At 70.8% G+C, this 54868-nt stretch carries 56 protein-coding genes, 1 pseudogene and 1 riboswitch (1 of these 58 only partly in view); of the genes and pseudogenes, 26 read left to right on the top strand and 31 right to left on the bottom strand.

The features are described from left to right. Window positions 1–948 carry the 5' portion of an ROK family protein gene (locus AB0N66_RS13360; RefSeq protein WP_365432675.1) on the bottom strand. It extends 33 nt beyond the left edge of the window, so only the first 948 of its 981 coding nucleotides appear in the window; its start codon is at window positions 946–948; the stop codon falls past the left edge of the window. Window positions 949–1077: 129 nt separating this feature from the next. Between AB0N66_RS13360 and AB0N66_RS13355 the strand changes: the two genes are divergently transcribed. The 3 genes from AB0N66_RS13355 (at window position 1078) to otsB (ending at window position 3591) form a co-directional block, all read left to right on the top strand. Next, a complete protein-coding gene (locus AB0N66_RS13355; protein ID WP_365432672.1) occupies window positions 1078–2322 on the top strand; it encodes an extracellular solute-binding protein in 1245 nt (414 codons plus the stop codon). Window positions 2323–2357: 35 nt separating this feature from the next. Next, on the top strand, window positions 2358–2594 hold the full coding sequence (locus AB0N66_RS13350) for a DUF3263 domain-containing protein (protein WP_365432669.1): 237 nt from the start codon (window positions 2358–2360) through the stop codon (window positions 2592–2594). Window positions 2595–2745: 151 nt separating this feature from the next. Then, complete coding sequence (otsB, locus tag AB0N66_RS13345; protein ID WP_365432666.1) at window positions 2746–3591, top strand: trehalose-phosphatase; 846 nt, start codon at window positions 2746–2748, stop codon at window positions 3589–3591. On the opposite strand, the gene AB0N66_RS13340 is transcribed toward otsB, so the two are convergent. Both AB0N66_RS13340 and AB0N66_RS13335 read right to left on the bottom strand, forming a co-directional pair. Beyond that, complete coding sequence (locus tag AB0N66_RS13340) at window positions 3588–5027, bottom strand: trehalose-6-phosphate synthase (RefSeq protein WP_365432663.1); 1440 nt, start codon at window positions 5025–5027, stop codon at window positions 3588–3590. The genes otsB and AB0N66_RS13340 overlap by 4 nt on opposite strands. A 76-nt stretch (window positions 5028–5103) precedes the next feature. Next, the gene (locus AB0N66_RS13335; protein ID WP_365432660.1) at window positions 5104–6078 is read right to left on the bottom strand and encodes a glucosyl-3-phosphoglycerate synthase; all 975 of its coding nucleotides are present in this window, start codon (window positions 6076–6078) and stop codon (window positions 5104–5106) included. Window positions 6079–6257: 179 nt separating this feature from the next. Beyond that, a riboswitch (SAM riboswitch) is annotated at window positions 6258–6405 on the top strand. Window positions 6406–6422: 17 nt separating this feature from the next. Here AB0N66_RS13335 and thrC point away from each other — a divergent pair. From thrC to AB0N66_RS13310, 5 genes are all read left to right on the top strand, one after another. Then, complete coding sequence (gene thrC / locus AB0N66_RS13330; RefSeq protein WP_365432657.1) at window positions 6423–7751, top strand: threonine synthase; 1329 nt, start codon at window positions 6423–6425, stop codon at window positions 7749–7751. Then, entirely contained in the window at window positions 7748–8023 is a 276-nt protein-coding gene (locus tag AB0N66_RS13325) for a MoaD/ThiS family protein (protein WP_365432654.1), read from the top strand. The genes thrC and AB0N66_RS13325 overlap by 4 nt, the downstream gene beginning before the upstream one ends. A gap of 469 nt (window positions 8024–8492) precedes the next feature. Then, the gene (locus AB0N66_RS13320; protein WP_365432651.1) at window positions 8493–8702 is read left to right on the top strand and encodes a cold-shock protein; all 210 of its coding nucleotides are present in this window, start codon (window positions 8493–8495) and stop codon (window positions 8700–8702) included. A gap of 359 nt (window positions 8703–9061) precedes the next feature. Next, window positions 9062–10687, top strand: coding sequence for a chaperonin GroEL (gene groL / locus AB0N66_RS13315; protein WP_365432648.1), 1626 nt, complete (start codon window positions 9062–9064; stop codon window positions 10685–10687). A gap of 280 nt (window positions 10688–10967) precedes the next feature. Beyond that, a complete protein-coding gene (locus AB0N66_RS13310; RefSeq protein ID WP_365432645.1) occupies window positions 10968–12086 on the top strand; it encodes an NADH:flavin oxidoreductase in 1119 nt (372 codons plus the stop codon). An 85-nt stretch (window positions 12087–12171) separates the two neighbouring features. On the opposite strand, the gene AB0N66_RS13305 is transcribed toward AB0N66_RS13310, so the two are convergent. The 5 genes from AB0N66_RS13305 to AB0N66_RS13285 form a co-directional block, all read right to left on the bottom strand. Then, a complete protein-coding gene (locus AB0N66_RS13305; protein WP_365432642.1) occupies window positions 12172–12405 on the bottom strand; it encodes a type II toxin-antitoxin system RelE/ParE family toxin in 234 nt (77 codons plus the stop codon). Between the two features lie 13 nt (window positions 12406–12418). After that, a complete protein-coding gene (locus AB0N66_RS13300) occupies window positions 12419–12694 on the bottom strand; it encodes a type II toxin-antitoxin system Phd/YefM family antitoxin (RefSeq protein WP_365432639.1) in 276 nt (91 codons plus the stop codon). 62 nt (window positions 12695–12756) lie between these two features. Then, the gene (locus AB0N66_RS13295) at window positions 12757–13572 is read right to left on the bottom strand and encodes a hypothetical protein (RefSeq protein ID WP_365432776.1); all 816 of its coding nucleotides are present in this window, start codon (window positions 13570–13572) and stop codon (window positions 12757–12759) included. A 281-nt stretch (window positions 13573–13853) separates the two neighbouring features. Then, window positions 13854–14072, bottom strand: coding sequence for a DUF397 domain-containing protein (locus AB0N66_RS13290; protein ID WP_365432636.1), 219 nt, complete (start codon window positions 14070–14072; stop codon window positions 13854–13856). After that, window positions 14053–14895: a helix-turn-helix transcriptional regulator gene (locus tag AB0N66_RS13285; protein WP_365432633.1), complete on the bottom strand. Its 843-nt coding sequence runs from the start codon at window positions 14893–14895 to the stop codon at window positions 14053–14055. The genes AB0N66_RS13290 and AB0N66_RS13285 overlap by 20 nt, the downstream gene beginning before the upstream one ends. A 111-nt stretch (window positions 14896–15006) precedes the next feature. Between AB0N66_RS13285 and AB0N66_RS13280 the strand changes: the two genes are divergently transcribed. After that, window positions 15007–15399, top strand: a complete 393-nt coding sequence (locus tag AB0N66_RS13280; RefSeq protein WP_365432630.1) for a hypothetical protein — start codon at window positions 15007–15009, stop codon at window positions 15397–15399. Window positions 15400–15527: 128 nt separating this feature from the next. Here AB0N66_RS13280 and AB0N66_RS13275 read toward each other — a convergent pair whose 3' ends face one another. Genes AB0N66_RS13275 through AB0N66_RS13265 form a run of 3 tightly spaced genes read right to left on the bottom strand, consistent with a single transcriptional unit; the run spans window position 15528 to window position 17984 of the window. After that, window positions 15528–16313: an ABC transporter permease gene (locus AB0N66_RS13275; protein ID WP_365432627.1), complete on the bottom strand. Its 786-nt coding sequence runs from the start codon at window positions 16311–16313 to the stop codon at window positions 15528–15530. Then, window positions 16310–17284 carry an ATP-binding cassette domain-containing protein gene (locus tag AB0N66_RS13270; protein ID WP_365432624.1) on the bottom strand — a complete coding sequence of 325 codons (975 nt, stop codon included), beginning with the start codon at window positions 17282–17284 and terminating at the stop codon, window positions 16310–16312. Before AB0N66_RS13270 ends, AB0N66_RS13275 begins: the two co-directional genes overlap by 4 nt. Window positions 17285–17318: 34 nt before the next feature. Next, window positions 17319–17984, bottom strand: a complete 666-nt coding sequence (locus tag AB0N66_RS13265; RefSeq protein ID WP_365432622.1) for a DUF4097 family beta strand repeat-containing protein — start codon at window positions 17982–17984, stop codon at window positions 17319–17321. 138 nt (window positions 17985–18122) lie between these two features. On the opposite strand from AB0N66_RS13265, the pseudogene AB0N66_RS13260 reads away from it, so the two are divergent. Together AB0N66_RS13260 and AB0N66_RS13255 are read left to right on the top strand one after the other, a co-directional pair. Next, window positions 18123–18404 (top strand): annotated as a pseudogene (locus tag AB0N66_RS13260) (helix-turn-helix domain-containing protein); the annotation flags it as partial. Between the two features lie 99 nt (window positions 18405–18503). Further along, window positions 18504–18956 (top strand): MarR family transcriptional regulator, encoded by a 453-nt coding sequence (locus AB0N66_RS13255; RefSeq protein WP_365432773.1) that lies wholly within the window; start codon window positions 18504–18506, stop codon window positions 18954–18956. Window positions 18957–18984: 28 nt separating this feature from the next. On the opposite strand, the gene AB0N66_RS13250 is transcribed toward AB0N66_RS13255, so the two are convergent. The 4 genes from AB0N66_RS13250 to AB0N66_RS13235 form a co-directional block, all read right to left on the bottom strand. After that, a complete protein-coding gene (locus tag AB0N66_RS13250; protein ID WP_365432619.1) occupies window positions 18985–19572 on the bottom strand; it encodes a hypothetical protein in 588 nt (195 codons plus the stop codon). Further along, window positions 19569–21098 carry a PTS transporter subunit EIIC gene (locus AB0N66_RS13245; RefSeq protein WP_365432616.1) on the bottom strand — a complete coding sequence of 510 codons (1530 nt, stop codon included), beginning with the start codon at window positions 21096–21098 and terminating at the stop codon, window positions 19569–19571. The genes AB0N66_RS13250 and AB0N66_RS13245 overlap by 4 nt, the downstream gene beginning before the upstream one ends. A gap of 16 nt (window positions 21099–21114) precedes the next feature. Then, window positions 21115–22050, bottom strand: coding sequence for an N-acetylmuramic acid 6-phosphate etherase (gene murQ, locus AB0N66_RS13240; RefSeq protein ID WP_365432613.1), 936 nt, complete (start codon window positions 22048–22050; stop codon window positions 21115–21117). A gap of 183 nt (window positions 22051–22233) precedes the next feature. After that, window positions 22234–23157, bottom strand: coding sequence for a MurR/RpiR family transcriptional regulator (locus AB0N66_RS13235; RefSeq protein ID WP_365432610.1), 924 nt, complete (start codon window positions 23155–23157; stop codon window positions 22234–22236). A 55-nt stretch (window positions 23158–23212) separates the two neighbouring features. On the opposite strand from AB0N66_RS13235, the gene AB0N66_RS13230 reads away from it, so the two are divergent. Together AB0N66_RS13230 and AB0N66_RS13225 are read left to right on the top strand one after the other, a co-directional pair. Then, entirely contained in the window at window positions 23213–23680 is a 468-nt protein-coding gene (locus tag AB0N66_RS13230; RefSeq protein ID WP_365432607.1) for a hypothetical protein, read from the top strand. Further along, entirely contained in the window at window positions 23677–23955 is a 279-nt protein-coding gene (locus tag AB0N66_RS13225) for a DUF4031 domain-containing protein (RefSeq protein WP_365432604.1), read from the top strand. Before AB0N66_RS13230 ends, AB0N66_RS13225 begins: the two co-directional genes overlap by 4 nt. A 28-nt stretch (window positions 23956–23983) precedes the next feature. Here AB0N66_RS13225 and AB0N66_RS13220 read toward each other — a convergent pair whose 3' ends face one another. Beyond that, on the bottom strand, window positions 23984–25048 hold the full coding sequence (locus AB0N66_RS13220) for a GNAT family N-acetyltransferase (protein ID WP_365432601.1): 1065 nt from the start codon (window positions 25046–25048) through the stop codon (window positions 23984–23986). A 63-nt stretch (window positions 25049–25111) separates the two neighbouring features. Then, window positions 25112–25780 carry a hypothetical protein gene (locus AB0N66_RS13215; protein WP_365432598.1) on the bottom strand — a complete coding sequence of 223 codons (669 nt, stop codon included), beginning with the start codon at window positions 25778–25780 and terminating at the stop codon, window positions 25112–25114. 248 nt (window positions 25781–26028) lie between these two features. On the opposite strand from AB0N66_RS13215, the gene AB0N66_RS13210 reads away from it, so the two are divergent. After that, complete coding sequence (locus AB0N66_RS13210) at window positions 26029–26724, top strand: copper homeostasis protein CutC (protein ID WP_365432595.1); 696 nt, start codon at window positions 26029–26031, stop codon at window positions 26722–26724. Window positions 26725–26750: 26 nt separating this feature from the next. On the opposite strand, the gene AB0N66_RS13205 is transcribed toward AB0N66_RS13210, so the two are convergent. Then, window positions 26751–27953: an MFS transporter gene (locus AB0N66_RS13205; RefSeq protein ID WP_365432592.1), complete on the bottom strand. Its 1203-nt coding sequence runs from the start codon at window positions 27951–27953 to the stop codon at window positions 26751–26753. Window positions 27954–28100: 147 nt separating this feature from the next. On the opposite strand from AB0N66_RS13205, the gene AB0N66_RS13200 reads away from it, so the two are divergent. Continuing rightward, window positions 28101–28424: a transcriptional regulator gene (locus AB0N66_RS13200; RefSeq protein WP_365432589.1), complete on the top strand. Its 324-nt coding sequence runs from the start codon at window positions 28101–28103 to the stop codon at window positions 28422–28424. On the opposite strand, the gene AB0N66_RS13195 is transcribed toward AB0N66_RS13200, so the two are convergent. Further along, complete coding sequence (locus tag AB0N66_RS13195) at window positions 28417–30474, bottom strand: ATP-binding domain-containing protein (RefSeq protein WP_365432586.1); 2058 nt, start codon at window positions 30472–30474, stop codon at window positions 28417–28419. The two genes, AB0N66_RS13200 and AB0N66_RS13195, sit on opposite strands and share 8 nt — an antisense overlap. A 339-nt stretch (window positions 30475–30813) precedes the next feature. On the opposite strand from AB0N66_RS13195, the gene AB0N66_RS13190 reads away from it, so the two are divergent. Together AB0N66_RS13190 and AB0N66_RS13185 are read left to right on the top strand one after the other, a co-directional pair. Further along, window positions 30814–30996, top strand: coding sequence for a hypothetical protein (locus tag AB0N66_RS13190; protein ID WP_365432583.1), 183 nt, complete (start codon window positions 30814–30816; stop codon window positions 30994–30996). A 306-nt stretch (window positions 30997–31302) separates the two neighbouring features. Further along, window positions 31303–32418 carry a glycosyltransferase 87 family protein gene (locus tag AB0N66_RS13185; RefSeq protein ID WP_365432770.1) on the top strand — a complete coding sequence of 372 codons (1116 nt, stop codon included), beginning with the start codon at window positions 31303–31305 and terminating at the stop codon, window positions 32416–32418. On the opposite strand, the gene AB0N66_RS13180 is transcribed toward AB0N66_RS13185, so the two are convergent. The 3 genes from AB0N66_RS13180 to AB0N66_RS13170 all read right to left on the bottom strand — a co-directional run bounded on the left by AB0N66_RS13180 (window position 32336) and on the right by AB0N66_RS13170 (window position 37903). Beyond that, window positions 32336–33301, bottom strand: a complete 966-nt coding sequence (locus AB0N66_RS13180; protein ID WP_365432581.1) for an alpha/beta hydrolase — start codon at window positions 33299–33301, stop codon at window positions 32336–32338. The two genes, AB0N66_RS13185 and AB0N66_RS13180, sit on opposite strands and share 83 nt — an antisense overlap. A 172-nt stretch (window positions 33302–33473) precedes the next feature. Then, window positions 33474–35126, bottom strand: a complete 1653-nt coding sequence (locus AB0N66_RS13175; protein ID WP_365432579.1) for a DNA repair helicase XPB — start codon at window positions 35124–35126, stop codon at window positions 33474–33476. A gap of 110 nt (window positions 35127–35236) precedes the next feature. Beyond that, the gene (locus tag AB0N66_RS13170; RefSeq protein WP_365432577.1) at window positions 35237–37903 is read right to left on the bottom strand and encodes a helicase C-terminal domain-containing protein; all 2667 of its coding nucleotides are present in this window, start codon (window positions 37901–37903) and stop codon (window positions 35237–35239) included. A gap of 190 nt (window positions 37904–38093) precedes the next feature. Between AB0N66_RS13170 and AB0N66_RS13165 the strand changes: the two genes are divergently transcribed. After that, the gene (locus tag AB0N66_RS13165) at window positions 38094–39101 is read left to right on the top strand and encodes a hypothetical protein (protein WP_365432574.1); all 1008 of its coding nucleotides are present in this window, start codon (window positions 38094–38096) and stop codon (window positions 39099–39101) included. Between the two features lie 218 nt (window positions 39102–39319). Continuing rightward, a complete protein-coding gene (locus AB0N66_RS13160; protein ID WP_365432571.1) occupies window positions 39320–39967 on the top strand; it encodes a haloacid dehalogenase-like hydrolase in 648 nt (215 codons plus the stop codon). A 4-nt stretch (window positions 39968–39971) separates the two neighbouring features. Here the strand turns inward: AB0N66_RS13160 and AB0N66_RS13155 are convergent, their stop codons facing one another. After that, window positions 39972–40226 carry a hypothetical protein gene (locus tag AB0N66_RS13155; protein ID WP_365432568.1) on the bottom strand — a complete coding sequence of 85 codons (255 nt, stop codon included), beginning with the start codon at window positions 40224–40226 and terminating at the stop codon, window positions 39972–39974. A 216-nt stretch (window positions 40227–40442) separates the two neighbouring features. On the opposite strand from AB0N66_RS13155, the gene AB0N66_RS13150 reads away from it, so the two are divergent. Next, the gene (locus AB0N66_RS13150; RefSeq protein ID WP_365432565.1) at window positions 40443–40826 is read left to right on the top strand and encodes a cold-shock protein; all 384 of its coding nucleotides are present in this window, start codon (window positions 40443–40445) and stop codon (window positions 40824–40826) included. A gap of 98 nt (window positions 40827–40924) precedes the next feature. Here the strand turns inward: AB0N66_RS13150 and AB0N66_RS13145 are convergent, their stop codons facing one another. The 4 genes from AB0N66_RS13145 to AB0N66_RS13130 all read right to left on the bottom strand — a co-directional run bounded on the left by AB0N66_RS13145 (window position 40925) and on the right by AB0N66_RS13130 (window position 44550). After that, the gene (locus tag AB0N66_RS13145; protein WP_365432562.1) at window positions 40925–41779 is read right to left on the bottom strand and encodes a 1,4-dihydroxy-6-naphthoate synthase; all 855 of its coding nucleotides are present in this window, start codon (window positions 41777–41779) and stop codon (window positions 40925–40927) included. Beyond that, entirely contained in the window at window positions 41763–42536 is a 774-nt protein-coding gene (locus tag AB0N66_RS13140) for a futalosine hydrolase (RefSeq protein ID WP_365432559.1), read from the bottom strand. The genes AB0N66_RS13145 and AB0N66_RS13140 overlap by 17 nt, the downstream gene beginning before the upstream one ends. Further along, a complete protein-coding gene (locus tag AB0N66_RS13135) occupies window positions 42506–42979 on the bottom strand; it encodes a DUF2771 domain-containing protein (RefSeq protein WP_365432556.1) in 474 nt (157 codons plus the stop codon). Before AB0N66_RS13135 ends, AB0N66_RS13140 begins: the two co-directional genes overlap by 31 nt. Before the next feature lie 146 nt (window positions 42980–43125). Further along, entirely contained in the window at window positions 43126–44550 is a 1425-nt protein-coding gene (locus AB0N66_RS13130) for an MFS transporter (protein ID WP_365432553.1), read from the bottom strand. Window positions 44551–45007: 457 nt separating this feature from the next. Here AB0N66_RS13130 and AB0N66_RS13125 point away from each other — a divergent pair, with 457 nt between their 5' ends. Continuing rightward, window positions 45008–45934, top strand: a complete 927-nt coding sequence (locus tag AB0N66_RS13125) for a DUF3027 domain-containing protein (RefSeq protein WP_365432550.1) — start codon at window positions 45008–45010, stop codon at window positions 45932–45934. A gap of 40 nt (window positions 45935–45974) precedes the next feature. Here AB0N66_RS13125 and AB0N66_RS13120 read toward each other — a convergent pair whose 3' ends face one another. From AB0N66_RS13120 to AB0N66_RS13105, 4 genes are all read right to left on the bottom strand, one after another. Next, window positions 45975–46232 carry a hypothetical protein gene (locus tag AB0N66_RS13120; RefSeq protein ID WP_365432547.1) on the bottom strand — a complete coding sequence of 86 codons (258 nt, stop codon included), beginning with the start codon at window positions 46230–46232 and terminating at the stop codon, window positions 45975–45977. After that, complete coding sequence (locus AB0N66_RS13115; protein ID WP_365432544.1) at window positions 46229–46576, bottom strand: hypothetical protein; 348 nt, start codon at window positions 46574–46576, stop codon at window positions 46229–46231. The genes AB0N66_RS13120 and AB0N66_RS13115 overlap by 4 nt, the downstream gene beginning before the upstream one ends. 80 nt (window positions 46577–46656) lie before the next feature. Further along, a complete protein-coding gene (locus AB0N66_RS13110) occupies window positions 46657–47505 on the bottom strand; it encodes a helix-turn-helix domain-containing protein (protein ID WP_365432541.1) in 849 nt (282 codons plus the stop codon). A gap of 149 nt (window positions 47506–47654) precedes the next feature. Then, window positions 47655–48191 (bottom strand): ATP-binding protein, encoded by a 537-nt coding sequence (locus AB0N66_RS13105; protein ID WP_365432538.1) that lies wholly within the window; start codon window positions 48189–48191, stop codon window positions 47655–47657. A 154-nt stretch (window positions 48192–48345) separates the two neighbouring features. On the opposite strand from AB0N66_RS13105, the gene AB0N66_RS13100 reads away from it, so the two are divergent. The 5 genes from AB0N66_RS13100 (at window position 48346) to AB0N66_RS13080 (ending at window position 54742) form a co-directional block, all read left to right on the top strand. Then, a complete protein-coding gene (locus AB0N66_RS13100; protein WP_365432535.1) occupies window positions 48346–49221 on the top strand; it encodes a helix-turn-helix transcriptional regulator in 876 nt (291 codons plus the stop codon). Continuing rightward, window positions 49218–49502, top strand: coding sequence for a DUF397 domain-containing protein (locus AB0N66_RS13095; protein WP_365432532.1), 285 nt, complete (start codon window positions 49218–49220; stop codon window positions 49500–49502). Before AB0N66_RS13100 ends, AB0N66_RS13095 begins: the two co-directional genes overlap by 4 nt. A 100-nt stretch (window positions 49503–49602) precedes the next feature. After that, entirely contained in the window at window positions 49603–50313 is a 711-nt protein-coding gene (locus AB0N66_RS13090; protein WP_365432529.1) for a PH domain-containing protein, read from the top strand. Between the two features lie 171 nt (window positions 50314–50484). After that, a complete protein-coding gene (locus tag AB0N66_RS13085) occupies window positions 50485–53670 on the top strand; it encodes a molecular chaperone Hsp90 (protein ID WP_365432526.1) in 3186 nt (1061 codons plus the stop codon). 193 nt (window positions 53671–53863) lie between these two features. Beyond that, a complete protein-coding gene (locus AB0N66_RS13080; RefSeq protein WP_365432523.1) occupies window positions 53864–54742 on the top strand; it encodes a calcium-binding protein in 879 nt (292 codons plus the stop codon). Window positions 54743–54868: the final 126 nt, after the last annotated feature.

Genomic DNA, 54868 nt, shown 5'->3' with positions numbered 1-54868 from the left:
AATGGGGTCAGTGGCGTCAACAGGGGCAGTGGTGGTCAGCAGGTCCCAGGCCAGCAGCCCGGCGCCCAGGCACCCGGCGGTGTCCCCGAGGGCCGCGGGGACGATCGACGGCAGCTTCTGGAAGGTCACGCGCCGCTCGACCGCGGCCCGCAGTGGTGTGAACAAGGTTTCCCCGGCCTCGGCGAGACCGCCACCGATGATCAGCGTGCGGGGGTCCAGCAGGGTGAGCGCGGTGACGAGCCCGTCGGCGAGCGCGTCGATGGCGTCGCGCCAGACCCGTACGGCCCGCTCGTCGCCGGACTCGACGGCCTTCGCGCAGTCCGCCGCCTCGGCCTCCGGGTCCCCGGAGGCCGCCGCCCAGGCCTGGCTGACGGCCGCGGCGGACGCGTACCGCTCCAAGCAGCCGTGCTGGCCGCAGGGACAGGGGGTTCCCCCGGGCCGTACGACGATGTGGCCGATCTCGCCCGCGAAGCCGTGTGCGCCCGCCTCCACGCTGCCGCCGATGCCGATCGCGCCCGCGATCCCGGTGCCGAGCGGAACGAAGAGGAAACGGTCCGCTCCCCGCCCGGCGCCGATCCGGCCCTCCGCGAGCCCGCCGGTGCGCACGTCGTGCCCGAGCGCCACCGGTACGCCGCCGAGCCGGGTGCCGAGCAGTTCGCGCATGGGTACGTCGCGCCAGCCGAGGTTGGCCGAGTACACGGCGATGCCGCGGTCGGCGTCGACGATGCCGGGGACGGCGACACCGGCGGCCGTGGCTCCCTCGCCGAAGTGCTGCTCGCCGTACGCGCGCAGCTCGGCCGCGAAGCCGAGGATGCTCTCGACGACGGCGTCGGGCCCGCGTTCGCGGCCGGTCGCCCGGCGCGCCTGGTGGAGCAGTTCGCCGTCGGCGCCGACGAGGGCGGCCTTCATCCCGGTGCCGCCCACATCGAGGGCGATGACATGTCTCACGAGGACAGTGTGGCCCGTCAACCCGGAAGAGGTCTAGTCCACTTACGTGGTGTAGACCTTATGCCGGAATATCGAACGGCGAATCGACACAGGGTTGGGGCAAAAGCGGTGCGGCGGCGTAGGACAGGAATGATCGCGGCGGTGTCCGCACTGGGCATGACAGCCACCCTCGGAGGCTGCGGAAGCTCCGGCGGCTCCGGAGACGTGACCCTGAGGCTGGTGGCCGCCGACTACGGCGACTCCGACGCCAACAGCTCCCAGAAGTACTGGGACAACCTGGTCAAGGAGTACGAGGCCGGCCATCCGGGAGTCAAGGTCGAGGTCAGCGTCTACTCCTGGACCGACGTCGACCGCAAGGTCAGCGAGATGGTCGCGGCCGGGGAGGCGCCCGACATGGCGCAGATCGGCGCGTATGCCGACTACGCCGCCAAGGGCCGGCTCTACACGGCCGACGAACTGCTCTCCATACCCGTCCAGGCCAACTTCGCCCTCCAGCTCACCGACGCGGGCGAGCAGGAACGAGCGCAGTACGGCCTGCCGTTCGCCTCCTCCACCCGGCTGCTCTTCTACAACAAGACCCTCTTCACCCAGTCCGGGCTCACCCCGCCGAAGACCTGGGACCAGCTGGCTTCCGACGCCGAGGTGCTCAAGGCCGCGGGCGTGAAGTACCCGTACGCGCTGCCGCTGGGGCCCGAGGAGGCGCAGGCCGAGACGTTGCAGTGGATGCTGAGCGGCGACGGCGGCTACACCAACAACGTCGGTACGTACTCCATCGACTCCCAGGAGAACGTCAAGACCTTCACCTGGCTCAAGGACGAACTCGTCGGCAAGGGGCTCACCGGGCCCACCGCGCCCGACAAGCTCAACCGGGCGGACGCGTTCGCCGCGTTCACGGAGGGCGAGGTCGGGATGCTCAGCGGGCATCCCACGCTGATGAAGATGGCCGCCGCGAAGGGTGTCGACTTCGGCATGGTGCCGATGCCCGGGGTCGATGGTCCGAGCAAGTCCACGCTGGGCGTCGCCGACTGGATGATGGCCTTCAAGCAGAACGGTCACGCCGAGCAGGTCGGTGACTTCCTCGACTTCGTCTACAGCGACAAGAACGTGCTCGCCTTCTCCCGCGAGTACGACCTGCTGCCGGTCACCACGTCCGCGTCCGAGGCCATGGCAGGCGACGCGGACGATCAGGACCTCGCCCCGTTCCTCGACGAGCTCACCACCGCCGAGCTGTACCCCGTCAACAAGACCTCCTGGGCCAGTGTCAACGCCGACGTCAAGGCGCAGATCGGGAAGGCCGTGGGGGGGAGCGGGAGTCCGGCCGGGGTGCTGGGGTCGCTCCAGGCGGAGGCTGACGCGGCGGACAACGCGTCGTAACTCTGATGTCAGTGGTCGGGGCTACGGTTCTGTCCATGGAATCCATGGAGGGGCTCGGTCCGCGGGAGCGGGGGATTCTTGCCATGGAGCGCCGTGGGTTCGGGGGGCCCGGGGCGAAGGAGCGGGCGATACGGGAGCAGCTGGGGTTGGCGCCTGTGCGGTATTACCAGCTGCTCAACGCGCTGATCGATGATCCGCGGGCGCTTGCGCATGATCCGGTGACGGTGAATCGGCTGCGGAGGGTTCGGGAGGGGCGGCGGGGGGAGCGGTGACGGGGGGGGGGGGTGGTTTTTCGCCCCCTCCGCCCCTTCCCGTCCCGTATCTGGGGGCTGCCGCCCCCAGACCCCCGCTTTCGGCCTGGACGGCCTCGTCCTCAATCGCCGGACGGGCTGAAAAGATCTCCAGCCCCGTTAAAGTCGCCGTATGGCCAGCCATGCGGATCCCCTGCCGATCCCCACCACCCCCGCCGGCCGCGCCGGCCTCGACGCCATCCTCGACCGCCCGGGCCACGTGGTGATCGGGCTCGACTTCGACGGGACGCTCGCGCCGATCGTCGCGGACCCCGAGCAGGCCCGCGCCCACCCGGACGCGGTCCCCGCACTCGCGGCCCTCGCCCCGAAGGTCGCCTCCGTGGCGGTCGTCACCGGCCGGCCGGCCTCCGTGGCGGTCGAGCACGGTGGCTTCGCGGGTGTGCCGGGACTGGAGCACCTGGTCGTGCTCGGGCACTACGGCGCCGAGCGCTGGGACGCGCGGAGCGGCACGGTCAGTGCCCCCGCCCCGCACCCCGGCGTCGCAGCCGTCCGCGCCGAGCTGCCGGGCCTTCTCGACACGGTCGGCGCCTGGAAGGGCACCTGGATCGAGGAGAAAGGCCGGGCCGTCGCCGTCCACACCCGTCGCGCGGCGGACCCGCAGGCGGCGTTCGAGGCCCTGCGCGAGCCCCTCACCGACCTGGCCGGCCGGCACGGCCTGATCGTCGAGCCGGGCCGCATGGTTCTGGAACTCCGCCCGCCGGGGATGGACAAGGGCGTTGCCCTCCTCGCGCACGTCCGCGAGACCGCCGCCGAAGCCGTCCTCTACGCCGGGGACGACCTCGGTGACCTCCCCGCCTTCGCCGCCGTCGACAAGCTCCGCGCCGAAGGCATCCCGGGCCTCCTGGTGTGCAGCGGCAGCGCGGAGGTCACGGAACTGGCGGAGCGGGCCGACCTGGTGGTGGACGGCCCGGCGGGAGTCGTGCAGCTGCTGAGGGCCCTGGCGGCGCGGCTCGGTTAGGGCCTGCCCTCCAACTCCCGCAACTGCTCCAGGAACCACTGCGCCGGAGGCAGCGCAGTCGCCGCGGCAGCGAGCCGCTTCGTGCGCTCCGCTCGCTCCCCCGCCCCCATCGACAACGCCTCGTGCAACGCCCGCGCCGTGCCGACCACGTCGTACGGGTTCACCACGATCGCGTCCTCGCCCAGCTCCTCGTACGCCCCCGCTTCCCGGGACAGCACCAGCACGCACCCCTCGTCGGAGACGACCGGCACCTCCTTGGCGACGAGGTTCATGCCGTCCCGGATGGGGTTGACCAGGGCCACGTCGGCGAGCCGGTACGCGGCGAGGGAGCGGGCGAAGTCGTCCTTGACGTGGAGGACGACCGGGGTCCAACCGGGTGTGCCGTAGGTGGAGTTGATGTCGTCGGCGACCCGTTGCACCTCGGCCGTGTAGTCGCGGTACACGGCGAGGTCCTGCCGGGACGGGTAGGCGAAGGCGACGTGCACGACCCGCTCGCGCCAGTCCGGCTGGTCCTCCAGGAGCTGCCGGTAGGACAGCAGTCCGCGCACGATGTTCTTCGACAGCTCGGTGCGGTCGACCCGCACGATCGCCTTCCGCGGCGCCCCCTCAGCCGTCGCCCCGATCTGCTCACGCAGGGTGGCCATCCGGTCGGCGACATCCGCCTCGTGCGAACGCTTGCGCAGGAAGTCCGCGTCCGCGCCGAGCCCGTGCACGCCGACGCGGGTGTCACCGAGGCCGCCGACCAGCTCCTGCGCGCACGCGGTGAACGCGGACGCCCAGCGGTGGGTGAGGAAGCCGAGGCGGTCCGCGCCGAGCATGCCGCGCAGCACCTGCTCGGCGATGTCGTCGGGGAGCATGCGGAAGTAGTCGACCGGCGCCCACGGCGTGTGCGAGAAGTGCCCGATCCGCAGGTCGGGGCGGAGCTCCCGCAGCATGCCGGGGACCAGGGTGAGGTGGTAGTCCTGTACGACCACCACGGCGCCCTCGGCAGCCTCGTCGGCCAGCGCCCGCGCGAAGGCCCGGTTGTAGGCCTCGTACGACGCCCACTGGCGCCGGAACTCCACGTCGAAGACCGGCTCCAGCGGCGTCTGGTAGAGCATGTGGTGGACGAACCACAGCACCGAGTTGGCGATCCCGTTGTAGGCGTCCGCGTGCACCTCGGCGTCGATGTCCAGCATCCGTACGCCGTCTTCGCCGACCCCGCGCCGTACCGCCTCGCGGTCCCCGTCGCCGAGCACCGAGCACACCCACAGGGCGCCCGCGTCCGGGCCGATCGCCGACAGGCCCGAGACCAGGCCGCCGCCGCCGCGCTTGGCCTGTAGCTCGCCGTCTTCGCGCACGTCGTAGGAGACCGGGCCGCGGTTGGACGCGACGAGGATCCGGTGGGAGCCCTGCGGGGATGCCGTGGAAGCAGCAGTCGAAGCCGTGGAAGCCATACGCCTCAATCTAGCCCGGCCCGGAAACGCTCAAACGTACGGACGGGGTGCCGCGGAGACGTATACCGCCGACGGATTACGCCGCTTTGCGTGACTGATACTCCGAGATTTCCGACATCGGAGGCCGTTCCTCCGTATCGACCGAGTACGTGCGCGGCTCGAAGCCGGACTCGCCCCGTTCGAACTGGGTGATGGCCGGCCGGATGAGGTGGCCGCGGGCGAGCCGGAGCTGTGCGGTGCGATAGATCGCGGCGGACATCCGGCCCAGCGCCTGGCCGTCCTGGTGCCGGTGCTTGCGGACGCCGACGTCGACCTGGGCGAGCGCGTCCAGGCCCACCAGGTGCAGCGCGTCGACGAGCATGCCCAGCTCCACGCCGTATCCGACGGGGAACGGGAGCTGTTCGAGGAGGGTGCGGCGGGCCGCGTACTCGCCGCCGAGCGGCTGGACGAAGCCGGCCAGCTGCGGCCAGTGCATGTTCAGCAGGGGGCGGGCCATCAGTTCGGTCACGCGACCGCCCTGACCGGCCGCAGTTCTGCCGGAGGTGGGTTCACCCGGCAGGTTCAGCGGGCGGTCGTACATCGCCTTGACCAGGTCCACGCCCGGATCGGTGAGCAGCGGCCCCACGATCCCGGAGACGAAGTCCGACGAGAACTCCTTGAGGTCCGCGTCGATGAAGCAAACGATGTCACCGCTCGTCACGAGGAGTGACCGCCACAGGACCTCACCCTTGCCGGGCACGGCCGGGATGCGGGGGAGTATTTCGTCCCGGTGAACGACCCGGGCACCGGCGGCGGCGGCGACCTCGGAGGTGCGGTCCGTCGAGCCCGAGTCGATGACGACGATCTCGTCGACGAGGGGGACTTTGCGAGTCATCAGGTCGCGGCGGATGATGGAGACGATCTCGCCGACCGTCGCCTCCTCGTTGAGCGCGGGCAGGACCACGCTCACCGTGGAGTTGGTGGATCGTTTCGCGGCTATGAGCTTCTTGAGCGGCCGGTCAGTCACGGACCAGGAGCGCGTGCTCAGCCAGCGCTCGACGTCTTCAAGCACGTGCGGCTCTCCCTTGCGTTCATTGGGATGCTTGTGCCCGTCGCCGCGGCAGCGTTTGGTGTGTCGCTGGCATCTCGCGGTTCGGACGGCTCTCTCCACCATCCAGGCCTTCGGTTACAGTCTTGAACAACGCTGATGACCATCGCATGTCGGGGGTCGCTCAGCGCACAACTGAATACCGCTCATCCAGAGGGGCAGAGGGATACGGCCCGTTGAAGCCCCGGCAACCCTCCAGCTGGTTCTTGTCACGTCGACGTGGTGAGGCTCCCGGCTCGGGAAGGTGCCAAATCCGTCTCACGGCGAAGTGCGTCGTGAGGAAGATGAGGAGAAAGGGCCTCGCCTCCATGGCTGCGCAGACAGTTGCAAGCACCACTGCAAACACCACGAACACCGTGACCTCCCCGGATTCCGCGAACTCCGTCGATCTGGGCCCCGCCGCCGCGCTTTCCTGCCGCGAGTGTGGACACCGTGTACCGCTCGGTCCGCTCTTCGCCTGCGAGGAGTGTTTCGGGCCGCTGGAGATCGCGTACGACTTCTCGGCCTACGAGACCGAGGACCTCCGCAAGCGCATCGAAGCGGGCCCCGCGAACATCTGGCGTTACGCGCCGCTCCTGCCGGTCCCGGCGGACGTCGCGGAGAAGCCGAACATCAACCCCGGCTGGACCAAGCTCGTCAAGGCCGACAACCTGGCCCGCGCGCTGGGCGTCACCCCCGGCAAGCTCTTCGTCAAGGACGACTCCGGCAACCCGACGCACTCCTTCAAGGACCGCGTCGTCGCCCAGGCCATCGAGGCCGCCCGCGCCTTCGACTTCACCACCCTCTCCTGCTCCTCCACCGGCAACCTCGCGGGCGCCGTGGGCGCGGCCGCCGCCCGCGCCGGCTTCCGCTCCTGTGTGTTCATCCCGCACGACCTGGAGCAGGGCAAGATCGTCATGGCCGCGGTGTACGGCGGGGAGCTCGTCGGCATCGAGGGCAACTACGACGACGTGAACCGCTTCTGCTCCGAGCTGATCGGCGACCCGGCCGGCGAGGGCTGGGGCTTCGTCAACGTCAACCTGCGGCCGTACTACGCGGAGGGCTCGAAGACCCTCGCGTACGAGATCTGTGAGCAGCTCGGCTGGCAGATCCCCGACCAGCTGGTCATCCCGATCGCCTCCGGCTCCCAGCTCACGAAGATTGACAAGGCTCTTCAGGAGCTGATCAAGCTCGGCCTTGTGGCGGACAAGCCGTACAAGATCTTCGGTGCCCAGGCGGAGGGCTGCTCGCCGGTGTCGGTGGCCTACAAGGCCGGCCACGACGTCGTACGGCCCCAGAAGCCGAACACCATCGCCAAGTCGCTCGCCATCGGCAACCCGGCCGACGGGCCGTACGTGCTCGACATCGCGCGGCGTACCGGCGGCGCCGTGGAGGACGTGAACGACGAGCAGATCGTCGACGCGATCAAGCTCCTCGCGCAGACGGAGGGCATCTTCGCCGAGACCGCGGGTGGCGTGACGGTGGGTGTGGCGAAGAAGCTGATCGAGAACGGTCTGCTCGATCCGACCCTCACCACCGTCGTCCTCAACACCGGCGACGGTCTCAAGACCCTGGACGCGGTGGCCTCGGACACCGGGCTCACCGCGACCATCCGCCCGAACCTGGACTCCTTCCGAGAGGCTGGCCTCGCGTCATGAGCGTCAACGTCCGCATCCCCACCATCCTGCGCACCTACACCGGCGGCAAGGCCGAGGTGTCGGCCGAGGGCGGCACCCTCGGCGAGGTGATCGCCGACCTGGAGCAGAACCACACCGGCATCGCCGCGCGCGTCCTGGATGACCAGGGCAAGCTGCGCCGCTTCGTCAACGTGTACGTGAACGACGACGACGTCCGCTTCGAGCAGGGCCTGGAGACGGCGACGCCGGACGGTGCGGGCGTCTCGATCATTCCGGCCGTCGCCGGAGGCTGACCGTCATCCGCCGTCACGTACGGTGATTGTAGTTACCTTGGGTAATTGCAATCACTGAGAGTTCATCGAATTGCCCCCTCCGTGAGAGAAGCGGAGGGGGCAATTCTGTATGGTTGAGCGCGGTACAGTTGGGGAAGCTGCTTCGCCTTCGAGTTGGTTTTATGCCGGGCGCATATGAGTCCTTGCCCGATGCCCGACAAGAAGTAGCCAAAGTGCCCCGCCTTTTTGAGCCGTTTATGGCATTTACGGGGCCCGACTTGCCCTGAATCTTTGCGAATTCTCCGCATATTCCCGATCGGTCGTGCCCAGAATTCTCGTCCGATTGACCTGTTGCAGAGGGCAGTTGGACAGATACATTCAGCCGCGGTCGACGCGTTCCGGCGCACACCCCCAATCTTTGGGGGGTGAGGTATGACCCGGGCCCGCGAAGTGCGGTCCTGTGCAAGGGCCAGTAATAGGGGAGTTAGGCATGGCTCAGGGCACCGTCAAGTGGTTCAACGCGGAGAAGGGGTACGGCTTCATCGCGGTCGACGGTGGTGCGGATGTATTCGTCCACTACAGCGCGATTCAGATGGACGGCTACCGCACCCTTGAAGAGGGCCAGCGGGTCGAGTTCGAGATCTCGCAGGGCCAGAAAGGGCCGCAGGCGGACATGGTCCGGCTGGCGACCAGCAGCTGAAGCACGCGCCGACTGACTGTTCTGTTCGACGTGACGAAGGGCCCGCATCCCCCGCCAGGGGATGCGGGCCCTTCGGCCTGCCCGCCCGTCCGCGCCTCCGTCGGCCTGTCCCTCTCACCTCTCTTCGCGCCGTGCGCGCCCCCCGCCCCACCTGGGGATCTTCCGGAGTCGCTTGCACTCGGTAGGGGCGAGTGCTAATCATTGGCGTTAGCACTCTGCAGGTGAGAGTGACAACGAGGACCGGGTCAGTGAGGCCCGCAGGCCAAGTGGGGCAAGGAACCACGAGGCACGCAGGCCGTCCGTCGCGGGCGCGGGCGCGGTCCGGAGCAATCCACCCCAGTCCGGGAGGACCACTTCACATGGCCAAGATCATCGCGTTCAACGAGGAGGCGCGGCGCGGTCTCGAGCGCGGGATGAACCAGCTCGCCGACGCCGTCAAGGTCACCCTTGGTCCCAAGGGCCGCAACGTCGTCCTCGAGAAGAAGTGGGGCGCCCCCACGATCACCAACGATGGTGTTTCCATCGCCAAGGAGATCGAGCTCGAGGACCCGTACGAGAAGATCGGCGCTGAGCTGGTCAAGGAAGTCGCCAAGAAGACGGACGACGTCGCCGGCGACGGTACGACCACCGCGACCGTTCTGGCGCAGGCGCTGGTCCGCGAGGGCCTTCGCAACGTAGCCGCGGGTGCCAACCCGATGGCCCTCAAGCGTGGTATCGAGAAGGCCGTCGAGGCCGTCTCCGGTGCCCTCCTTGAGCAGGCCAAGGATGTCGAGACCAAGGAGCAGATCGCTTCCACGGCCTCCATCTCCGCCGCCGACACCCAGATCGGCGAGCTCATCGCCGAGGCTATGGACAAGGTCGGCAAGGAAGGCGTCATCACCGTCGAGGAGTCCCAGACCTTCGGTCTGGAGCTTGAGCTCACCGAGGGTATGCGCTTCGACAAGGGCTACATCTCGGCGTACTTCGCCACCGACATGGAGCGTATGGAGTCCGTCCTGGACGACCCGTACATCCTGATCGCCAACTCGAAGATCGCCAGTGTCAAGGACCTGCTCCCGCTCCTGGAGAAGGTCATGCAGTCGGGCAAGCCGCTGCTGATCATCGCCGAGGACGTCGAGGGCGAGGCTCTGTCGACGCTGGTCGTCAACAAGATCCGTGGCACCTTCAAGTCCGTCGCCGTCAAGGCGCCGGGCTTCGGTGACCGCCGCAAGGCCATGCTCGGCGACATCGCCATCCTCACGGGCGGCGAGGTCATCTCCGAGGAGGTCGGCCTCAAGCTGGAGAACGCGGGTGTCGACCTGCTGGGCCGTGCCCGCAAGGTCGTCATCACCAAGGACGAGACGACGATCGTCGACGGCTCCGGCTCTGCCGACCAGGTCGCCGGCCGGGTCAACCAGATCCGCGCCGAGATCGAGAACTCCGACTCGGACTACGACCGCGAGAAGCTCCAGGAGCGCCTGGCGAAGCTGGCCGGCGGCGTGGCCGTCATCAAGGCCGGTGCCGCCACCGAGGTCGAGCTCAAGGAGCGCAAGCACCGCATCGAGGACGCCGTTCGCAACGCGAAGGCGGCCGTCGAAGAGGGCATCGTCGCCGGTGGTGGCGTGGCCCTCATCCAGGCCTCCTCGGTCTTCGAGAAGCTGGAGCTCACGGGTGACGAGGCGACCGGCGCGAACGCCGTGCGGCTCGCCCTGGAGGCCCCGCTCAAGCAGATCGCCATCAACGGTGGTCTCGAAGGCGGCGTCATCGTCGAGAAGGTGCGCAACCTGCCCGTCGGCCACGGCCTGAACGCCGCGACCGGTGAGTACGTCGACATGATCGCCGAAGGCATCATCGACCCGGCGAAGGTCACGCGCTCTGCCCTGCAGAACGCCGCCTCCATCGCCGCGCTGTTCCTCACCACCGAGGCCGTCATCGCCGACAAGCCGGAGAAGGCCGCCCCCGGCGGCGCTCCGGGCGGTATGCCGGGCGGTGACATGGACTTCTGATCGGCCTCGGGGCTTCGGCCTCCGGTTGATCACCGTCCTTCGTACCGAGGGCGGCACCCCTTCTCCCAAGGGGTGCCGCCCTCGGGCGTTTCCGGGGGTCGCCCCCGATGCGTGTCCTGGATCACATGCAGGGTGCGGGCCGGGCCGGAATGTGCTGACGGGCGGGCCGGTTGACGCTGCTGGCACGAATTAATGCGCGTGCACATATTCATCACATGTACCTATGCATGAGCATCCCGCGACCCGATATCCGTCCGACCTCTCCCCCCGGAGCCCTCACGTGACACTCGCCCCCTCCCGCGCGGCCCAGATCCTGTCCCGCCCCGTCTCCCTCAACGGCCTGACCGTCCCGAACCGGATCGTCATGGCACCGATGACCCGCCAGTTCTCCCCGGGCGGCATCCCCGGCGCGGACGTGGTGTCGTACTACGCCCGCCGCGCCGCCGCGGGCGTGGGCCTCATCGTCACCGAGGGCACCTACGTCGGCCACGACTCGGCCGGGCAGAGCGACAGCATCCCCCGCTTCCACGGCGAGGAGCAGCTGGCGGGCTGGGCGAAGGTCGCCGAGGCCGTGCACGCGGCGGGCGGCACGATCGTGCCGCAGCTGTGGCACATCGGCATGGTCCGCAGCGCGGGCGAGCCGCCGTTCGCGGACGCCCCCGCGGTCGGCCCGTCCGGCCTGCGGATCAACGGCACGGCCGGCGAGGGCAAGGAGATGACCCAGGCCGACCTGGACGACGTCATTGCCGCGTTCGCCGAGGCCGCGGCCGCCGCCGAGCGGATCGGCTTCGACGGCGTCGAACTGCACGGCGCGCACGGTTACCTGATCGACCAGTTCCTGTGGGAGGGCACCAACCGCCGCACCGACGCGTACGGCGGTGACCTCGTCGCCCGTACGAAGTTCGCGACCGAGATCGTCGCCGCGGTCCGCGCCGCGGTCTCCCCCGACTTCCCCATCCTCTTCCGCTACTCGCAGTGGAAGCAGGAGGCGTACGACGCCCGCCTCGCGGAGACGCCCGAGGAGCTCGGCGCCCTGCTGACCCCGCTCGCCGAGGCCGGAGTGGACGCCTTCCACGCGTCGACGCGCCGCTACTGGGAGCCGGAGTTCGAGGGCTCCGACCTCAACCTGGCCGGCTGGACGAAGAAGCTGACGGGCAAGCCCACCATCACCGTCGGCTCGGTCGGCCTCGACGGCGACTTCCTCCGCGCTTTCGCGGGCGAGGGCTCCAAGGCGGCAGACCTCGACAACCTCCTGGACCGCCTGGAGCGCGACGAGTTCGACCTCGTGGCGGTCGGACGCGCCCTCCTCCAGGACCCGGAGTGGGCGGCGAAGGTACTGGACGGACGACTCGGGGAACTGGCGGCGTACGACCCGACGGCGCTGAAGTCACTCAGCTGAGGTTCTGCTCCGCTTGTAGGTCTTGTACGTCGAGGGCGGCATCCTTTTCCTGGGGGGTGCCGCCCCTCGGCGTTGAGGGGGCGGGTCAGGTGCTGCGACCGACTTTCAGCACGTGGATGGTGACGGTGGTGCCGTCCGGCCGGTACAGCACCCGCCAGGTGCTGATGTGCAGCCGGTGGTAGCCCGAAGCGCCCAGGGCGCCAGCCTCTTCCGGGCGTGGGTCGTCGGCGAGTGCGCGCACTGCCGCAGTAGTCGCCTTGGCGCCCACGGGGTCGACGATGCGGAGCCGCCGGAACTCGTCATGGCGTGCTGCTCCCACACCACTGCGTAAGTCACGAAGCGGCCTCCCGGCGGTCCTCTTCCTCCAGCTGTGCCATGAACTCGTCATGAGACATGGATGGGCCGGATGGAGCCGCCTCACGCGCCTGTGCTTCAGCGATGTCCGCCTCGTCGCGCAGCCGCTGCAGTTCTTCCAGCTCGCTTACGGGGATGAGCGCGGCAGCGGGCTTGCCGTACTCCGTGATCAGGATGTGCTCCTGGCCGTGCCGGACCCGGCCGACCAGCTGACCGAGCTGATTGCGGGCTTCCACGAGCGGATACGTCTCCATGCAAAAACTGTACACACCCGCGAGTGTGTGCGGTGGGCTCACTGACATCTGCGGGCGGGTGGTCAAACGCGTGGCCTTTCTCGTCGGTCGACCATCGCTGCGCGGGCTGCGGCTGCGTGGGCGTGAACTGCGGAGGTTGGCAGAGGGGCGGTATGCCGGGGCGGGGCCGCCTCACCCCGGCATGCGCCGCAGACGCCGCCCGGCAGGGCCTCCGGGCGGCCCGGTGTGCCGCACTTCGCGCACTCCATCACCCGGAGGGGCTGGCGTGGGGGCGGGACGGGCTCGGGCGGGAGCTTGGAGGTCAGGCGGGTGCGGACGAGGGCGGCCGGACTGTGGACCGGGTTGGGGAGGCCTGAGGTCAGCGCCTGGAGTACGTGGTCGTCGGTGGCGCCCCTCACGAACCACTCCGTCAGCAGGGGCGCGAGGTCCGCGCAGGACGCGGCCGACAGGGACAGCGCCGGGGTCGTGCGGCCCAGCGCCGCCAGCAGGATGTAGGCGCGGGAGCGGGTCGGGGCCGGGCTGTCGGGCTGCTCCCGCGGTACGTCTCCCCTCGTGAACGCCGCCCACCAGTCGTCGTCCCGCTCCGTGCGTGAGAACCACGTTCGGGTGATCCAGCGCGGACTGCCCGAGTCGGCCAGGTGTTCGCGGCCCCGGCGCAAGTGCCCTGCCCGTTGAAGGTTGTTGAGAGCTGTGCGCAGGGCGCATTGGCCGTACGGGAGTGTCTTGGCCAGCGTCTTCACGGAGATGTCGGCGCCGCCGGGGAGGCGGTCGATGTACGCGGCGACTGCTGCTTCGCGGGGCGGGAGGTGCGCGAAGTCGTGAGCCGTGCGGGGGAGTTGGCCTGGGGCGGCGTGTTTTCCGTAACCCGGGTTGGCCATGGGGTGCGGGAGTGCGTGCGCGGGCAGGAGGGCAGGACTAAGCTTGGCGTCAGCCATGGGATCGAGGCTCGATTCGATCTTGTTGGTCAAGCCCCCGCGGGTGTTGCTAGCACCTGGCGGGGGCTGTTTGCGTATTTGGGCACGCTAATCCCTGGTGACTGTCCGTGGCAAGCCGGTCGCGCCAAGTCAACTCACGGGGAGGGAGGGCGGGTTGGGGCCCTCCACCCATTCCTTGCAAAGAAGGCTCGGAGCTGGGCGCTTGAGCTTCGGGGCGCGGCCGACTACTCGGCGCTGGAGTTCTTCACGTCCGTCACGAACGCCGACCACGCCTCGGCCCGGAACACGAGCTTCGGGCCGAGGGGGGCTTTGGAGTCGCGGACGGGGACGAGGGTGGGATGGCCGTCGGCGACTTCGAGGCAGTCGGCACCGTCGCCGCCGCTGTAGCTGGACTTGTACCAGGCGGCAGTGCTCAGGTCGTACTCAGGGCTGTGTCGCTTCATGTGCGTAATCCTCTGCCACTGACTCGACCAGGGCCAGGGATTCTTGAGGGGAGAGCGCACTGGCCCTGAGCAGGTCGAAGGTCAGCTCATGGCGTGTGACGGCGGCTGGGTCGTCCATCAGCTGTCCAACGCCCACGCCCTCGACATAGGCGAGGGGAGGCGCGTCGGGAAAGTGCATGAGCTTGATGCCACCCGGTAGGGATCCGACCGCGCCTGCGCTGAACCGGAGTACCTGCATGAGGATCCGGCGACGACGTGCCAGGTCTGCCACATGATGGAGGATCTCTGCCATAACCTCCGGTCCGCAGACCGGGCGACGGAGGGCGGCCTCGTCGAGGACCACCCACAACAACGGGGTTGTTGGATCGTCCAGGAGGCGGGTGCGCTCCATCCGGTTCGTCACCAGCTCATCGACCTCGGTGTCCGGAAGGGTTGGCCAGTAGGTGCGGAACAACTCCTTTGCGTAGCCCGGCGTTTGAAGTAGGCCGGGGATCAGTGTTGGGGTGTACTGCCTGATCGATGTGGCGAGCGACTCCGCTTCCACTGCTTCAGTGAAGTGGTTCGGGTACCTGGATTTGGCGGAAGCCGCGCAGTTGCGGGTGAAGAAGCCGTTCGTGCCCAGGATCTCGTCAATCTGGACGGCGTATTCGAGGTGCATGCGCCGTGTCCCGGCCTCCAGTTGGCCGATGAACGAGCCGCTGACGAAGAGCGGTTCGCCCAACTTGGTTTGGCTGAGGCCGGAGCTCTCCCGCGCATGCCGCAGCTCGGCGCCCAGCAAGGCGCGTGGTGACGACGACGGGTCGAGGTCCTTCGGTCCTGCCACGGCAACTCCCTGTCCGACAGCCGATGTTGTTGGGGCGGCCTGTCTGGCCAGGTTAGAGGCGTAACGGCCACGCTGTGTTGCGAAGAGTGAACTCTGCGTGGAGGTGAAGGAATGCTGCGGTCGACGGAAGAGGTCGTCGCCTCGCTTCGGGACGCGCTCACGGGCGTGGGTGTCGTCCTGCCGTCCCTGTGTGTCGACCCCGTGACCGGCGCGAGCGACGAGCCGTTCGCCCTGGTCGTCCTGGGGCGCTGCAACGTACGTACGGCCGAGAAGTTGGCGTCCGTACTGCGCGGGGAGCGGCCGCCGGTCGGGGCGCACGTCGTGGACGTACGGGACGGGCGGGTGGGCGAGGTGATGGGGCATGTGGGCGGGAACGCGCAGTTGCGGCCCGTGGGCGGGGGCCGGGAGTGGGACTGCCCGCCGGAGTCGACCGGGCCCGCGGCGCAGGAGGAGGTGTTGCGGGCCCGGGTACGGGAGAGGAACCGTGCGGCACGCCTCCCCTGAATCACCGACCCACGATGCGAAGCAGCCGTCCGAGACCGCGGTCAGGGCGGCGTACGCCGACGTGGTGTCGGAGTAACGCCGCCCTGGGCGGGACGAGTTGCGGGAGGTGGCCCGCGCTGCCACGGCGGTTACTTCGGGTCGCTGTTGAACTTCGAGGTCGACCAGAAGTAGCCGAGCGCGGTCAGCGCGAGGCACCAGGCGATGGCGAGCCAGCCGTTGTTGCCGATCTCGGTGCCGAGGAGCAGGCCGCGCAGGGTTTCGATGGCCGGGGTGAAGGGCTGGTACTCGGCGATCGGCTGGAACCAGCCCGGCATGGTGTCGGCCGGGATGAAGGCGCTGGAGAGGAGCGGGAGGAGGATCAGCGGCATCGCCATGTTGCTGGCCGCTTCGGCGTTCGGGCTGGCCATACCCATTCCGACCGCGATCCAGGTGAGTGCCAGGGCGAAGAGGGCGAGTAGTCCGAAGGCCGCGATCCACTCCAGGACCGTGGCGTCCGTGGATCGGAAGCCGATGGCCACGGCAACCGCACCGACGAGGACCAGGCTGGCGAGCACCTGGAGCACGCTGCCGACGACGTGCCCGATGATCACGGACCCGCGGTGGATCGCCAGCGTTCGGAAGCGGGCGATGATCCCCTCCGACATATCGGTGGCGACGGACACCGCCGCCCCGATCACGGTGGATCCGATGGTCATCATCAGGATGCCCGGGACGATGTAGGCGATGTAGTCGGAGCGGTCGGCGCCGCCGATGCCGGCGCTCATCACGTCGCCGAAGATGTAGACGAAGAGCAGGAGCAGCATGATCGGGGTGAGGAGAAGGTTGAGGGTGAGGGAGGGGTAGCGGCGGGCGTGCAGGAGGTTGCGGCGGAGCATGGTGGTGGAGTCGCGTGCGGCGAGGGAGAGGGCGCTCATCGGACGTTCTCCTTGGGCTGGTTGGGCTGGTTGGGCTGGTTGGGGAGGGATGTGGGGCTGGTGAGGGCGAAGAACACGTCGTCGAGGTCGGGGGTGTGCACGGTCAGTTCGTCCGCCTCGACGTCGGCGGAGTCCAGCCAGTCGAGGATGGCGCGCAGTTCGCGCTGGGTGCCGTCGCTGGGGATGGTCAGGGAGAGCGCCTCGTCGTCGCGGGTGGCCTCGCGCAGGGCGGAGGCGGCTGACTGGTAGGCGCCCGGGTCGGTGAAGCGGAGTCGCACATGTCCGCCGGGGATGAGCCGCTTCAGCTCCTCGGCGCTGCCCTCGGCGGCGATCTTGCCGTCGTTCAACACGGCGATGCGGTCGGCGAGTTCGTCGGCTTCTTCCAGGTACTGGGTGGTGAGGAAGACGGTGACGCCGTCGGCGACGAGTTCGCGGATGATCTGCCACATGTTGTGGCGGCTGCGCGGGTCGAGGCCGGTGGTCGGCTCGTCGAGGAAGATGATCCGCGGGTTGCCGACCAGGGTCATGGCGAGGTCGAGGCGGCGCTTCATGCCGCCGGAGTAGGTGGAGGCGGGCTTCTTCGCGGCATCGGTGAGGTCGAAGCGCTCAAGGAGTTCAGCGGCGGTGCGGCGGCCTTCGCCACGGGACAGGTGGTGCAGGTCCGCCATGAGGAGCATGTTCTCCTCGCCGGTGATCAGGCCGTCGACGGCGGAGAACTGCCCGGTGACGCCGATCGCGGCACGCACGGCCTGCGGGTCGGCGGCCAGGTCGTGGCCGCCGACGTGCAGTTCGCCGGCATCGGCGGTGATGAGGGTGGAGAGGATCTTCACGGCGGTGGTCTTGCCCGCGCCGTTCGGGCCGAGCAGGGAGAAGACCGTTCCTTCGGGGACGGACAGGTCGATGCCGTCGAGCACGGTCTTGTCGCCGTAGGACTTGCGCAGCCCGTTCGCCGCGATGGCCAGCTTGGTCATGATGAGTGCTCCTTCTAGGGGCTGCGTGGCGCGGTCAGAGGCTGCGGGCGCTGATGTCGCCGTGGGAGGTGGTGGCGCGGATGTCGAGTTCGGCGGTGCCGTCGTTCTTGAGGGTGTTGCTGACGCGGCCGTAGCCGGTGCCGGCGTCCAGGGAGGCGGAAACCCCGGCAGCGGCGGCGACCGAGATGTCGCCGGACCGGGTGCGCAGCTCGACCGTGCCGCGTACGGCCTCGATGATCCGGATGTCGCCCCTCGCGGTGCTGATCTCCGCCGGGCCGTTGAGCCGGCCGACCTCGACGTCGCCGTCGATCGCGGTGAGGCGGACGCCGGCAGCTTCGTCGATCTTGATCTGGCCGTAGGCGCCTTCGAAGGCGATGTCGCCGAGGCGTCCGACGCCACGGAGCTCGGCGGCGGTGGACTTCGCCTCGATGCGGGAACCGGCGGGCAGCTGGATGGTCACCTCGACCGATCCGGAGGGGCCGAGGATCCGGTTCTTCGCCGGTGCGGTACCGATCCGCAGGACGCCGTCGTCGTAGGCGACCGTGATCTGCTCCGCCGCCTTCACATCGCGGCCCTTCGAGGCGTCCGCGGGCAGGACCTCGACCGTGGTGTCGGCCCGGTCGGCGGCGATGAACTGGACGCGTCCCGCGGGGATGTCCAGGACGGCGGCGACCGGGGTGGGGGTGTCGAACTTCTGCATGATGCTCTCCTTCGGTTCGTTGTTTCCGATGAAGGAAAAGCTACGTTGCGTTCAGGGATCCTTCAACATGCGCGTTGCGCATGATTGCTATAAGAGCAGGTGAAAGCTGAGTAATCGTTGCAACGATCCTCAAGGCTAATGCAACGCGCATCGCGTGCGCGTTGCAATGAATTGAAGGTGAACGCTATGCTGGAGGCATCAAGGAGCACGAAGGAGACCGCAATGCCCGGAGGCAGGCTCACTCAGCAGGAACGCCGGCAGATCGCGCTGGGGCTGGCCGACGGCCTCGCCTATGCGGAGATCGCAAGGGGCCTCGACCGCCCGACCTCGACGATCACGCGTGAGGTGATGCGCAACGGCGGCCCCACGGCCTACCGCGCCGACCTGGCCCACCGCGCCACCGAACACCGCGCCCACCGGCGCACGCAGCCGGCGCCCCGAGCTGCCGAGGCGCCCCCGCAGGCCTACGGACGTGACGCCGAGGCCGTGCGTGCGTACGAGGAGACGTTCACCACCGTCATGATGGCTTCGGGGATGACCACGATGACGGCCCGGGTGATGGCCTGCCTCACCCTCACCGACTCGGGCAGCCTCAGCGCGTCGGAGCTCGTCCAGCGTCTCCAGGTCAGCCCGGCTTCCATCTCCAAAGCGATCGCGTTCCTGGAGAGTCAGGGCTTCGTCCGCCGGGAACGCGACGAACGCCGGCGTGAGCGCTATCTCGTCGACGACGACATCTGGTTCGAGTCGATGATGGCCAGCGCCCGGTCCACCGCCCAGATCGTCGAGACCGCACGGCAGGGCGTCGGCGTCCTCGGCCCGGGCACCCCCGCCGCCACCCGCCTGGAGAACGTCGCCCGTTTCCTCGACTTCGTCAGCGAAGCCATCACCCGCGCCGCGGAACAAGCCCGCGAGATCCTCTACACGAAACCCGGAACGACCTCGGACGGCACGACCGGGCCGCGTTCGGATTAGGCCGCCGGACGGGCGCGGGGCGCGGTGTCTACAGGTTGCCCATCGGTTCGATGTCCACCTTCACCGGTGTGCCCCAGATACGCAGCACCTCGTAGTCCGTGAACTCGTGGATCAGGCGGTAGGCCATGCCGGGGCGGGGGGTCTTGCGCTCGGCGGCGAGGTAGCGCTCGGCTTCGATGCGGTCGCGGCGGGGGGTGCCGCAGAGTTGCCAGGCCTGGCCGTTCCAGACTTCCGGGAGCCACCGCTGCTGGGGCTGGGGGCGGTCTTCGCGCAGGCCGTAGCGGGACTTCGTGCGCTCGGGGGCCTCTTCCGGGCCGGAGGGACGGCCGTGCGAGTAGGTGTCGTTCACCCGGGAGCGGCGGGCGGTGCGGCGGCGGGTCTCGCAGAGCAGGCAGAGGTCGGCGGCGGCCTTGTCGACCGGGCCGTTCGGGTGCTCGGAGCAGCGGGTGGTGGGCGCGGCCGTCGTGACCGTCTCGTCCAGCAGGTCGAGGGCGCGCTTCAGGTCGGCCTTCACCTCGTGCAGCTTCGTGTCGGGGGTGTCCGAGTTCAGCGCGTCGCCGTGCTCGCCCAGCACGCGCAGGGCGCGGCCGAGGGCGGTGAGCTGTGCGTGGTTCACGGTGTTCGATTCCCTCCCCGGGCGATTTCCTGACCTTCCGAAGGGTCGCACACGCCACTGACAGCGCCAGTGACAGAGCCAGTAGCGCTGCCACTGACAGTGCCACTGACAGTGCCAGTGGCAGCGCTACTGAGGGCGCCTTTGAGCGTCGGCCCGAGACCGAAGACGTACGTCGCCCCGAAGCCCACCACGTAGCCCGTCAGCAGTCCGCCGGCGTAGATCGCGGCCGTCATGGCCAGCCCCCCGCTGCCTGCCAGGAGCGGGAACAGTGCCCATCCCGACGGTCCGATCGCCGTTGAGCCCACATGGTTGCCGAGCATGGCGAAGAAGCCGATGAAGGCGCCGCCTGCCGCGCCGCCCGCGCAGGCGGTGAGGAAGGGGCGGCCCAGGGGGAGCGAGACGCCGTAGATGAGGGGTTCGCCCACGCCCAGCAGTCCTGCCGGGAGCGCCGACTTGATCGTCGTACGCATGGAGTGGTCGTGGCGGAGGCGGACGTAGACCGCCAGGGCCGCGCCCACCTGGCCCGCGCCCGCCATGGCGAGGATGGGGAGCAGGACCGTGTAACCCTGCTGCTCGATGAGGGTGGTGTGGATGGGGATGAGGGCCTGGTGCAGGCCGAGCATCACGAGGGGGAGGAAGAGGCCGCCGAGGATCAGGCCCGCGAAGGCGCCGGTGGTGGTGAGGAGCCAGTTCGCGGCCGTGCCGATGCCGGTGGAGAGCTCGCCGGCCGCGTACATGAGGGCGTACAGGGTCACCAGGCCGGTGACCAGGACCGTGAGGGTGGGGGTGACCAGGACGTCCAGGGCCTCGGGGACCCAGCGGCGGCACCATTTCTCGACGTACGTGCCGAGCAGCGCGGCGGCCAGTGCGCCCAGTACGCCGCCCTGGCCCGGCGCCAGTGTCATCCCGAACGCCGTCACCTTCGCGACCCCCGCGTACACGATGATCGCTGCCACCGCGCCGCCCAGGATCGGGGTGCCGCCGAACTCCTTCGCCGTGTTGTAGCCGACGAAGACCGCGATCAGCGCCATGAAGCCGGAGGCGATGGCGGCGAGGGCGGGGGTGAGCGCGCCCAGCCAACCCAGGTTGATCAGCAGGCCGTTGAGGCCCGCGATGATTCCGCAGCCGATCAGGGCGGGGATCAGCGGGACGAAGATGTTCGCGATGCGGCGGAGCAGGAGCTTGCCGGGGGTGGCGTTGCGCTGTCGCCTCGCCTCCTTCAACTCGGCGCCGAGTGAAGCCAGTTCGTCGGCCGTTGTGGTCAGCAGCGCCTCGAACTCCGGGGTCACCCGGGCGACCGTGCCCGGGCCCAGGACGATCTGGTACGTGTCCTCGTCCGCCACCACGCCCAGTACGGCGGGGAGGGCTCTGAGCGGTTCCTCCTGGACCAGGGTCCGGTCCCGCAGGCCCACGCGGAGGCGGGTCATGCAGTGGGCCACGGAGGTGATGTTCGCGGGGCCGCCGAGCAGGGGGAGCAGGGCTGCCGCGGTGGCGGCGGGGGAGGTGGGGTCCTTCGGTGTACGCACCCCCCGAGGGTGCTGGTCAGCGGGGCGCCGCCGCGAGCGCCGCGCGCAAGTGGCCGTGGCTCTCCTCCAGAAGGCGGGCGGCCGTCGGCCCGTCGACGCCGCCCAGGATGGTGAGGATCGCGCTCTTCACCTCGTCGTCCGTGGCGGCCAGGGCCCGTTCGATCTCGTCGTCCGTGGCGCCTGTGGCGAGCGCGACGATACGGCGGGAGCGGGCGCGGAGCTTCTCGTTCGAGGCGCGTACGTCGACCATCAGGTTGCCGTACGTCTTGCCGAGCCGGATCATCGTGATCGTCGAGAGCATGTTCAGGACCAGCTTCTGGGCCGTGCCCGCCTTCAGCCGTGTCGAGCCCGTCAGCAGTTCCGGCCCGACGACGACCTCGATGCCGTGGTCGGCGGCGGCCGCCAGCGCGCTGTCCGCGTTGCAGGACAGGCCGATCGTCAACGCGCCCTGCTTGCGGGCGTGTTCGACCGCGCCGATGGCGTACGGGGTGCGGCCGGACGCGGAGACCCCGACCACCGTGTCGTCGGGCGTCAGGGCGAGATCAGCGAGGTCCTGCGCCGCCAGCTCCCTGGAGTCCTCCGCTCCCTCGATCGACGTGACCATCGCGCGCGGGCCGCCCGCGATCAGGCCCACCACCTGGGACGGGTCGGTGTTGAACGTGGGCGGGCACTCGGACGCGTCCAGGACACCGAGCCGGCCCGCCGTGCCCGCGCCCGCGTAGATCAGGCGCCCGCCCCGGGCCATCCGTTCCGCGATGTCGTCGATCGCGGCGGCGATGAGCGGGAGCCGCGCGGCGACCGCCGCCGGGACGGTCGCGTCCTCGCCGTTCATGAGCCGGGCGATCTCGACCGTGGGCAACTGATCGATCTCGGCGAGCTCGGGGCGGAACGCCTCGGTGGTGAGGGTCTCCAACTCGGCGCGGAGGTCGCGGTAGTTGGCGTTGGAGGTCATGAGGAGCGGCTCTTTCCGGTGCGGGGCGGTGAGGAGGCGCCCTTCAGGGGCGCGGGGGAACGGCGCGACCAGCCACTGGCGGCCCGCAGCCTTCCTGACTACATCCAGCTTCCTGACTGCATCCTGACTACATCCAGCTTCCTGACTACATACAGTCTCGGTTCGCCGTGGCGCGTCAGCGAGTCAGCGCGACCGGCCGCGAGGACTGTGCCGGTGCGCCAGAGCCTCGTACGAGGCCGACAGCGCCGGCGCCGCCGTCTCGTACGTCCGCTGGGCGACCCCCACGAACAGGCAGTCCACCACAAGCAACTGGCTGGTGCGTGACGACATGGCCGCGGGCCGCAGCTCGCTCTCGCGGGCCGTCGAGGTGGTGAGGATGTGGTCCGCGTACTGCGTCACTGGCCCGTCCGGGCGGCCGGTTATCGCGACCGTCGTCGCGCCGTGCTCGAAGGCGACCCGGAGGGGTTCTATGACGTCGCCGGTCGAGCCGGAGTGGGTGATGGATATCGCCACGTCCTTGGCGCGCAGCTGCACCGCGTTGGTGACGGCGAGGTGCGGGTCGCTGTGCGCGTGGGCTATGAGCCCGATGCGGAGCAGCTTCTGGGCGAGGTCCTGGGCGACGAGGCCGGACGCCCCTTGTCCGTAGATGTCGATACGGCGGGCTGTGGAGAGCGCGGTGACCGCCGCGCTGAGCTGGGCCATGTCGAGCCCGGCCGCGGTGTCGGCGAGGGTCTGCTGCTCGTCGTAGGCGAGCTTGGCGACCACGTCGGCGATGGGGTCGTCGACCGCGATGTCCGCGGTGACGGCGGGCGCGCGGCCCGACTGCTGCTGGGCGGCGAGCCCGGCGAGGGCGAGGCGCAGGTCGCGGTAGCCGGGGTAGCCGAGGAGGCGGGCGGTGCGGACGACCGTCGCCTCGCTGGTGCCGGTGAGCTCCGCCAGGCCGGTGACCGTGAGGGCCGCGCAGCCGGCCGGGTCGGCGGCGACGGCCTCCGCGACCCGCTGCATGGAGCGCGTCATCGACGGGGCGAGCGTCCGGACCTTCGCCGCGAGGGCGGCCGGGGCGGGCGGTGCCTCACCGGCGAAAATTTCCTTCACTTCATGGGTCACGTCTGAAAGATATTTTCCGCTGGGGCATACGGTCAAGGGTGCGCACAATAGGTGCATGAACCCCATCGGCGACCCCATCGGCGACCCCATCGGCGACCCCACCGACGATCCCATCGGTGATCCCACCGACGGCCCCGGCGGCGGCCCTGTCAGCCCTCTGGAGCAGGCCCTGCACGCGGCTCGCGCCCGCGTCCTCGCCGACCTCGCCGCGCGCGAGGTCGCCGACGCCGATGTCGTCTCGCTCGTCGAGGAGTCGGTGGTGCAGCGCCGCTGGTGGGTCGAGCAGTGGCCGGACGGCGCGGAGTACGTGGCCGGGCTCGTCGCCCAGGACGTACAGGACGGCCTCCTCGAACGGCACGGGCGCTGGCCGCTGTGCCCCGTCTGCGGCTCCGGCGACCCGCACGCCCTGGAGGTCGAACCCGAGCTGGGACCCGACCCGCACTGGGTGTGCCACCAGGCCGGCGTGAAGGTGGCGTCGGTGGGGTTGCTCGGCACGGCGAGCGGCGGGACCCCGCCCTCGTGACCGTCTACATCGATCCGCCCACGTGGCCGGGCCACGGCCGCGTGTGGTCCCATCTGATCAGCGACATCTCGTACGACGAACTCCACGCCTTCGCCGACGAGTTGGGCGCTCCCCGGCGCGCCTTCGAGCGCGACCACTACGACATCCCCTCGCACCGGTACGAGGACGCCGTGCGCGCCGGCGCGGTGGAGGTCAGCAGCCGCGAGGTGGTACGACTGCTGTACGGGGCGGGGCTGCGCAGGGCCAAGAGGTGGGCGGGTCCGGGGAGTTCGTAGCCCCGGACTGTTTACGGGCCCGGCGGGCTCAGTTCAGTAGCTCGTACGCGAACTGTTCCTCGTCCTCGCTCACCTGCGTGAACCCGGCGCGTGAGATCACGCCCTGGGACGGGATGTTGACCCGGTCGACGGTCGCGAACAGCGCCTGTATGTCGTCACGCGCGAGGGCCCATCCGGACAGCGTGCGCAGGGCCTCGGTCGCGTAACCCTGTCCGCGGGCGCCCTCCGCCAGGTCGTAGCCGATCTCGGCGCGGCCCTCCTCGTCCGGGGCGCCGTGGAAGCCGATGCCGCCGACCGCGCGCCCGTCCTCCGTCCGTACGAGGGCGAAGAGGCCCCACTCAGGGCGGTGCACCCCCGCCTCGTACGCCTTCAAGACCATCCCGGCGGCGTCCCGCGTGCCCTCGAAGGGGCCGCCCTCGATCCACTCGAAGCCGCCCGTGCCGCCGGTGCGCAGATCGGCGGCGGCCGCGGGCGTGACGCTCTGCAGGGTGAGCCGCTCGGTGGCGATCACCAGGTTGTTGTACCAGGTCCACTCGGTGACGGGGGCGCGGCCGGGCAGGTCGCCGCGGCCGGTCGCCCAGAGCAGGGTGCGCCAGTGGTCGGGGCCTGGCCTGACGTGCGGGAAGATCCGGGTGAGCACGTCCTCGCAGAGCTCGGCCGGGGGCTCGTACGGGATGCCGAGGCCCTCGGCGATGTCGTGCGTGTGCAGCAGGACCTCGGCGACGCCCATCGCGGCGAAGCCCTCGCGGTTCGCGCTGCGGAAGGGGGAGGGGTGGAAGGCGCGCACCTCGCGAGGTGCCGTGCGGATCGCGGCGGTCAGCAGGGCGCCGGTCGTCTCGATCACGTCGACGACACCCGCGTTGTCGGCGCCGTGGGCCATGACGAGCTCGAAGGGGATGAATCCCGGGGCACGCACGGCCAGCCGGCTCGCGTACATGATGAGATCGAGGCAGATGTGCTCGGCCGTCCTGCGGCAACTCCAGTCCAGACGACCCGCGTTGACGCCCTCCCAGTCCCGCCCGGCCACCGACCGCAGCAGCGCCGCGCTGCCCGCCACGGCCTCCGACACCTGATCCCCGCCCATGTCTCGCATGCGGGTGAGGATAGGCGCGATCAGGCTTCGGTACGCACCGGATTGTTCGGGGCGAGGGTCCGGTCAGCCGGAGCCCAGTCGTGTGAGCTCCGCCCGGAGGTTCTCCCGTGCCCGCTCCTCCCACTCCCGTTCCCCGTGCGGGGTTCTGAAGAGCCTCGGCAGGTCGAGGAGTTGGCGCAGGATCGCTGCCCTGCCCGTGCGGAACGCCTCGTCCGGGACGAAGGCGTACTCCTCGCGGACGGCCGCGGTGTAGTCGGCGTACGCCGGTGGGGCCGATGCCAGGACGGCCAGGTCGGCGTCGCAGAGGACCTGGCCGTTGCGGTCGTCGTCCGTGGGGGCGTGGCCGACCGTGAGGCGGACCAGGCGGGCCACCTCGGCGGTGCCGGGGGAGGGCACCCCGGCTTCGGGGAGTGCGCGTTCGGCCAGGCGGGCCGAGCGTTCCTCGTTCTCGGAGCGGTCCGGGAGGTAGACCGCGTCGTGGAACCAGGCGGCCAGGCGTACCAGGTCCGGGGTGTCCGCGTACTCCTCCAGCGCGTCGATGTGGTCGAGGACCGCGGTGAGGTGGGTGAGGGTGTGGTAGCGGCGTTGGGGCTCCTGCCAGCGGGTGAGGAGGTTGTCCGCGTACGGGGTCGGGTCCGGGGTGCGGTCCGGGGCACCGGGGGAGCGGGAACCTTCCAGGGCGCGGGTCCAGCGGGTGCGGAGGGCGTCGAGGTCGTTGAGGGCGTCGGGCATGGGGTCATTGTGCGGGTGGCGGGTGGGCTGGGGTTGGGTTTGTTCGCCCCCTCCGCCCCTGCCCGTCCCTTGGGTCTGGGGGCTGCCGCCCCCAGGCCCCCGCTGTCGGCCTGGACGGCCTCGTCCTCAAACGCCGGACGGGCTGAAAGATCCCCGGCCGGGGCTGGAAGATCTCCGGCCGGGGTTGGAAGATCTCGCGTACGCTGGATTGGACTAGACCTGTAGCCGCCCCCAAGGGAAGAGGTCCGATGAGCAAGCGCAAGCGTGCACTCCTGGAGGTGATCGCCCTCGGTGTGGAGGACGCGGTTGCCGCTGAGGCCGGAGGTGCGGACCGCCTTGAACTGGTCACCGACATGGCCGCGGACGGGCTCACCCCGGCCGTGGAGACCTTCACCGGGATCCGGGCCGCGGTCGACGTCTCGCTGCGCGTGATGCTGAGGCTCTCGGACGGGTTCGCGGCGGGGGATGTCGACGCGCTCGTACGCGTCGCGGGCGAGTTGCGCGGCGCCGGGGCCGACGAGTTCGTGCTCGGGTTCCTCGACGAGCACGGCGGCCCCGACCTGGCCGCCGTGGAGCGGATCGTCGCCGAGCTGGACGGCTGCCGCTGGACCTTCCACCGCGCGATCGACCGCGCCGCCGACCGCGACGCCCTGCGCAAGCCGCTCGCGAACCTGCCCGGCCTCGACGCCTACCTGACCGCGGGTTCCCCGGTCGGCGTCGACGACGGCATGCCCACCCTCCTCGCCGAGGCCGCGCGCAGCGGTGAGCCCGGCTACGAGCCGGAGATCATGGTGGGCGGCGGTCTGCGGCTCGACCACGTGCCACAGCTGCGTGCCGCGGGCGTCGACGCCTTCCACATCGGCGGGGCCGCCCGGCCCGGCGGCTGGACCGGACCGGTCTCGGCGGCGGCGGTACGGGAGTGGCGGCAGGTCCTGGACGCTTAGGGCCTGTCCGGGGGGTGCCGTTCGGATCAAGTGGTCGAGCCGGCGGGGCTGTTGGTGACCTCCGGTGCCAGGTGCCGGGGGTCACGCGCCCGCGCCCGTTCCCGCGTGGTGACCGCGGCCACCACTGTCGCCAGCACCATCAGGCCCGCTCCCACCAGCAGGAACCAGCGGTCGCCGAACAGCGCGATCGCCAGACTGCCGGTGCCGCCCGCCGCCGCCATGCCCAGGTAGAGCGCGCTGCTGTTCAGGGACACCAGGACGGGTGCGTTGGGCGGATCGAGGGAGGCCACGCGGGTGATCAGGGCGACCGCGATCCCCCAGCCGACCAGCGGAGTCAGCGCGGAGGCGACGAGCGCCGTCGGCATGGTGCGCAGGGTCCAGGGCGAGGCGGCGGCGAGGACGACGTACGCCGCGCTGCTCGTCAGGATCACCACCCGCGGCCCCCACTTGTCCACCAGCCGTCCGCCGATCGAGGAACCGCCGACGGAGGCGATCCCGGAGACCAGGAGCAGGAGCGTCAGCCGGTCCTGGTCTCCGCCGGTCGCCGCGTGCGTGGCCACGGTGTAGTAGATGAACGACGTCTGGATGGCGAGGAAGACCAGGAAAGTGGTCAGCGCCGCGCCCAGTACCCGAGGGTTGGCGAGCGGTGTCACCCGGTCCCGCAGGGTCAACGCGGCTGCCGGCTGCGGGAGTTCACGCAGCATGAGACCAAGGCCGGCGAACGCGGCCACTCCGAGACCGGTCACCAGCCACATCGTCAGCCGCCAGTCCGTACGGCCGATCCAGGTGCCCAGCGGCACCCCGAGCGCGGTGGCGACGGTCAGCCCGCCCATCACCACGGCGATGGCCCGGCCACGTCGCTCCGGCGGCACGAGCCCGGTCGCGACGCCGTTCGCGGTGGGGGTGTAGAGGGCGGCTCCGGCGGCGGCGAGTACCCGGGTGGCGAGCAGGGTGCCGTACGAAGGGGCCAGCGCCGTGAGGCAGTTGGCGAGCGTGAAGACGGTGAGCGCGACGAGCAGGGTGCGGCGGCGCGGCCAGCGGGCGGTCGCCGCGGCGAGAACGGGTGCGAGTACCGCGTACGTCAGGGCGAAGACGGTCACCGCCTGTCCGGCGACCGAGATGGAGACGTCCAGATCGCGGGCGATGAGCGGCAGGATGCCTGCCATCACCATGCCGTCCGTTCCGACGGCGAAAGTGCCGAGGGCGAGCAGGAGCAGTCGTAGGCGCACGGGGTCCCCCCAAATGATCCGCAACGATCCGCAACGATCCGCAACGATCCGCAACGATGTGCAATCAGTGCGATGATGGTTTGACGTTGGTCAAACAATAAAGACTGTTGGATGATTGTCAAACGGTATGAGGAGAGGAGCCCCGGCATGGGCGAGGAAGGCGAGCGGCTGCCGCAGCCCGACGTGGACGACATCGAGCTGGTCAAGGTGCTGCACGCGCTCGGCGACCCGGTGCGGCTGTCGCTGTTGAAGGTGTACGCGGCCGGTGTGCCGTACAGCTGTTCGCCCGACGCGCTCGGCATCGGGCATCTGCACAAGTCGACCGTCTCGCACCACATGCGCATCATGCGTGAGGCCGGGATCACCTCGACGCGGGTCGTCGGCCGCAACCGTTATGTCCAGCTGCGGCGCGACGATCTCGACGCCAGGTTCCCCGGCCTCCTGGACGCGCTCCTCGGACCCCCTAAGTGAGCTGGGCGGGCAGCGGCGCCGCGTGCGTCACGATCAGGCCCGACACGGCTCGGGTCAGGGCCACGTACAGGCGGCGCAGTCCGGTGCGCTCGTCGGGTTCGCCGTCGACCACGGCCTGCGGCTCGTCAAGGACCACATAGTCGTACTCAAGGCCCTTGGCGAGCGAGGCGGGCACGAGGGTGAGGCGGGTGTCGGGGGTCGTCTCCTCACCGGGGCCGAGGTAGGTGATTCCGGCGGTCGCCAGTGCCTCGGCGAGTACGGGGATACGGGCGTCGGCCGCGATCAGGCCGGTCGAGCCCTCCTTGCGGAGCAACTCCTCGCAGGCCGCGACGACTTCGGCGTCACCGGACGTCGTACGCACATCGAAGAAGCCCGGGTTCTCGCGCACCGACGCCACCGGCGTCAGCCCCGGCGCGATGTGCGGCAGCAGCCGGGACGCATACGTGATGACGTCCGTGGGGACACGGAAACCCGCCGTCAGCTCCTCCACCACAGCCTCGCTCTTGCCGAGATGGCCGAGCGCCTCGGTCCAACTCCGCGTCGCCCAGGGGGTCGTACCCTGCGCGAGGTCACCGAGCACGGTCGCCGAACCAGTGGTGCAGCGCCGCCCCACCGCCCGGTACTGCATCGGCGACAGGTCCTGCGCCTCGTCGAGGACGACATGCCCGAGCGAGTGCGTCCGCTGGACGAGGTCGGTCGCCTCGTCGATCAACACGGCGTCCGCCAAAGCCCACTTGGCGGCCTTCACGGACCGCGCCGGCTTCTGCCAGAGGATCTCCTTCTGCTCGTCCTCGTCGAGGATTCCCGCCGCGTGTACGGCGAGGAAGTCCGCGTCGGAGAGCAGGCGCAGCACGAGCTTGGCCGGGTCGACGGGCGGCCAGATCGCCTTGACCGCGGCCTTCACGGCGGGGTTGCGGGCGACGGCGTCCTGCACCCGGTCGTCCGGCGCCTCGCCCGAGCGCTCCATCTGGACCAGCACGACGTGCGCGATCCGCTGCGGAAGGGCGTCGCGGGCGGCGCCGTACCGGATGTCGCGGTCGAGCAACTCCCGGACGATCTCCTCCAGTTCGTACGCGGGTACCCGCCAGCGCCGTGAGCCCCGTACGACCATGACCGGCTCGGTCGGCAGGGTCACGTGCGAACGGACCGCCCTGCGCAGCACCTCGGCCATCCGGGCGTCGCCCTTGATGACCGCGGCGGTGGCGCCGTCCGTGCCCCGGATCTCCACATGCGCGACGAGGTCGTCGACCGTCGCCTGCTTGACCTCCAACTCGCCAAGCGCGGGCAGCACTTGCTCGATGTAGTGCAGGAAGGAGCTGTTCGGCCCGATGACGAGGGTGCCGGTACGGGCGAGCCGCTCACGGTGGGCGTACAGCAGATACGCCACGCGGTGCAGGCCGACGGCCGTCTTGCCGGTGCCGGGACCGCCCTGCACACAGACGGAGCCGGAGAGCCCCGATCGTACGATCTCGTCCTGCTCCGGCTGGATGGTCGCCACGATGTCGCGCATCGGGCCCACACGCGGGCGCTCGATCTCCTGCTGGAGCAGCTTGCTGGTGGCCGCCGCCTCGGAGGGGTCGGAGAGATGCTCGTCCTCGTACGCCGTGAGGTCACCGCCCGTGTAGCCGAACCGGCGGCGCAGCGCGACATCCATCGGGGTCTTCTTCGAGGCCCGGTAGAACGGCTGCGACACAGGGGCGCGCCAGTCGATGACCATCGGGTCACCGTCGGCGTCGTGGACGTGCCGCCGCCCGATGTAGAAACGCTCGCCCTCCGCGCCCTCCGCCTTGTCGGCGCCGGGTGAGTGCAGGTAGTCGAGCCGCCCGAAGAACAGCGGGGTGTGGCTGAGGTCGGCGAGGGCCTTGATGCGCTCGTCGATCTGGTGCTGGAGGACGGCCGCGTTCACCCAGTTCGCGGTGACGTCCTTGATGTCGAGGTTCTCGGCGTCCTCGCGCATCGCGCGCAGGGCGGCGCGGGAGTCGCCGAGCTGGGTCCGCTCGCGTGAGAGGGGGTCCTGAGGGTCGCTGTGGGTGTCGGAAGGGGTGGACACGGGGGTTGCCTCCGGGGACCTGCTGCCTGAGTGAATCCGAAAGCCGCCCGGTTTCCGTCCGGGCAGCGGCACTCCACGACGGGAGGCGGGCAAGAGCGGAGATTCTAGGCGAGTGGGGGATCTCGGGCCAACCGTTTTTCCGCGGCCTCGGGGGTACGCCTGCGTCTCGGCCTCGGAGGTAGGCCCGCGACTCGGCCTCAGGGGCAAGCCCCGTAGGACCCTAGGGGTCGGGGTCCGTCCTGAGGCGTAGGAGGGGCGGCCCACAGGTGTACGAGGGGGCCGCCGAGGTTCGGTCGGGAGGCCGACGCCGTTCGGGGGCGTGAGTTCCACCATGGATATATGAGCGCAGCTACCTTCACCCCAGGCCCCTCCGCCCGCGCCGGCGCCACCGCCGCCTCCGGAACCCACCAGCGCCACCGCGTGGGCGACGCCCTGCGCGCCGTCAAGGTGTTCGCGGGCGCCGCCCTCAGCGTGGTCCTCCTCGGCGAGTACGGAGAGGAGGCAGGCGTACGGCGTCGCTGAGCCGCATGTCCGCATTGCGTCAATGAGTCGGTGAGCCGTACGTCCTCCGCATCGCGGCGGTGAGCCGTACGTCCTCCGCATCGCGGCGGTGAGCCGTACGTTCTTCGCGCCGTGTCGGTCAGTCGTACGTCCTCCGCACCGCGGCGGTGAGCCGCGTGCCGGGCCGAACTGCCCGGACACTAGGGTCACTCCGTGCTTCAACGGAACGTGATCGATCACTCACCCACCGAAGTCGCCTCCGGGCGCGCCCTGCTGATCGTCTCCCTCGCCGCCTTCTCCGCGCTATGTGTCGCCGCGCGCGCCCCCATGGCCGACGTGCTGGTCTACCGGGCCGAAGGCGCGGCCGTGGCGAACGGCACGGATCTCTACGGGTTCACCGTCACCCAGTGGCGGTTGCCCGCGACGTACCCGCCTTTCGCGGCGCTCCTCTTCGTACCGACGACCTGGCTGCCGCTGGCCGCCCTCAAAATGGCTTTCGTCGCCGGGAGCGTGGCCCTGCTGGCCGCGCTGGTCCGACTCTCCTGCCGACTCGCGGACCTGCCCGCGAAGACCCCCGCCGTCTGCACCGCCACCGCCCTCGCCCTCTGGCTCGAACCCGTCTTCCAGACCGTCCTCTTCGGCCAGATCAACCTCGCCCTCGCCGTGCTGATCCTCTGGGACCTCACACGGCCGACCGGCGCCCGCGGCAAGGGAATCGCGCTCGGGATCGCGGCCGGGGTGAAACTGACACCGGCCCTCTTCATCGCGTACCTGCTGCTCAGGGGCCGCCGACGGGAAGCGGCCACAGCCGGGTCGGCCTTCGCCGGGACCGTACTGCTCGGCGTGCTCGCACTCCCTGCCGCCAGCGTCGACTTCTGGACCCGGCGGTTGTACGAGACCGGCCGCGTCGGCAAGGTGTGGATCGTCGACAACCAGTCGCTTCAGGGGCTGGTCGCCCGCGCCCTGGGGGACCCGTCACCGGGCCTCGCCTGGGCGCTGCCCGCCATGGCGGTCGCCTGCGCGGGCCTCTGGCTGGCCCGCCGCGCCCCCGAGGACCGCTGGGGCATCCTGCTCACCGCCACCACGGCCCTCCTCGTCTGCCCCATCAGCTGGTCGCACCACTGGGTGTGGTGCGTACCGCTGATCACCGTCCTCTACGCCGAACACCGCCTCCAGCTGGCCGCGGCGGTGACGGCCGTCTTCACGGCCCGCACCCTCTGGCTGGTCCCCCACCAAGGCGACCTGGACCTGCGACTCCCTTGGTGGCAACAGCCATTGGCCTCGCCGTACGCCCTGCTGGGCCTTGCACTGCTAGGCCTCGCCCTACGGGGAACAGCCCTACGGGGTCACAGGAACAAGCTCAGTGACGGTCCAGGAAACTGGTCAGAACGCGGTTCCAGGCGGCGGGCTGCTCCCAGTGCGGGTTGTGGCCCGCCTCGCTGATGACGTGCGTCTCGACGTTGTGGAGATGCTGGGCGATGAGCCGCTGGACGGAGGGCGGGGTGTAGAGATCCGCGTCGCTGGTGATCAGCTGGACCGGCAGGGTGATGGACTCCAGGGCAGCCCACGTGACCTTGTTGGCCGATGCCTGGGTGAACCCGTCGCCCGCCCGGGACCGCGCGTTGATCGCCTGCCAGGCCGTGACGCCGGCCGGATTGCCGCCGCGGTAGGAGGGCCCCAACTCCTGTACCTCGACCGGCAGTTCACTGAACGGGGCAGGCCGGAGAGAGGCGGAGAGCTGCGCGTAGTCGGTGTCGGTGATGCCGACGACGCTGCTGGAGACGGTGAGGCTGCGCAGCCGGTCCGGGTGGGACAGGGCGTAGTCCACCGCCACCGCGCCGCCGCCGCCCGTGGCCGCGAGATGGAAACGGTCCAGACCGAGGTGGTCGGCCAGGGTGTGCAGATCCCCGGAGGCGGTGTCCGCCTCGGCCTGGTTTCCGGCCACCGAACGGTATGAGCCACGTCGCGAGTAGCCGATCGTCCGGAACCCGGCGCGGGCGAACACCGGCTGCTGGTAGGGCCAGCTCTCGCCGCTCCCGGAACCCGGGTGCAGCAGAACAACGGCCTCCCCGCTGCCGCCGGTGTCCCAGCACCACAGGCTTCCGTCACCGACGACCGGGACCTGGCGCTCGGTCACCGGCACCTGTTCGGGCACGGGCACCGGCTCCCAGGGCACGGCCCCGGCCCGGCCCGTAACCTGATCAGCGGCCACGGCCCGCCCGGTGCCCAGCCCGGCGACCGTCAGCGCGGCCAGCGCCGTGGCGCCGCCGCCCATCAGGCCGCGGCGGCTCGGACCGCGTCCGGGGACCGCACGCTCTCTGCTCATCGACTCTCCTCGGTGCGTACCGCTGTCGGTACCTGCCGCGGGGCACCATCGATGCCCGCTTCGGACCAGCGACCGTAGTGCCGACGCTCATGAACCGGCTGTGAACGCACGACGGAGAAAATCGGTCAATGCCTCCTGGACACAAGGCATTTGAGTCATATCGACAGCGCGCTCAGTTGTCCTTGTCCGCCGCCAGCAACTCATCGGCGTCCATGATCCGGTAGGCGTACCCCTGCTCCGCCAGGAACCGCTGCCGATGGGCGGCGAAGTCCTGGTCGATGGTGTCGCGGGCGACGACGGAGTAGAAGTGCGCCTTGTGACCGTCGGCCTTCGGCCGCAGCACGCGCCCCAGCCGCTGGGCCTCCTCCTGCCGGGACCCGAAGGTGCCCGACACCTGGATGGCGACGGTCGCCTCGGGCAGGTCGATGGAGAAGTTCGCGACCTTGGAGACGACCAGCACGCTGATCTCGCCCTCGCGGAACGCGCCGAACAGCTTCTCGCGCTGTGCGTTGCTCGTCTCGCCCTTGATGACGGGCGCGTTCAAGTGCTCGCCCAGCTCGTCGAGTTGGTCGATGTACTGGCCGATCACCAGGATCTGCTGCCCCGCGAACCGCCGCACCAGCGCCTCCGTCACCTTCCGCTTGGTCGCGGTCGTCGCACAGAAGCGGTACTTCTCCTCGGTCTCGGCGGTGGCGTAGGCGAGCCGCTCGGTCTCGGTGAGATTGACGCGGACCTCGACGCAGTCGGCGGGCGCGATGTACCCCTGCGCCTCGATCTCCTTCCACGGCGCGTCGAACCGCTTCGGCCCGATGAGGGAGAACACGTCCGACTCACGGCCGTCCTCCCGCACCAGGGTCGCCGTCAGACCGAGCCGACGGCGTGCCTGGAGGTCGGCGGTGAACTTGAAGACGGGCGCGGGCAGCAGGTGCACCTCGTCGTAGAGGATGAGTCCCCAGTCGCGGGAGTCGAAGAGCTCCAGGTGCTGATAGACACCCTTCCGCTTCGTCGTCAGCACCTGGTACGTCGCGATGGTGACCGGCCGGATCTCCTTGCGCGTACCGCTGTACTCGCCGATCTCCTCCTCGGTCAGCGAGGTCCGCTTCACCAGCTCGTGCTTCCACTGCCGGGCGGAGACGGTGTTCGTGACGAGGATGAGGGTGGTGGCCTTGGCCTCGGCCATCGCCCCGGCACCGACGAGGGTCTTGCCGGCGCCGCAGGGGAGTACGACGACCCCGCTGCCGCCGTGCCAGAAGTTCTCCACGGCCTGCCGCTGGTAGGGCCGCAGCGCCCACCCGGTCTCGTCCAGCTCGATCGCGTGCGCCTCGCCGTCGACGTACCCGGCGAGGTCCTCGGCCGGCCAGCCGAGCTTCAGCAGCGTCTGCTTGATCTGCCCGCGCTCGGAGGGGTGCACGGCGACCGTGTCCGGGTCGATCCGGTGGCCGACCAGCGGCGCGACCCGCTTCGACCGCAGGATCTCCTCCAGGATCGGCCGGTCGGTGGTGGTGAGGACCAGGCCGTGGGCGGGGTGCTTGCTGAGGGTGAGCCGCCCATAGCGGTCCATCGTCTCCGCGATGTCCACCAGCAGCGCGTGCGGCACGGGATAGCGGCTGAACTCGACGAGCGCGTCCACGACCTGCTCGGCGTCGTGCCCGGCCGCCCGCGCGTTCCACAGCCCGAGCGGCGTCACCCGGTAGGTGTGGATGTGCTCGGGCGCCCGCTCCAGCTCGGCGAACGGCGCGATGGCCCGACGGCACGCGTCGGCGTTCTCGTGGTCGACTTCGAGCAGGAGTGTTTTGTCGCTCTGGACGATGAGAGGTCCGTTCACGCCCGTACCTTTCTGCGCGGCGGCACCCATGCGCGGGTGCTTGGCCAAACGTCCAGTGTGCATCACCGGCGGGCGATCATGTGCGGGGGCTGCTCGGGCTTGTCCGCCGCTTAAGCCGGCGGCTGCCCGTCGGCCAGTTCCGCGACTCCCGTGACGCGGTGCAGGGGGTACGTGCGGACTTCGTCCGCGGTGTGGTCGTACGCCGTCACGAAACCGCCCTCGACACGGATCGGGGCGATGACCCGCTGGGTGGCGGTGCCCTCCGCGTTGACGTAGCCGATCCAGAGGGCCTCGCCGGTCATCACGGCGGCCTGCACGGTGGCGAGGGTCTCGGCGGGGCTGGTGCGGGGGAGGTCGCCGCTGCCGGGCCGGCCGTCGGAAGTGGGCTTGCGGGGCGTCGTGGACGCCAGGTCGCCGGCGCGGATGGCGCGGACGGCGGCGCCGAGGAGGGTGGCGTCGGGGACCGGCGGACCGTCCGGGACGGGCGCGGGGGCGGAGCGCGGCGGGGTGCGGTGGGCGTGCGCGCGGGTGATCAGGACATCGCCCTCCGCGGACTCGGCGGCAGGCGCGAAGCCCATCGCGCGCAGCCCTTCGAGGAGGGCCGCCGGTTCGGCCTGCGCGGCGAGCACGGTCGGCGCGAGGCGTCTCAGGCGCATCCCCTGCGACCGCTTGTCGGCGAGGATCTCGTTCAGCATCGAGTCGTCGTCGCACCGCACGTACGCCGACGCCGAGCCGATCCGCAGATGACCGTGCCTGCGCGCCACGTCGTCGATCAGATACGTGAGCGGCTGCGGGACCGGCGTCCGCGAGTGCGCGGCGAGAAACGCGTGCAGGTCCGACGCCGACCGGCCCGCGTCCAGCGCCCGCCGCACCGATCCCGGCGTGAAGCGGTAGACGGTCGCCCCGCCCTTCGACTCGACGTCCGCGAGGACGCCGAGCGTGTCGGCGAGCGGGCGTTGCAGCGGACCCGGCGCGACCGCGGTCAGGTCCGCCTGGAGGAGGACGTGCTCCAGCGGCTCGGGCAGGAGGGGAGCGAGGAGCCGGACCGCCTGGGCGGCGGCAGCGGCCTGTTCGGCGGGGGAGCGGGGGGACTCGGAGGTGGGGTGGGGGCGCTTGTGGACGGAGAGCTTGGCGCCGGGGCCGGGGCCGGGGCCGGGGCCGGGGCCGGGGCCGGGGCCGGGGGTGTGGGCGGGGGTGGAGTCTGTGCCGTGGCCGGCCGCGGAACCGGTGCCGTGGCCGGTCGCGGCACCGGCGTCCTGGGTGGCCGCCGGTGGCAGGCCGAGCAGCGCCCGCCCCTGCGCCGACAGCGCCCCACGGCCCGTCACGCCCAGCGACTCCGCCTCGGACAGGGTCCATCGGGCGAGCCGGGTGCGCAGGTCGTCCGTCGGCTGCGGGCTTCGCGGGGGCCGCTCCCACTGGAGGCGCGCGAGGACGGAGGCCGCGGTGGGGGAGGCGCCCTCGGGGAGGGCGGCCAGCAGGGCGAGGACGCGGTGGCGGACCTCGGAGGCCGCGGAGCGGTCCAGACCGGGGCCGAGCGCCGACAACGTACGGTCCTTCGCGTCCCGCCCGCCGACCAGGCCCGGCGCACGCGTCGCCGTCAGCCACGCCGAGGCGAGCCGCACCCAGCGCTCGGCGGCGGGCAGCTCCAGCCACTCGTCGTACCCGGGCGTCGCCGCGTACCGCTCCTCCGTCGCACCGTCCGACGCCAACAGGCCCGCCGCGTAGGCGAGTTCGACCCAGAACGCGGCCACCGGCTCCGACACGTCCAGCGCCACCGCCGTCCGCTTCAGATCCCGCACACTCAGCCCGCCCGCGCGCAGCACGGCCGGACCGCCCTCGTGCCAGTCCTTCAGCAGCTCCTCGACGGTGGCGAGTGCCGTGTACGCCTGGCCCGCCGCGGTGCTGTCCACAACCTGTGGACGGTGCGTCGCCGCCGACTCGACGGTCGGCCCCACCGGCTCCGTCTCCCGGTGCGCGCGGCCCGCCCGCAGATGCAGGGCCACCTCCCGGGGCAGTACGACGGTGCCGGGCCCCGTCGGCAGCAGCAGCCCCCGGGCGATCAGCCAGCGCAGATGGCGCGCCGGCTCGGCGGTCACCTGTCCGTACGGTGGCCCCCACACCAGCCGGGACAGGACGTCCACGGACTCGGCGGGGGCGCTGTCGAGGAGCGCCGACATCTTGCTGCGGTCCGTGAACAGGCCGGTCAGCGCCGCCACGGCCGATACGGAGTCATGGGTGCTCGGCAGCCCGGCCGCGGTCACGATCTCCTGGATCCGCCCCGGCGACATCCCCGCCGTGGCCTCCGCGACCGTTGGGCCGAGGCCCGTCGGGGACGGGTGCTGCGGGGACGGCGCGAGCAGCTCACGGGCCGTGCGGACGAGCCGCAGCCGGTCGTCGGGCCCCCAGACGAGGGCCTGCTCGCGGAGCGTGCCGAGGGCGCGCGGGAAGGCCCCGGTGACCGCCGGGTCGCGGTCGTCGCCCGCCAGCAGGGCAAGGAGATCGTCGTACACCGCCGGTTCGGGCGCCACGGCCAGCGCCTCCGCCGTCTGCAGGGCGAACCGGTCCAGGCGCTCCAGGGCGCGCACGACCGACGCACGGGTGCCTGCCCGGGTGGCCAGCTGTGTCAGGTCCGTGGGGACGGGGGTGATCAGGTCCGGGCGGGCACGGAGGAGCGCGGACAGCGAGGCGTCGTCGCGTGTCCGGAGGGCTTCCGCCAGCGAACGCGGAGCGTTCCCCGCGGGGGCGGGGTCCGCGGTGGGGTGCTCCTCGGTGCTCATCCGGCCAACGGTAGCGGGTTTCGCCTCCTGTGCCCCTGACCTCCCCGACCCCGGGCTCCGTGCTGGGCCCTGCTCCCGGCCTCTTCCGGGGACGCCGGAAGCGCCGGATCCCCCGGGGGCGGCCGGTGCGGAAAACCCGGTACCGTCGTGACCACGGAGTATCCAACGCGTGCGCCCCGGAGGGGACTTCGTGGGGATTGAGAGCGACCAGCTGGTCTACGACTACCTGAGCCGGGTCGGAGACCTGGCTCAGCAGCGCCAGGTGCCGTCCGCGACGCGTATGCGGCTCGTGTCGGAACTGCGCAACGAGATCGACCGGCGCAGGGCGAAGACGACCGCGGACAGTCCCGCCGCCGTCCGCCGGATCCTCGACCGCCTCGGCACCCCCGACGAGATCGTCGGCGCCGCGGGCGGGGGCACCCCGGGGGAGGTGGCCGGCGGGACGGGGACCTGGGCCGCCGTCCCCACCCAGCGTCAGGCCGACGCACCGCAGCCACGCCCCAAGGGCCTGCGCCGCGTCGTCCCGAAGCCGCGTCCCGCGGAACAGGACACCGACGAGGACGTTCCGTCCCCGCCGCATCTCGCGAGTGCGGACGAGTTGGGCGACAGCGCCACGCAGCCGGACTGGTGGCGGGTGGACAGCAGCCTGTTCGGGCCCGGGGAGAGCGTGCACGGATTCGTGGGCGGTGTGGAGATTCCCGAAATACTGAAGCCGCCGCCCGAGAAGAAGGACGAGGGAGCGGGGGCGGTACCTGAGGCGGAGGGCAAGGGTCCGGGCAAGGCCGACGTCGTGGACGAGCCCGTGGTCGAGCCGGTGGTCGAGGCCCGGCGGCGCCGTTTCCTCCGGCTCCCGCGCCTCGGTGGGTGGAGCAACCCGCTCCTTCTGCTGGCCGCCGCGCTCCTCGTTGCGGGTGCCGTCCTCGGCAACCTGTTCGTCCTCGTCCTCGGCTGGGTCATCGCGTACGCCTCCCGGCGGCTGACCCCCGCCGAGGTGAAGGGCGCCGTCCTCGTCCTGCCCGGGCTGGCGGCCACCGGCGGCATCGTCTGGCTGTGGGGGCGGGTGAACGGCCGCTGGGGCGAGCCGATCCCCGAGGGGCACCTGAGCGACGCGATCGCGCAGACCTGGCCGTGGGTCGTGCGGGCGGCGGCGGTGGGGTCGGCGTTGTATTTGGTCTGGCGGTCGCAGCGACGGCGGTGACGGGTGGTGTTTTTCGCCCCCGGCGCCCCTTCCCGTCCCATACTTCCGGGGCTCCGCCCCGTTTCAGCCCGTCCGGCGTTTGAGGACGAGCGCGTTCAGCGCGACAGCGGGGGTCTGGGGGCGGCAGCCCCCAGGAACAAGGGACGGGCAGGGGCGGAGGGGGCGAACAGCGTCCATCAGCGGCTCCGCCGCGGGCCACCCCCAACCCCCTGGGCACAATGACCCATATGACATCGCGCCCCCGCACCCCCTTCACCGTCGGCTTCGACCTCGACATGACGCTGATCGACTCCCGGCCCGGGATCTACGCCTGCTACGAGGCGCTCTCGGCGCGGACGGGGACGTACATCGACTGCGACCTGGTCATCACGCGGCTCGGGCCGCCCCTGGAGGACGAGCTCATCAACTGGTTCCCCGCGGACGAGGTCGCCGCCGTGGCGGACGTCTACCGCGAGATGTACCCGACGTACGCGATCGCGGCCACCCCCGCGATGCCCGGCGCCCGCGAGGCCGTCACGGCGGTACAGGCGGCGGGCGGCCGCGCGATCGTCGTCACCGCGAAGTGGGAGCCCAACGCCAAGCTGCACCTGAAGCACCTGCGGATCGACGCGGACGCGGTGGTCGGCAACCTGTGGGCGGAGCAGAAGGCGCAGGCGCTGCGCGAACACGGCGCGAGCGTGTACGTCGGCGACCACACCGGCGACGTACGCGGCGCGCACACCGCGGACGCGTACTCCGTCGCGGTCGCCACCGGCCCGTGCGACGCCGCGGAACTGCGCGCGGCGGGCGCGGACGTGGTGCTCGCCGACCTGACGGAGTTCCCGTCGTGGCTGACGGACTACCGAGAGGCGCCCTCGCGCGCCTGACGGACTACCGAGAGGCGCCGTCGCGCGCCTGACGGCGTCCCGCGGCGAGCGACTGGAACACCCCCGCTCCGGCCACCAGGAAGCCGACGCCCATGAGCATGCTCAATCCGAACATGTATGTAGGGAAAGGCGTCGTATCGAGCAACAGCGGGGCCACGGTGACCAGAGTGGCCACGGCGCCGAGGAAGAACACGATGGCACCGGCACGGATCAGCCGGTCACCGGGTTCGACGGAATTCGCTTGGGTTTTGTCACGCACCCGACCAGGGTAGTTCCCAGCGCGAAGGAACAATCCGGCGACGTCTTGTCAGCAGCCGCCGGACCATTAGCCTTGGTACCGGCGGGTCCGACGACCCGCTGTAGTGCTATCCAGAGCTGTTTCCGAGCAGTTGCCGCGAACGAGCCGAGCAGTTGCAAAGCACTACCCAGCAGTTTTCAGAGCAGTTTCCCGACGAGTACGAGGACGAGGACAGACGTGCCTACCGGCAAGGTCAAGTGGTTCAACAGCGAGAAGGGCTTCGGCTTTCTCTCCCGCGACGACGGCGGCGACGTCTTCGTTCATTCCTCGGTCCTGCCCGCCGGAGTCGAAGTCCTCAAGCCCGGTCAGCGCGTCGAGTTCGGCGTCGTCGCCGGCCAACGCGGCGACCAGGCGCTTTCGGTGGTCCTCCTGGACCCGACCCCTTCCGTGGCGGTCGCGCAGCGCCGTAAGCCGGACGAACTGGCGTCCATCGTCCAGGATCTGACGACTCTCCTCGAAAACATCACGCCAATGCTGGAGAGGGGCCGTTACCCCGACAAGGCCTCCGGCAGCAAGATCGCGGGCCTGCTGCGAGCGGTCGCCGACCAGCTCGACGTATAAACCCGAATCTCCTCGCAAACCCGTATCCACATCCCACATCCCACATCCCACATCCGGCATCCAGTGGGAAGTTCAGCGTGGTCCAGCGGTCCTGCGGTCTACGGGAAGTTCAGCGCGTCCGGGCCGAGGGGCGGCACCAGCCCCTCGGCAGCCGCCCGGGTCAGCAGTCCCCTGATCGCGGCGTATCCGTCGTCGCCCAGGTCGGCCGTGAACTCGTTCACGTACAGGCCGATGTGCTGGTCGGCGACGGCGGGGTCCATTTCCTGGGAGTGTTCCAGGACGTAGGGGCGGGAGATCTCCGGGTCGTCCCAGGCCATCCGGACCGACGTACGGGCCGCCGCGGCGAGCGCCGTCAGCCGCTCCTCGCCCAGCGAGCGCTTGGCGATGATCGCGCCCAGCGGGATGGGCAGGCCGGTCGTCCGCTCCCAGTGTTCGCCCATGTCGGCGAGCTTGTGCAGCCCGTAGTTCTGGTACGTGAATCGCGCCTCGTGGATGACGAGTCCCGCGTCGACCTTCCCGTCCCGCACGGCGGGCATGATCTCGTGGAACGGCATGACCACGACTTCGCCGACTCCGCCGGGGAGCGTGTCCGCGGCCCAGAGGCGGAAGAGCAGATACGCCGTCGACCGCTCGCTCGGCACCGCGACCGTACGGCCCGTAAGGTCCGCGTCCGCCTCCCTGGTCAGCACCAGAGGGCCGCAGCCCCGGCCCAGCGCGCCCCCGCAGGGCAGCAGCGCGTACTCGTCGAGGACGTACGGCAGCACGGCGTACGACACCTTCAGCACGTCGAACTCGCCGCGCTCGGCCATGCCGTTGGTGATGTCGATGTCCGCGAAGGTGACGTCGAGCGCGGGCGCGTCGGGCACGCGGTCGTGGGCCCAGGCGTCGAAGACGAAGGTGTCGTTCGGGCAGGGCGAGTACGCGATCTGCAGGGGCTCAGTTCGTGCGGTCATGGGGCTCATGTGGGTTCCAACTCTCCAGTACGGGCGCGAGCTTCCCGAAGGCCTCGGTGAGTGTCGTGAGTGCCTCGCCGACGCGCCAGGCGGCGCGGTCGCGCGGGCCGACGGGGTTGGAGACCGCGCGCAGCTCCAGCACGGGCACGCCGTGCGCGGCGGCGGCCTCGGCGACCCCGAAGCCCTCCATCGCCTCGGCGAGGGCGCGGGGGTGGCGTGCGCGCAGTTCGGCGGCTCGGGCGGCGCTGCCGGTGACGGTGGACACGGTCAGGACCGTCCCCGCGCGTCCACCTGTGGCCGCCACGAGGTCTCGTACGAGTGAGGGGGGCGGACGGTGGCTGACGGCCCCGAAGCCGAGTTCGGTGACGGGCACGAAGCCGTCCGCGGTCTCGGCGCCCAGGTCCGCCACCGTGATCTCGTCGGCGACGACGAGGGAGCCGACGGGCGCGTCGGGCTGGAAACCGCCGGCGATGCCCGTGGAGATGACGAGGTCGTACGGGGTGTCCGCCAGGGCGGCCGCGGTGAGCGCGGCGGCGGTGGACGCGGCGGCGAGAGCGGGGCCGACGCCGGCGGCGAGCAGGTCGTGGGCACCGGCTCGGTGGAGGGTCACTCCGGGGAGCGGGACCTCAAGCAGGGGCCGGTGCGCGAACGCCCGCGCCACCGCGTCCCGTTCGACCGGGACCGCGGTGGCTACCAGGACACGTACAGCGGGTACGGAAGGCGTGGTCAGGAGTCCTTCTTGAGCGTGAAGGACCACAGACCGGTGACCGTCGTGTCGCCCTCCTTGATGGAGACGAGCGTGGAGTCGCCGCTGGCGCCGTACTGGGCGTTGAAGAACACGCTGCCCGGGATCGTGCGGTACGTCTTCTTGCTGGAGTCGGTCAGCGCCTGACCGTTCATCAGGATCGTCCAGCCCTTGTCCGCGATGTCGGGGTCCACACCGAACCGCACGGTCTCGTCGGGGTCGACCTTGATGGACTTGATGCCCTTGGCCTTGAGGCACTTGGCCAGCTCATCGGCCTTCACCTCCTTGCCGTCGTTGTAGCAGTCGGTCTCGGAGCTCACCGAGTTGTCGCCGACCGTGATGGTGGCCAGCGGCGTCGGCTTGTCACAGGCGGACAGGACGAGAAGTCCGGCGGATACGGCTCCGACGGCGGCGACGGCGCGACGGCGGCGCGCGGCGCTGAATCCAGAGGTCATGGGCGAAGGTTATCGGGCAGGCCCACCGCTTCCCCCACGTGGGGTACGGCGTGCCGCGTCCGGCGCGCACGGCGTACCGCGTCCGGCGCGTACGTCGTGCCGAGTCTGGCCCGTACGTCGTGCCGAGTCCGGCGCGCTTGTCGCGGTTATTCCACGCGTGGCCGCGAGGAGCCACCGCGCCGGGCCGCCCCGATCAGCCCCCGCACGGTGGTGAGCCAGCCGGTGGCGACGATCGCGGCGGCCACGGAGAGGCCGAGCGTGCCGTTCAGGGGCAGTGCCATGCCGATACCGCCGCCGATGACCCAGGCCATCTGCAAGATGGTCTCGGAGCGCGCGAAGGCCGACGTACGGACGAGTTCGGGCACGTCCCGCTGGATCAGCGCGTCCAGGGACAGTTTGGCGAGGGCCTGCGCGAAGCCGGCGATCGCGGCCAGACAGGCCACCAGGACCGCGCCGAAGAACACGGCGGCGATGACCGCGGCCGCCAGCACGAACGCGACGACCGTCACGATGATGATCTCGGGAGCGCGCGATTTCAGCCAAGCTCCGACCGCCGTGCCGAGCGCGTTGCCCGCGCCCGCCGAGACGCCCACTATCGCCAGTGAGGCCGCCGCGCTGGCCCCGGTCAGCGGGTGCTCGCGCATCAGGAAGGCGAGGAAGAAGATCAGGAAGCCGGAGAGGCCGCGGAGGGCGGCGTTCGCCGCGAGGGCGTGCGTGACGGCGGTGCCGACGGTACGCAGCCCGGGGCGCGGGACCTTCTTCAGGTGCGGCCCGTGCAGATGCTCCGGGTCCGCCGCCAGCAGCGCCTTGTCCTCGCCCTTGGCCGAGTCCACCTTCGGCGGCAGCGAGAACGACAGGAACATCCCCGCGATGAAGATCACGAAGGCGCCGTAGAGCGGATAGCGCGGGCCGAGCGCCTGCAGCCCCGCCCCGATCGGCGCCGCCACACCGGTGGCGAGCAGCCCGCCGAGAGTGACCCGGGAGTTCGCCTTGACCAGGGAGAACCCCGGTGGTAGCAGGCGTGGCACGACGGCGCTGCGCACCACTCCGTACGCCTTCGACGACACCAGTACGCCCAGCGCGGCGGGATACAGCTCGATGCCACCGGTCACCACCGCGCCCGACAGCAGCAGCGCGAGGAAGGCCCGGGCGAGCATCGCGCCCGCCATCGCGGCGCGGCGGCCGTGCGGGAGGCGGTCCAGGAGCGGGCCGATCACGGGGGCGAGGAGGGTGAAGGGCGCCATGGTGATGGCGAGATAGAGCGCGACGCGGCCGCGGGCCTCGTCCGTGGGCACCGAGAAGAAGACGGTGGAGGCCAGGGCGACGGTGATCATGACGTCGCCCGCGCCGTTCACCCCGTGCAGCTCGATCAGTTTTCCGAGCCCCGACTCGCCCGCCCCGTGCGCGTGCGTCGCCTTGCGGATGCCGCGCGCCGTCCCCGTCACCGGGAAGTGCAGGGCACGACCGACCGCACGGACGGACCCGCTCACCCGGGCCGATCCGCCACCTCGGCTACTCCCCTTGGAGCCACCGATCCCGGTGGCTCCGTGGGGCGACCTTGCGGCTGCCACCCCGTCATAGTGCCCCGAGATGGGCGTGCGTAGTGCGGTTACCGCGCGTATGGGGGCCGAGTGGGGTGGGGTGGGGGTGCTCGGGGGGTTGGGTTTTTTCGGTGCTTTCCAGCCGACCGAGACGGGCGCGTGGGTGGGAAAGACCGCTGCGGAGCGGCGGGGAATCGGCCGCGGAGCGGCGGGGGATCAGGGCCGCGGAGCGGCGAAAAACCCGGCGCGGAGCGCCGAAGAGGCCCGCCGGTGTGGGCCCAGGGGCCAGGAGAAGGTAGCGTGCGTAGCGCGCCAGTGGCGATTGTTCTCGGCCGCGCGCCTCTCGGTCATCCCGCAGAATGGATGGCGTAGGTGCGCCCGAGTGCGATCGGGCGCGGACGTCGACGCGGTCCTCCGGTCCGCTCCGTCCGCACCCCCGCCGTGGAATGGCGCACCCGTGAGACGGCGTAGGAGAGAAGCGATACCTGTGAGCGCAGCGACCACGCGAAGCCGCACCCCCGACCGCCTGTGCGCCGAGGCGGTCGACCTCGCCCGTGCCGCCGCCGAGGAGGCAGCCGCACCCGGCGTCGTCGGCGAGCATGTGGAACTCGTCTCCGAAGGCGACCGGGTCGTCACGCACTTCTTCGAGTGCAAGGAGATGGGCTACCGCGGCTGGCGCTGGGCCGTGACCGTCGCCCGCGCCTCCCGCGCGAAGCTCGTCACCCTCGACGAGACGGTCCTGCTGCCCGGCCCCGACTCCCTCCTCGCCCCCGAGTGGGTGCCGTGGAGCGAGCGGCTGCGCCCCGGTGACCTCGGTCCCGGTGACCTGCTGCCCACGGACGCCGAGGATCTGCGCCTGGAGCCGGGTTACACCGGTGAGGACGAGCCCCCGCCGAACTCTCCCCTCTCCGAGGAGATGGCCGAGCTGGTGGAGGCGGAGGACGCCGAGGTCTCGGGTGTGACGCCCGCGGGCCTGCTCCTCGCACCGATGCGCGGTTCGATCGCGTCGGTCGCCGAGGAGCTGGGGCTGCGGCGTGCGCGTGTCCTGTCGCGGTACGGACTGCATGTCGCGGCGGACCGCTGGGAGGAGTCGTACGGGCCGAAGACGCCCATGGCGCAGGCCGCGCCGGCGGCGTGCGTCAGCTGTGGGTTCCTCAACCGGATCGGGGGCTCGCTCGGTCAGGCGTTCGGAGTCTGCGCGAACGAGTTCTCGCCGGCTGACGGGCATGTCGTCTCCCTCGCCTACGGCTGCGGCGGCCACTCGGAGGCCGCGGTCATGCCCGCACCACCGCGTCCGGCGCCGCACGTGATCGACGAGACCCGGGTGGACCCCTTCCCGCTGCGGCCGGCGGCGGACTCGGGGTCGGTGCCGGAGGTCTCGGACGAGGCCGCGGCGGAGTTGGGGCACTCGTAGGTCGGGACCGTGGGCGTGCGCGTCCCTCCCGGCCGGAGGTTCAGAAACCCATGTAGGTGATCTGGACGACGTAGACGCGCTCGCTACGCACGACGACCTGATACGTGAACATGCCGCCTGGCACGATGACGTCGCCGCCCTTCGGGTCCGTTCCGGCGTAGGCACGGCCGTGGACGTGGAGCGACTCAGCAGCTCTGACGAGTTCAGCCGCCTTGCTCCGTACTTCGGAGAGGAAGGCGGCGGGGGCGGTGCGGGCGGCTTCCTCGGCGCCGAAGGCGTACTCCCACTTCCAGGTCACTCGCGTACTGCTCTCATGGCTTCGTCCAGGAGAGCGCTGAGCTCCTTCAGGGCTTCCTTGGCGATTGCCGGATCCTCGTGTTCCAAGTTGCCCTTGGCCCGGGCGTGGCGAGAGGACAGGTCGGGGCGGCGTGCGATCTCGATGTCTCTGGCCCAGATCAGGACCCAGCTCCGCACCGGGCTGAGGGACTGCCACTCGACTGCCTTGGCGAATGCCTCGTCCTTCATGGCCTGCATCTCTTCCAGGCGGCCGGGATCGACGATGGCCAGGGCCGCACGGAGGGCGTCGGGGGCCTGCTCGGGGCGGGGGATCAGCTCGTGTCCGTGATCGGCCTGAGTGCTCATGGTGTCCTCCAGGGGATGCCCGGGCCAGGGTATCCGTCCGGGGTGACAGGAGGCTGGGGAGCGAGAGAGACGGGAGCTTTTCATCGGACGGCTGTGGGAACAGGAGCCCGGCATTCGCGGCAGCGGCCGGGGGTGGGGGAGCGGAAGGCGTGGTCGCAGCCGTCGCAGTTCTGGAGCGGATGCCGTACGTCCGGGGGTGGGGCCGGGGCTCGGAACGGCGGCAGGGGTGGCAGTTGGGCGGCCAGGCGGTGGGCGAGGAAGGCTGCCGGGCGGCGTAGGTCCTCGGGCGGCAGGTCCGCTGCCAGGGCGTGGCGTACGGCGGTGGGGGTGAGGTCGCGCTCCAGCCAGGCGGCGACGCCGGGCGCGAGGTGTTCGGCGTCGGTCGCGGAGAGGAGCAGGCGGGGGTCCTGGCGGCGGAGGCCGGACAGGAGGTCGGTGGCCGTCTGGAGGAGGGTGGGGGAGGAGTAGGCGGGCTGTGGGACGGGCGGGAGCTTCTTGCGGGGCGGGGCGGCGTCCGGGCGTCGGCGCGGCGGCTTCGGGGCGTCGGAGGCCTGGTCGCGGTGCCCGGGCCGGTTGCAGGACACGGTCCGGGTGACGATGCGGCCGCCGGGAACGCGTTCGCGGGTGCGGCGCAGATAGCCGTGGGCTTCCAACTCCCGCAGGGCGGCGGCGATACGGGCCGGACTCTCCGGGAAGCGGGCCGCGAGGGTCTTGATGTCGGCGGCGGCGCCGGTGGGGAGGGACTGGATGTGAACGCCCAGTCCGATCGCCAGGCCGGAGAGTTCCGGGTGCTGGGCCAGGTGGTTGCCGATCACTGTGAAGCGCTCGGTGTGGCGGGCGTTGTCGTGAATCACTCCGGAGTGGGGGCGATTCCTGGCCCGAGTACGGGACTGGGGGCGCGCGGGGGCGCTAGGGTTTTGCGTGTCCATCGGGAAGGGGTCTGTCTTCCTTGGTGGTCAGGCCCTCGCATTGGGATGCCAGTCCCGGCGAGGGCCGTTGTATGTCCGCAGTGGTCTGCGGTTGTCGCGCTGAGCGTAGGGCAGGCAACCGGGGGCGAATCCAGCCGAGTTGGTGATGTTCACTCTCGCGAGTGAGTTTGCGCTGCGGGCGGGAGGGGTGGGGCTTGGTGGTGGTCCTTTCTCCCCAGTGGTCCTTGGGAAAGACCGCCCATGTCACCGGAGCTCAGAGGACTGAGCTTCGGTGGTGACGGGGACGGGAGGGCGACTTCGGCCCATACGGTCTTGCGAGGGTGCGGACCCGTGTTCGTGCCCCAGCGGTCGGCGAGGGCGCCCACGATGAGCAGCCCCCGGCCCGACTCCGCGTCGGCGGCGGGGTGTTGAGCGTGCGGGGCGCGGTCGCCTCTGGTGTCTGTGACCTCGATACGGAGGGTGTCGCCGACGACGTAGAGCGTGAGCCGGAAGTCCCGGCCCGGGACCCGGCCGTGCGTGACCGCGTTCGCCGCCAGTTCCGCCACGATGTGCGCCGCCGGGTCCAACGGGAGCCCCCAGTCGCGGAGTTGCTCCGTGGCGAGCAGGCGAGCGAGACGGGCTCCGCGTGGTGTTGAGGACAGAGGCACGCTGAAGTTGCGGATGAGGGTGGAGGTTTCCTGGTTCACGTCACTCAGCGTGGCCGCGCACGCTTACCGTGAACAGTGACGACGCCGATGCGTACGGTGACTGTCCGGAGCTTGTCCGGTGGTGTCCGGGCTGTCGGGGGCGGTCGTGCGGGTAGGGGCGTTGCGGCACGGTCGTACGACGGAGGGGTGCGGGATGTCGGTGGACACGGGCGCGGGTCGGCTCAGGACCGAGGCGGACGAGCCGGGTTGGGAGGTGGATCCGGACGACGAGTGGGGAGTCGCGGTCATCGCCACGGTGGGGCGGCAGCTCAAGCTGCGGCGCGAGGCGGTGGGGATGCGGGCCGCCGAGTTCGGGGAGGCGGTCGGGTACGGCGAGGACCTGGTCTACAAGATCGAGGGAGGGAAGCGGATCCCTCGGCAGGAGTATCTGGACAGGGCGGACGAGGTGTTGGGGGCGGGTGGGCTGATCGCGGCGACGTGGGAGGACGTCAAGAGGGTCCGGTATCCGAAGAAGGTGCGGGAGCTGGGCAAGTTGGAGGCCATGGCGGTCGAGATCGGGGTGTACGAGTGCAACATCATCGCTGGACTGTTGCAGACGCCGGATCACGCGCGGACCGTGATCGAGGCAGCACAGCCGCCGTACTCGCCGGACGACGTGGAACGCATGGTGGCTGCTCGTCTGGCCCGACAGTCAGTCTTCGAACGGGACCCGGCTCCTTCCATCCACTTCGTCCTGGAGGAGGCGCCGTTGCGTCGACGGGTCGGGGGCACAATGGTGTGGCGACAGCAGCTCGAACGTCTGCTGGAGGTAGGGCGGTTGCGCTATGTCACGCTTCAGGTCATGCCGACGAACACAGAAGCCCATCCCGGGTTGGACGGCAGGATCGAGTTGTTGAAGTTCCCGGAGGGGACGGCAGTGGGGCGAGCTGACGGTGCGTACAGCGGTCGCCCGACTTCAGAACCGAAACAACTCCGCATCCTTGAACTGTGGTATGGCATCATCCGGGCGCAGGCACTCACCCCACGGGAGTCCCTGGTCTTCATCGAGCAATTGCTGGGAGAAACATGATCCGCAAGGCCTCCACCGGGGACGCCTCCGAACTGGCGTGGTTCAAGAGCAGTTACAGCAGCGGCAACGATGGAAACTCCTGCGTGGAGATCGCGCTGGACTGGTTCAAGAGCAGCTACAGCGGCGGTACCCAGGGAGACTCCTGCGTCGAGATCGCGGTAACCCCCCGCACCATCCACGTCCGCGACTCCAAGTGCCTCACCACCGGCCCCCAACTCGCCCTCACCCCCCAGGCCTGGGCCGACTTCGTGCCGTACGCGTCCCGGGGCCCCCGGATCTGACCCGCGCGCTCCGGCCCGGACGCGTACACAGCGACCGGATATAACATCCCCCCGCCCTCGTGCGTCTGCCATGCAGGGCCTTGAAAGCGGGGGAGTTGCGATGGACGACGGGATCGAGCGGGAGTACCGCGGGCGGCGGGTTGTGCCGGCGGCGTACGTCAGTCTGGTGGCCGTGGCGGTGATAGCCACCGTCGGAGTGCTGAACGCGACGACGTTGTCCGGACAGAAGGCCTCGGGCCTGATGGTCCCGGCGCTCTGGCTGTTCGGCGGTGTCCGGGTGGCCCTGGACCAGTGGCGGGCGCGGACGTTCGTCACGGCCGACGGAGTCACCGTACGAGGGCCGTTGCGCACCCGCACCTGGGCCTGGACCGAGATCTACGGCATTCGGGTCGAGAACAACAGGCGGGGCAGCCCCCACTGGCAGGCGTATCTCTACCGCACCGACGGGCGCCGGGTTAGCCTTCCCCACCTCGACGAGCTTCAGCGGGACGACCCGATCGCCGAGGCCGCTGACCTGTGCGCCACCGCCGTAAGGCTCGGGCTCACGTCCCTTGAGACGCGGCCCGAGGTGGAGGAGCGCGTCCGGCGAGGGGCGCGACGGCGCACGGCGTGGCAGCGGGCGTTGGGCGCCAGCCTGGTCGTCGTGGTCGCCCTGTTCGTCCGCGACTTCTGGATGATTTTCACCGACCGGCCCACGCTCTCGTTCCTGCTCCTCCTGGGCATCCCCCTCTTCTGCCTCCCCGTCTTCTTCCTCCTCCTGGACCGCCTCGGCGAGACCCTCGCCGCCCGGCGTTCCCCGGGTCACGCCTGAGGACGCAGCGGTTTGACCTCGGCGTTCACGAGACCGACGAGCGGGTTTTCCGAGCCTGGCCTCGTGAGAGACCGCACCCGCGCAGGGCGTCCGCCCAGCGCGCGGTACCTTCATGCGGCGACGGTCGACCCCACCGGGCAGTCGCGGTACCGCAAGAGGAGAGTGACCACCGTGAGCAAGTTCGTGCGGCCGGCAGCTGAGGGCGCGGACCCGTTCGGGACGGCGCGCCTACGACGCGGGGTACTGGACGCCTGGGCGACAAGCCCGGCCCGGTTCCGCGAGGACGCCAACGCCGAGGAGGACCTGGTACTCGGCGGATACCGCGACCGCCTGGTCGTCGAGCTCGCCCAGAACGCCGCCGATGCCGCGGCCCGGGCGGGAGTCCCCGGCCGCCTCGGTCTCACCCTCCGGGATGGCGTACTCGTCGCGGCCAACACCGGCGCCCCCGTCGACGCGACGGGCGTCGAGTCGCTCTCCACGCTCCGCGCCTCCGCGAAGCGGGACGCCGACGACACAGCCGTCGGCCGCTTCGGCGTCGGTTTCGCCGCGGTCCTCGCGGTGGCCGACGAACCCGCGGTGGTGGGCCGGCACGGTGGCGTCCGCTGGTCCCTCGCCGAGGCCCGCGACCTGGCCTCGGAGACCGCCCGCCACAGCCCCGGCCTGGGCGACGAGATCCGCCGCCGCGACGGCCATGTGCCCCTGCTCCGGCTGCCGTTCGCGGCTGAGGGCACGGCCCCGGACTCGTACGACACCGCCGTGATCCTCCCGCTGCGGGATCCCGCGGCGCAGGACCTCGCCGAACGCCTCCTGCGGAACGTCGACGACGCGCTGCTCCTCGCGCTGCCCGGCCTCGAAGAGGTCGTCGTGGAGATCGGCGACGGCGAGGTGCGCACCCTGCGCCGTCGCGCCGACGAGCACGGCGCCGTCATCGAGGACTCCCGCGACGGCACCACCCGCTGGCGCACCGTCTTCCACCACGGCGCCCTCGAACCCGCCCTGCTCGCCGACCGCCCGGTCGAGGAACGGCTGCGCCCGCACTGGTCCGTGACCTGGGCCGTCCCTGTGGACGCCGAAGGCGCTCCGGCCAAGCCCCGCACCAGCCCCGTCGTGCACGCGCCGACGCCGAGCGACGAACCCCTGGGCGTACCGGCGCTGTTGATCGCCTCCCTCCCGCTCGACACCACCCGCCGCCACGCGGCCCCGGGCCCCCTCACCGGCTTCATCGTGGAGCGCGCGGCGGACGCGTACGCCGAACTGCTCGCCGCCTGGAGCCCGGTGGCCACGGGGATCATCGACCTGGTGCCCGGCCCGCTCGGCAAGGGCGAACTGGACGGCTCCCTGCGGCAGGCGATCCTGGAGCGGCTGCCGCGCACCGCGTTCCTGCCGCCCGCGGCCCCGCCGGACACCGCCGCCTCGGAGACCCCCGCCGACTGGCCCGATGCCGACACCGGCGTCGGCATCGGCACTGGTGTCGCGGACAACCCCGCCGCCCTGCGTCCCCGTGACGCCGAGGTCGTCGAGGGCGCCGGCGCCGAGACCGTCCAGGTACTCGCCGAGGTGCTGCCCAGCCTGCTGCCCGCCGGGCTCGAACGCCGGGCGGAACTGCGGACGTTGGGTGTCGCCCGGGTCCCGCTCACCGAGGCCGTGGACCGGCTGGCGGGTCTGGAGAAGGACCCGGGCTGGTGGCGGCGGCTGTACGACAGCCTCTCCGGCGTCGATCCCGACCGGCTCTCCGGGCTGCCCGTGCCGCTCGCGGACGGCCGTACGACCATCGGCCCCCGGCAGGTCCTGCTGCCCCTCGCCGACGACGCCCGGACCGCCGCCCCGGACACCCTCGCCAGGCTCGGCCTCAAGGTCGCCCACCCGGACGCCGCCCACCCGCTCCTGGAGAAGCTGGGCGCCCTTCCGGCCACACCCCGCGCGGTTCTCACCACCCCGCAGGTGCGCGCCGCCGTAGCGGCCTCGCTGGACGACGAGGGCGTCGGCTGGGACGAGGACACCCCGGACGCCGAGGAGCTGGCGGACACCGTCCTCGCGCTCGTCCGCGCCGCCGGTCTCGAACCCGGTGACGAGCCCTGGCTCGGCGCCCTCGCCCTCCCCGACGAGGAGGGCGAGCTGGTGCCCGCGGGCGAACTGGTCCTGCCCGGCAGCCCGTTCGCCCAGGTCATGCGCGAGGACGAACTGGCCTCCGTCGACGCCGAGTTGGCCGACCGCTGGGGCGAGCAGCCGTTGGCCGCCTGTGGCGTCCTCGCCAACTTCACCCTCGTACGCGCCACCGATGTCGTCCTCGACCCGGACGAACTGGAGCCGCGCGACTCCGACTTCGCGGAGCCTGATGACGCGGGTCTCCTCGACGCCGTCGACGTGTGGTGCGAGGACGTCCTCGACCGGCTGCCCGACACACCTGTGCCGCCCGTCGCCACCGAGATCGTCGCCGTACGGGACCTGGATCTCGTCGACGACGACCGCTGGCCGCAGGCCCTCGCCCTGCTGTCGCAGCCGCCGCTGCGGGACGCGATCACGCAACCGGTGCGGCTGTTGCTGCCGGACGGGACGCACGAGATCGTACGGTCGTACACGGCTTGGTGGCTGCGTGGACATCCCGTCCTCGACGGGCGTCGCCCGGCGGGGCTGCGGTCCGCCGGCGGTGACCCGCTCCTGCACGGTCTCTACGACGCCGCCGACGCGAGCGGTTTCGAGGACGAGCAGGTACTGCGGGCGCTGGGCGTACGGACCTCCGTCGCCGCCCTCCTCGACGAACCCGGCGGCGCGGCCGAGCTCCTGGACCGCCTCGCCGACCCCGACCGCGAGGTCTCCGGCGCCCAACTGCACGCCCTCTACGGCGCCTTGGCCGACCTCGACCCCGAGCAGGTCACCCTGCCGGACGAGCTGCGGGCCGTGGTCGACGGGCAGGTGACCGTCGTGGACGCGGCGGACGCCATGGTCGTGGACTCACCTGACCTGCTGCCCTTCACGAGCGGCGTGCCGCTGCTCCCGGTACGGCCGGCGCGGGCCGCCGAACTCGCTGAGCTGTTCCAGGTGCGGCGGCTGAGCGAGTCGGTGACGGGCGAGGTCGGCTCCGAGGGCGCCGAGCACGACGTACCGGAGCCGGTGCGGGTGCTGCTCGGTCCCGCCACCCCGGCGTCGTACACCGAGCACGAGGAACTGCTCGTCGACGGCGTCGAGTTGGACTGGCTCCGCACCCGGGACGGGGTGCTGCACGCCGCCACCCTGGAGGGCGTCGCCGCCGCCCTCGCCTGGGCGGCAGGACAGTGGCCCCGCCGCTTCGAGGTCGCGGCCCTCCTGGAGGACCCGTCCCGCACGGAGGAACTGGAGCGGGACCGCTGGTTCGACTGACCGCGATCGCGATCAGCAGGCGCGACTGCTTTGCCATCTTGCGCACAAATCCCTCACCAGTCGTACAACTATTCACCTCCGTTACCCGTCTGATCATGTGAGCCAACAGGTTCACATGATCATTTGGGTCCCGTGCCGACGACGAGCCGTAGGGAACGACCAGCGCTCGGGGCCCCTTCAACGTGGGGAACACATGCGTATACGAGCCACCGTGGCCGCTGTCACCGGCGCCCTGGCCCTCTCCGCCCTCGTCATCCCGGCAGCGCAGGCCGACGCGCAGGGTGGCGTGAGCCTGGACCGGCCGAGTGCCGCGGAGCGTTTCGGTACCCCGTCCGCCAAGTCGGGGTTCAGCACGGCCGCCGCCGCCTTCACCTTCTCCAACGTCTCGGTGAACGCGAACAAGAACGTGGTCGTCGGCACCACCGCCGCCAAGACGTTCACCGTGTCGCTGACCGCCAGCCACGCCAGCGGCATCGCGGACGCCTACATCGACCTGTGGCACGGAACGAGCGTCGACAGCGACTTCGACGGTTGGCTCCCGCCGAACGAGGAGGCGGCCAAGTGCACGGTCGTCAACACCACGACGTCGAGCTGCAAGCTCACCATCACGGCCACACCCGGTTTCAACACGGAAGACGGCATCGGCGACCTGTACGCCAACGCGCTGGCCGGTAACTGGCACGTCACCGTGGGCGCCCTGTCCAATGACGGCGAGATCTACTGGAACGACTTCTACAAGACTCAGAAGGTCCAGCGGCTGTCGAAGCTGACGGTCAACGCCGCTCCGGAGCCGGTGAAGAAGGGCAAGACCATCACGGTCACCGGCAAGCTGACGCGCGCCGACTGGCAGACCGGCAAGTACGCCGGCGTCAGTGGCCAGTCGGTGGGCCTGCAGTTCCGCAAGGCGAGCAGCAGCACCTACACGAGCGTGAAGGGCATCAAGTCCACCACGGGCGGCGCCCTGAAGACCACCGTCAAGGCGTCCGTCGACGGTTACCACCGCTTCTCCTACAAGGGCATCACGAGCACCGCCACGGTCACCACCGCCGGTGACTACGTCGACGTCAAGTAGTCGAACTCGCACAACCTGAAGTACTGGAAGTGCCCTGCGAGCGGCCCCTGGGTTTCCCCCGGGGGCCGTTCGTCATTCGTAGGCAAAATCCGCAACACCCGTACAACCATTCACATCCTTTCGCGC

Origin of the sequence: Streptomyces sp. NPDC093544, from assembly GCF_040683495.1 — a bacterium.
Lineage (GTDB): Bacteria > Actinomycetota > Actinomycetes > Streptomycetales > Streptomycetaceae > Streptomyces.
The sequence above is the reverse complement of the archived record's forward strand: the minus strand, read 5'-3'. Positions and strand labels throughout refer to the sequence as shown.

Coding starts and splice junctions, on each gene's coding strand:
- AB0N66_RS13355 (WP_365432672.1), top strand. CDS start 1,078: ATGATCGCGGCGGTGTCCGCACTGGGCATGACAGCCACCCTCGGAGGC.
- AB0N66_RS13350 (WP_365432669.1), top strand. CDS start 2,358: ATGGAATCCATGGAGGGGCTCGGTCCGCGGGAGCGGGGGATTCTTGCC.
- otsB (WP_365432666.1), top strand. CDS start 2,746: ATGGCCAGCCATGCGGATCCCCTGCCGATCCCCACCACCCCCGCCGGC.
- AB0N66_RS13340 (WP_365432663.1), bottom strand. CDS start 5,027: ATGGCTTCCACGGCTTCGACTGCTGCTTCCACGGCATCCCCGCAGGGC.
- thrC (WP_365432657.1), top strand. CDS start 6,423: ATGGCTGCGCAGACAGTTGCAAGCACCACTGCAAACACCACGAACACC.
- AB0N66_RS13325 (WP_365432654.1), top strand. CDS start 7,748: ATGAGCGTCAACGTCCGCATCCCCACCATCCTGCGCACCTACACCGGC.
- AB0N66_RS13320 (WP_365432651.1), top strand. CDS start 8,493: ATGGCTCAGGGCACCGTCAAGTGGTTCAACGCGGAGAAGGGGTACGGC.
- groL (WP_365432648.1), top strand. CDS start 9,062: ATGGCCAAGATCATCGCGTTCAACGAGGAGGCGCGGCGCGGTCTCGAG.
- AB0N66_RS13300 (WP_365432639.1), bottom strand. CDS start 12,694: ATGGAGACGTATCCGCTCGTGGAAGCCCGCAATCAGCTCGGTCAGCTG.
- AB0N66_RS13295 (WP_365432776.1), bottom strand. CDS start 13,572: ATGGCCAACCCGGGTTACGGAAAACACGCCGCCCCAGGCCAACTCCCC.
- AB0N66_RS13290 (WP_365432636.1), bottom strand. CDS start 14,072: ATGAAGCGACACAGCCCTGAGTACGACCTGAGCACTGCCGCCTGGTAC.
- AB0N66_RS13280 (WP_365432630.1), top strand. CDS start 15,007: ATGCTGCGGTCGACGGAAGAGGTCGTCGCCTCGCTTCGGGACGCGCTC.
- AB0N66_RS13275 (WP_365432627.1), bottom strand. CDS start 16,313: ATGAGCGCCCTCTCCCTCGCCGCACGCGACTCCACCACCATGCTCCGC.
- AB0N66_RS13270 (WP_365432624.1), bottom strand. CDS start 17,284: ATGACCAAGCTGGCCATCGCGGCGAACGGGCTGCGCAAGTCCTACGGC.
- AB0N66_RS13265 (WP_365432622.1), bottom strand. CDS start 17,984: ATGCAGAAGTTCGACACCCCCACCCCGGTCGCCGCCGTCCTGGACATC.
- AB0N66_RS13255 (WP_365432773.1), top strand. CDS start 18,504: ATGATGGCTTCGGGGATGACCACGATGACGGCCCGGGTGATGGCCTGC.
- murQ (WP_365432613.1), bottom strand. CDS start 22,050: ATGACCTCCAACGCCAACTACCGCGACCTCCGCGCCGAGTTGGAGACC.
- AB0N66_RS13230 (WP_365432607.1), top strand. CDS start 23,213: ATGAACCCCATCGGCGACCCCATCGGCGACCCCATCGGCGACCCCACC.
- AB0N66_RS13220 (WP_365432601.1), bottom strand. CDS start 25,048: ATGCGAGACATGGGCGGGGATCAGGTGTCGGAGGCCGTGGCGGGCAGC.
- AB0N66_RS13215 (WP_365432598.1), bottom strand. CDS start 25,780: ATGCCCGACGCCCTCAACGACCTCGACGCCCTCCGCACCCGCTGGACC.
- AB0N66_RS13210 (WP_365432595.1), top strand. CDS start 26,029: ATGAGCAAGCGCAAGCGTGCACTCCTGGAGGTGATCGCCCTCGGTGTG.
- AB0N66_RS13200 (WP_365432589.1), top strand. CDS start 28,101: ATGGGCGAGGAAGGCGAGCGGCTGCCGCAGCCCGACGTGGACGACATC.
- AB0N66_RS13190 (WP_365432583.1), top strand. CDS start 30,814: ATGAGCGCAGCTACCTTCACCCCAGGCCCCTCCGCCCGCGCCGGCGCC.
- AB0N66_RS13185 (WP_365432770.1), top strand. CDS start 31,303: ATGGCCGACGTGCTGGTCTACCGGGCCGAAGGCGCGGCCGTGGCGAAC.
- AB0N66_RS13180 (WP_365432581.1), bottom strand. CDS start 33,301: ATGAGCAGAGAGCGTGCGGTCCCCGGACGCGGTCCGAGCCGCCGCGGC.
- AB0N66_RS13170 (WP_365432577.1), bottom strand. CDS start 37,903: ATGAGCACCGAGGAGCACCCCACCGCGGACCCCGCCCCCGCGGGGAAC.
- AB0N66_RS13160 (WP_365432571.1), top strand. CDS start 39,320: ATGACCCATATGACATCGCGCCCCCGCACCCCCTTCACCGTCGGCTTC.
- AB0N66_RS13145 (WP_365432562.1), bottom strand. CDS start 41,779: ATGACCGCACGAACTGAGCCCCTGCAGATCGCGTACTCGCCCTGCCCG.
- AB0N66_RS13135 (WP_365432556.1), bottom strand. CDS start 42,979: ATGACCTCTGGATTCAGCGCCGCGCGCCGCCGTCGCGCCGTCGCCGCC.
- AB0N66_RS13115 (WP_365432544.1), bottom strand. CDS start 46,576: ATGAGCACTCAGGCCGATCACGGACACGAGCTGATCCCCCGCCCCGAG.
- AB0N66_RS13110 (WP_365432541.1), bottom strand. CDS start 47,505: ATGGACACGCAAAACCCTAGCGCCCCCGCGCGCCCCCAGTCCCGTACT.
- AB0N66_RS13100 (WP_365432535.1), top strand. CDS start 48,346: ATGTCGGTGGACACGGGCGCGGGTCGGCTCAGGACCGAGGCGGACGAG.
- AB0N66_RS13095 (WP_365432532.1), top strand. CDS start 49,218: ATGATCCGCAAGGCCTCCACCGGGGACGCCTCCGAACTGGCGTGGTTC.
- AB0N66_RS13090 (WP_365432529.1), top strand. CDS start 49,603: ATGGACGACGGGATCGAGCGGGAGTACCGCGGGCGGCGGGTTGTGCCG.
- AB0N66_RS13080 (WP_365432523.1), top strand. CDS start 53,864: ATGCGTATACGAGCCACCGTGGCCGCTGTCACCGGCGCCCTGGCCCTC.